The organism is Streptomyces lasiicapitis (assembly GCF_014646335.1).
GTDB classification, from domain to species: Bacteria; Actinomycetota; Actinomycetes; order Streptomycetales; family Streptomycetaceae; genus Streptomyces; species Streptomyces lasiicapitis.
Genome location: NZ_BMNG01000001.1, coordinates 112,999 through 169,660, shown reverse-complemented (window position 1 = coordinate 169,660; position 56,662 = coordinate 112,999). Strand labels below are relative to the sequence as shown.

General features: G+C 70.7%; 54 protein-coding genes and 1 tRNA gene (2 of these 55 running past the window's edge). 35 read left to right on the top strand and 20 right to left on the bottom strand.

The window, feature by feature from the left end:
• The 3 genes in view from IEY91_RS00770 to IEY91_RS00760 are tightly spaced (at most 48 nt apart) and all read left to right on the top strand, a layout consistent with a single transcriptional unit that may run on beyond the window.
• Window positions 1-424, top strand: the 3' portion of a protein-coding gene (locus IEY91_RS00770; protein WP_189172446.1) for a DUF742 domain-containing protein. 29 nt of this gene lie to the left of the window's left edge; the window shows 424 of its 453 coding nt (coding positions 30-453); the start codon falls outside the window, past its left edge; it ends in the stop codon at window positions 422-424.
• Window positions 405-1,070 carry a GTP-binding protein gene (locus IEY91_RS00765; RefSeq protein WP_189172445.1) on the top strand — a complete coding sequence of 222 codons (666 nt, stop codon included), beginning with the start codon at window positions 405-407 and terminating at the stop codon, window positions 1,068-1,070. The genes IEY91_RS00770 and IEY91_RS00765 overlap by 20 nt, the downstream gene beginning before the upstream one ends.
• A gap of 48 nt (window positions 1,071-1,118) precedes the next feature.
• Window positions 1,119-2,378, top strand: coding sequence for a styrene monooxygenase/indole monooxygenase family protein (locus tag IEY91_RS00760; protein ID WP_189172444.1), 1,260 nt, complete (start codon window positions 1,119-1,121; stop codon window positions 2,376-2,378).
• 192 nt (window positions 2,379-2,570) lie between these two features.
• Here IEY91_RS00760 and IEY91_RS00755 read toward each other — a convergent pair whose 3' ends face one another.
• The 4 genes from IEY91_RS00755 to IEY91_RS00740 form a co-directional block, all read right to left on the bottom strand.
• On the bottom strand, window positions 2,571-3,719 hold the full coding sequence (locus IEY91_RS00755) for a C40 family peptidase (protein WP_189172443.1): 1,149 nt from the start codon (window positions 3,717-3,719) through the stop codon (window positions 2,571-2,573).
• A 103-nt stretch (window positions 3,720-3,822) separates the two neighbouring features.
• Window positions 3,823-4,149 carry a DUF8847 domain-containing protein gene (locus IEY91_RS00750; RefSeq protein ID WP_164320713.1) on the bottom strand — a complete coding sequence of 109 codons (327 nt, stop codon included), beginning with the start codon at window positions 4,147-4,149 and terminating at the stop codon, window positions 3,823-3,825.
• Window positions 4,150-4,217: 68 nt separating this feature from the next.
• Window positions 4,218-4,949: a TetR/AcrR family transcriptional regulator gene (locus tag IEY91_RS00745; RefSeq protein ID WP_164320711.1), complete on the bottom strand. Its 732-nt coding sequence runs from the start codon at window positions 4,947-4,949 to the stop codon at window positions 4,218-4,220.
• Between the two features lie 226 nt (window positions 4,950-5,175).
• Window positions 5,176-6,114: an AurF N-oxygenase family protein gene (locus IEY91_RS00740; RefSeq protein ID WP_164320709.1), complete on the bottom strand. Its 939-nt coding sequence runs from the start codon at window positions 6,112-6,114 to the stop codon at window positions 5,176-5,178.
• Window positions 6,115-6,323: 209 nt separating this feature from the next.
• On the opposite strand from IEY91_RS00740, the gene IEY91_RS00735 reads away from it, so the two are divergent.
• Entirely contained in the window at window positions 6,324-7,433 is a 1,110-nt protein-coding gene (locus tag IEY91_RS00735) for a ferritin-like domain-containing protein (protein WP_189172442.1), read from the top strand.
• On the opposite strand, the gene IEY91_RS00730 is transcribed toward IEY91_RS00735, so the two are convergent.
• The 8 genes from IEY91_RS00730 to IEY91_RS00695 all read right to left on the bottom strand — a co-directional run bounded on the left by IEY91_RS00730 (window position 7,430) and on the right by IEY91_RS00695 (window position 14,662).
• Window positions 7,430-7,924, bottom strand: coding sequence for a DinB family protein (locus tag IEY91_RS00730; RefSeq protein WP_189172441.1), 495 nt, complete (start codon window positions 7,922-7,924; stop codon window positions 7,430-7,432). The genes IEY91_RS00735 and IEY91_RS00730 overlap by 4 nt on opposite strands.
• A 71-nt stretch (window positions 7,925-7,995) precedes the next feature.
• Window positions 7,996-9,450, bottom strand: coding sequence for a penicillin-binding transpeptidase domain-containing protein (locus tag IEY91_RS00725; protein ID WP_189172440.1), 1,455 nt, complete (start codon window positions 9,448-9,450; stop codon window positions 7,996-7,998).
• The gene (locus IEY91_RS00720; protein ID WP_164320701.1) at window positions 9,447-10,847 is read right to left on the bottom strand and encodes an FtsW/RodA/SpoVE family cell cycle protein; all 1,401 of its coding nucleotides are present in this window, start codon (window positions 10,845-10,847) and stop codon (window positions 9,447-9,449) included. Before IEY91_RS00720 ends, IEY91_RS00725 begins: the two co-directional genes overlap by 4 nt.
• Window positions 10,848-10,931: 84 nt before the next feature.
• The gene (locus tag IEY91_RS00715; RefSeq protein ID WP_164320699.1) at window positions 10,932-11,297 is read right to left on the bottom strand and encodes an SH3 domain-containing protein; all 366 of its coding nucleotides are present in this window, start codon (window positions 11,295-11,297) and stop codon (window positions 10,932-10,934) included.
• A gap of 113 nt (window positions 11,298-11,410) precedes the next feature.
• Window positions 11,411-12,625 (bottom strand): ATP-binding protein, encoded by a 1,215-nt coding sequence (locus tag IEY91_RS00710; RefSeq protein WP_229696670.1) that lies wholly within the window; start codon window positions 12,623-12,625, stop codon window positions 11,411-11,413.
• Between the two features lie 122 nt (window positions 12,626-12,747).
• Window positions 12,748-13,626 (bottom strand): hypothetical protein, encoded by an 879-nt coding sequence (locus tag IEY91_RS00705; RefSeq protein WP_229696608.1) that lies wholly within the window; start codon window positions 13,624-13,626, stop codon window positions 12,748-12,750.
• Between the two features lie 70 nt (window positions 13,627-13,696).
• Entirely contained in the window at window positions 13,697-14,317 is a 621-nt protein-coding gene (locus IEY91_RS00700; RefSeq protein ID WP_189172439.1) for a class F sortase, read from the bottom strand.
• A gap of 54 nt (window positions 14,318-14,371) precedes the next feature.
• A complete protein-coding gene (locus IEY91_RS00695) occupies window positions 14,372-14,662 on the bottom strand; it encodes a hypothetical protein (protein WP_189172438.1) in 291 nt (96 codons plus the stop codon).
• A gap of 286 nt (window positions 14,663-14,948) precedes the next feature.
• Between IEY91_RS00695 and IEY91_RS00690 the strand changes: the two genes are divergently transcribed.
• Window positions 14,949-15,752, top strand: a complete 804-nt coding sequence (locus IEY91_RS00690) for a nuclease-related domain-containing protein (RefSeq protein ID WP_164320693.1) — start codon at window positions 14,949-14,951, stop codon at window positions 15,750-15,752.
• A 7-nt stretch (window positions 15,753-15,759) separates the two neighbouring features.
• Here the strand turns inward: IEY91_RS00690 and ligD are convergent, their stop codons facing one another.
• Window positions 15,760-16,659 carry a non-homologous end-joining DNA ligase gene (ligD, locus tag IEY91_RS00685; protein WP_189172437.1) on the bottom strand — a complete coding sequence of 300 codons (900 nt, stop codon included), beginning with the start codon at window positions 16,657-16,659 and terminating at the stop codon, window positions 15,760-15,762.
• Window positions 16,660-16,764: 105 nt separating this feature from the next.
• Here ligD and ku point away from each other — a divergent pair, with 105 nt between their 5' ends.
• Window positions 16,765-17,886 (top strand): non-homologous end joining protein Ku, encoded by a 1,122-nt coding sequence (gene ku / locus IEY91_RS00680; RefSeq protein ID WP_189172436.1) that lies wholly within the window; start codon window positions 16,765-16,767, stop codon window positions 17,884-17,886.
• A 75-nt stretch (window positions 17,887-17,961) separates the two neighbouring features.
• Here ku and IEY91_RS00675 read toward each other — a convergent pair whose 3' ends face one another.
• The gene (locus IEY91_RS00675) at window positions 17,962-18,762 is read right to left on the bottom strand and encodes a class I SAM-dependent methyltransferase family protein (protein ID WP_189172435.1); all 801 of its coding nucleotides are present in this window, start codon (window positions 18,760-18,762) and stop codon (window positions 17,962-17,964) included.
• A 240-nt stretch (window positions 18,763-19,002) separates the two neighbouring features.
• Between IEY91_RS00675 and IEY91_RS00670 the strand changes: the two genes are divergently transcribed.
• From IEY91_RS00670 to IEY91_RS00660, 3 genes are all read left to right on the top strand, one after another.
• The gene (locus IEY91_RS00670) at window positions 19,003-19,827 is read left to right on the top strand and encodes an SAM-dependent methyltransferase (protein ID WP_189172434.1); all 825 of its coding nucleotides are present in this window, start codon (window positions 19,003-19,005) and stop codon (window positions 19,825-19,827) included.
• Window positions 19,828-19,959: 132 nt separating this feature from the next.
• Window positions 19,960-20,031 (top strand) — tRNA-Arg (locus IEY91_RS00665).
• 364 nt (window positions 20,032-20,395) lie between these two features.
• On the top strand, window positions 20,396-21,577 hold the full coding sequence (locus IEY91_RS00660) for a PQQ-dependent sugar dehydrogenase (protein WP_189172433.1): 1,182 nt from the start codon (window positions 20,396-20,398) through the stop codon (window positions 21,575-21,577).
• Window positions 21,578-21,671: 94 nt separating this feature from the next.
• Here IEY91_RS00660 and IEY91_RS00655 read toward each other — a convergent pair whose 3' ends face one another.
• On the bottom strand, window positions 21,672-22,307 hold the full coding sequence (locus tag IEY91_RS00655; protein WP_189172432.1) for an exonuclease domain-containing protein: 636 nt from the start codon (window positions 22,305-22,307) through the stop codon (window positions 21,672-21,674).
• Window positions 22,308-22,426: 119 nt separating this feature from the next.
• Here IEY91_RS00655 and IEY91_RS00650 point away from each other — a divergent pair, with 119 nt between their 5' ends.
• The 25 genes from IEY91_RS00650 (at window position 22,427) to IEY91_RS00530 (ending at window position 48,563) form a co-directional block, all read left to right on the top strand.
• Window positions 22,427-22,879, top strand: a complete 453-nt coding sequence (locus tag IEY91_RS00650; RefSeq protein WP_164320679.1) for a response regulator — start codon at window positions 22,427-22,429, stop codon at window positions 22,877-22,879.
• A gap of 104 nt (window positions 22,880-22,983) precedes the next feature.
• Window positions 22,984-24,033, top strand: a complete 1,050-nt coding sequence (nrtL, locus tag IEY91_RS00645; protein WP_189172431.1) for an ArgS-related anticodon-binding protein NrtL — start codon at window positions 22,984-22,986, stop codon at window positions 24,031-24,033.
• A 22-nt stretch (window positions 24,034-24,055) separates the two neighbouring features.
• Window positions 24,056-25,447 (top strand): diaminopimelate decarboxylase, encoded by a 1,392-nt coding sequence (gene lysA / locus IEY91_RS00640; protein WP_164320675.1) that lies wholly within the window; start codon window positions 24,056-24,058, stop codon window positions 25,445-25,447.
• Between the two features lie 122 nt (window positions 25,448-25,569).
• A complete protein-coding gene (locus tag IEY91_RS00635; RefSeq protein WP_164328184.1) occupies window positions 25,570-26,859 on the top strand; it encodes a homoserine dehydrogenase in 1,290 nt (429 codons plus the stop codon).
• Between the two features lie 6 nt (window positions 26,860-26,865).
• Window positions 26,866-27,924: a threonine synthase gene (gene thrC / locus IEY91_RS00630; protein WP_189172430.1), complete on the top strand. Its 1,059-nt coding sequence runs from the start codon at window positions 26,866-26,868 to the stop codon at window positions 27,922-27,924.
• 255 nt (window positions 27,925-28,179) lie between these two features.
• Window positions 28,180-29,097, top strand: coding sequence for a homoserine kinase (gene thrB, locus IEY91_RS00625; RefSeq protein WP_164320670.1), 918 nt, complete (start codon window positions 28,180-28,182; stop codon window positions 29,095-29,097).
• A gap of 384 nt (window positions 29,098-29,481) precedes the next feature.
• On the top strand, window positions 29,482-31,548 hold the full coding sequence (gene rho / locus IEY91_RS00620) for a transcription termination factor Rho (RefSeq protein ID WP_189172429.1): 2,067 nt from the start codon (window positions 29,482-29,484) through the stop codon (window positions 31,546-31,548).
• A 357-nt stretch (window positions 31,549-31,905) separates the two neighbouring features.
• Window positions 31,906-33,030 carry an LCP family protein gene (locus IEY91_RS00615; RefSeq protein WP_189172428.1) on the top strand — a complete coding sequence of 375 codons (1,125 nt, stop codon included), beginning with the start codon at window positions 31,906-31,908 and terminating at the stop codon, window positions 33,028-33,030.
• A gap of 179 nt (window positions 33,031-33,209) precedes the next feature.
• The gene (gene rpmE / locus IEY91_RS00610; protein ID WP_164320664.1) at window positions 33,210-33,434 is read left to right on the top strand and encodes a 50S ribosomal protein L31; all 225 of its coding nucleotides are present in this window, start codon (window positions 33,210-33,212) and stop codon (window positions 33,432-33,434) included.
• Between the two features lie 115 nt (window positions 33,435-33,549).
• Window positions 33,550-34,626, top strand: a complete 1,077-nt coding sequence (gene prfA / locus IEY91_RS00605) for a peptide chain release factor 1 (RefSeq protein ID WP_164320662.1) — start codon at window positions 33,550-33,552, stop codon at window positions 34,624-34,626.
• A gap of 36 nt (window positions 34,627-34,662) precedes the next feature.
• A complete protein-coding gene (gene prmC, locus IEY91_RS00600) occupies window positions 34,663-35,508 on the top strand; it encodes a peptide chain release factor N(5)-glutamine methyltransferase (protein ID WP_164320660.1) in 846 nt (281 codons plus the stop codon).
• A 92-nt stretch (window positions 35,509-35,600) separates the two neighbouring features.
• Window positions 35,601-36,248 (top strand): L-threonylcarbamoyladenylate synthase, encoded by a 648-nt coding sequence (locus IEY91_RS00595; RefSeq protein ID WP_164320658.1) that lies wholly within the window; start codon window positions 35,601-35,603, stop codon window positions 36,246-36,248.
• Window positions 36,245-36,940: an arsenate reductase/protein-tyrosine-phosphatase family protein gene (locus IEY91_RS00590; protein ID WP_164320656.1), complete on the top strand. Its 696-nt coding sequence runs from the start codon at window positions 36,245-36,247 to the stop codon at window positions 36,938-36,940. Before IEY91_RS00595 ends, IEY91_RS00590 begins: the two co-directional genes overlap by 4 nt.
• A 123-nt stretch (window positions 36,941-37,063) precedes the next feature.
• Entirely contained in the window at window positions 37,064-38,317 is a 1,254-nt protein-coding gene (glyA, locus tag IEY91_RS00585) for a serine hydroxymethyltransferase (RefSeq protein WP_164320654.1), read from the top strand.
• Window positions 38,318-38,440: 123 nt separating this feature from the next.
• Window positions 38,441-39,820, top strand: a complete 1,380-nt coding sequence (locus IEY91_RS00580; protein WP_189172427.1) for an MraY family glycosyltransferase — start codon at window positions 38,441-38,443, stop codon at window positions 39,818-39,820.
• Between the two features lie 282 nt (window positions 39,821-40,102).
• Window positions 40,103-40,564: a Cg1360 family ATP-synthase-associated protein gene (locus IEY91_RS00575; protein ID WP_164320650.1), complete on the top strand. Its 462-nt coding sequence runs from the start codon at window positions 40,103-40,105 to the stop codon at window positions 40,562-40,564.
• Between the two features lie 228 nt (window positions 40,565-40,792).
• Window positions 40,793-41,611, top strand: a complete 819-nt coding sequence (gene atpB / locus IEY91_RS00570) for a F0F1 ATP synthase subunit A (RefSeq protein WP_491584271.1) — start codon at window positions 40,793-40,795, stop codon at window positions 41,609-41,611.
• A gap of 71 nt (window positions 41,612-41,682) precedes the next feature.
• On the top strand, window positions 41,683-41,928 hold the full coding sequence (gene atpE / locus IEY91_RS00565; protein WP_030361206.1) for an ATP synthase F0 subunit C: 246 nt from the start codon (window positions 41,683-41,685) through the stop codon (window positions 41,926-41,928).
• Between the two features lie 41 nt (window positions 41,929-41,969).
• The gene (locus tag IEY91_RS00560; RefSeq protein ID WP_164320647.1) at window positions 41,970-42,518 is read left to right on the top strand and encodes a F0F1 ATP synthase subunit B; all 549 of its coding nucleotides are present in this window, start codon (window positions 41,970-41,972) and stop codon (window positions 42,516-42,518) included.
• The gene (locus IEY91_RS00555; RefSeq protein WP_164320645.1) at window positions 42,515-43,336 is read left to right on the top strand and encodes a F0F1 ATP synthase subunit delta; all 822 of its coding nucleotides are present in this window, start codon (window positions 42,515-42,517) and stop codon (window positions 43,334-43,336) included. The genes IEY91_RS00560 and IEY91_RS00555 overlap by 4 nt, the downstream gene beginning before the upstream one ends.
• A 124-nt stretch (window positions 43,337-43,460) precedes the next feature.
• Window positions 43,461-45,053 carry a F0F1 ATP synthase subunit alpha gene (gene atpA, locus IEY91_RS00550; RefSeq protein ID WP_164320643.1) on the top strand — a complete coding sequence of 531 codons (1,593 nt, stop codon included), beginning with the start codon at window positions 43,461-43,463 and terminating at the stop codon, window positions 45,051-45,053.
• Between the two features lie 20 nt (window positions 45,054-45,073).
• A complete protein-coding gene (locus IEY91_RS00545; protein WP_164320641.1) occupies window positions 45,074-45,994 on the top strand; it encodes a F0F1 ATP synthase subunit gamma in 921 nt (306 codons plus the stop codon).
• Window positions 45,994-47,436, top strand: a complete 1,443-nt coding sequence (gene atpD / locus IEY91_RS00540) for a F0F1 ATP synthase subunit beta (RefSeq protein WP_164320639.1) — start codon at window positions 45,994-45,996, stop codon at window positions 47,434-47,436. The genes IEY91_RS00545 and atpD overlap by 1 nt, the downstream gene beginning before the upstream one ends.
• 132 nt (window positions 47,437-47,568) lie before the next feature.
• Complete coding sequence (locus IEY91_RS00535; protein WP_164320637.1) at window positions 47,569-47,943, top strand: F0F1 ATP synthase subunit epsilon; 375 nt, start codon at window positions 47,569-47,571, stop codon at window positions 47,941-47,943.
• Between the two features lie 161 nt (window positions 47,944-48,104).
• Window positions 48,105-48,563, top strand: a complete 459-nt coding sequence (locus tag IEY91_RS00530) for a DUF2550 domain-containing protein (RefSeq protein WP_164320635.1) — start codon at window positions 48,105-48,107, stop codon at window positions 48,561-48,563.
• A 98-nt stretch (window positions 48,564-48,661) separates the two neighbouring features.
• Here the strand turns inward: IEY91_RS00530 and IEY91_RS00525 are convergent, their stop codons facing one another.
• Window positions 48,662-49,342: a response regulator gene (locus IEY91_RS00525; protein WP_164320633.1), complete on the bottom strand. Its 681-nt coding sequence runs from the start codon at window positions 49,340-49,342 to the stop codon at window positions 48,662-48,664.
• Entirely contained in the window at window positions 49,339-50,556 is a 1,218-nt protein-coding gene (locus IEY91_RS00520) for a sensor histidine kinase (protein ID WP_189172426.1), read from the bottom strand. The genes IEY91_RS00525 and IEY91_RS00520 overlap by 4 nt, the downstream gene beginning before the upstream one ends.
• Before the next feature lie 235 nt (window positions 50,557-50,791).
• On the opposite strand from IEY91_RS00520, the gene IEY91_RS00515 reads away from it, so the two are divergent.
• A complete protein-coding gene (locus IEY91_RS00515) occupies window positions 50,792-53,116 on the top strand; it encodes an MMPL family transporter (RefSeq protein ID WP_189172425.1) in 2,325 nt (774 codons plus the stop codon).
• Window positions 53,117-53,247: 131 nt separating this feature from the next.
• Here the strand turns inward: IEY91_RS00515 and IEY91_RS00510 are convergent, their stop codons facing one another.
• From IEY91_RS00510 to IEY91_RS00500, 3 genes are all read right to left on the bottom strand, one after another.
• A complete protein-coding gene (locus IEY91_RS00510; RefSeq protein ID WP_164320627.1) occupies window positions 53,248-55,125 on the bottom strand; it encodes a glycoside hydrolase family 18 chitinase in 1,878 nt (625 codons plus the stop codon).
• Between the two features lie 244 nt (window positions 55,126-55,369).
• Window positions 55,370-56,020, bottom strand: coding sequence for a response regulator (locus tag IEY91_RS00505; protein WP_189172424.1), 651 nt, complete (start codon window positions 56,018-56,020; stop codon window positions 55,370-55,372).
• A protein-coding gene (locus IEY91_RS00500; protein WP_164320623.1) for a sensor histidine kinase crosses the window boundary here: on the bottom strand, window positions 56,017-56,662 show its 3' portion. 554 nt of this gene lie beyond the right edge of the window; the window shows 646 of its 1,200 coding nt (coding positions 555-1,200); the start codon falls outside the window, past its right edge; its stop codon occupies window positions 56,017-56,019. Before IEY91_RS00500 ends, IEY91_RS00505 begins: the two co-directional genes overlap by 4 nt.

Here is a 56,662-nt window from a genome sequence, read left to right as displayed (position 1 = left end):
CGCGCCGGGCACGGCCCCCGTGCCGAAGCTGCCCGTACGCGGCGGCGACCGGAAGCCCGCGCGCGTACGCCCGTACTCGCTGACCGGCGGCCGCACCCGCTTCGGACACGTCCTGCTGGTCGAGACGTTCGTGGCCGCGAACCCCGCGCTCGAAGCCCCGGAGGAGCGGCGCGAGCTGGGCAAGGGCGACCCGCTGAGCACCCGCGTCATGCCGGAGATGCGGGCCATCGTCGAGATCTGCCGCCGCATGCGTACGGTCGCCGAGATCTCCGCGCTCCTCAAGATGCCGCTCGGCGTGGTCCGCGTACTGCTCAGCGACCTCGCCGACCAGGGAAAGATCCGCGTGTACGGAACGGGCCACGGCCCCGGGCAGCCGAACCGCGCACTGCTCGAAAGGGTGCTGAGTGGACTCCGCCGTCTCTGACGCCACAACCGCCGTCCCAGACGAACTCCCGGCCAAACTCCCGGCCAAACTCCCCGACGACGACGGCGAGTTGCAGGCCTGGCAGACCGACCGCACGCGCGCGCCCATCGCCACGAAGATCGTCGTCGCGGGCGGCTTCGGCGTGGGCAAGACGACGCTCGTCACCGCCGTCTCCGAGATCACGCCCCTCCAGACGGAGGCGCTGATGACGCGGGCCAGCGAGGACACCGACGACCTCAGCGCGACGCCGGGCAAGACCACGACCACGGTCGCCATGGACTTCGGCCGCATCACGCTGGACGACGACCTGGTGCTCTACCTCTTCGGGACGCCCGGACAGCAGCGCTTCTGGTTCATGTGGGACGACCTCGTGCGCGGCGCGATCGGCGCGGTGGTGCTCGCCGACACCCGCCGCCTCACCGACTGCTTCCCGGCGCTCGACTACTTCGAGAGCTGCGGGATCCCGTACATCGTGGCCGTCAACCACTTCGAGGGCACCGAGCGGTACGAGGCCGAGGACGTCCGCGAGGCGCTGACCGTGCCCGCGCGCATCCCCGTCCTGATCATGGACGCGCGGCAGCGGATCTCCGCGATCGAGTCGCTGCTCGCACTGGTGGGCCACGCACTGGACGCCACCCCCGAGTAGCCATCGCCGGACGGCCGAGTGGCCCTGAACAGAAGGATCCGCAGCACCATGCGCAAGATACTCATCGTCGGAGCCGGTCAGTCCGGTCTCCAGATCGCTCTCGGACTCCAGTCGCAGGGGTACGAGGTCACGCTGATGTCCAACCGCACGGCGGACGAGATCCGGTCCGGCCGGGTCATGTCGACGCAGTGCATGTTCCACACGGCACTCCAGCACGAGCGCGAACTGGGCCTGAACTTCTGGGAGTCGCAGGCCCCGAAGATCGAGGGCGTGGGCGTCTCGGTCGCCGGTCCCACTGCGTCCGATGCAAAAGAGGGCGCCCGCGTCATCGACTGGGTCGGCAAGCTCGACGGCTACGCGCAGTCCGTCGACCAGCGGGTGAAGATGGCCGGCTGGATGGACACGTTCGCGCAGCGCGGCGGGCAGCTCGTCATCCACGGCGCGGCCGTCTCCGACCTGGACTACTTCTCCCGTACGTACGATCTCGTCCTTGTCGCCGCCGGCAAGGGTGAGCTGGTGTCCATGTTCGAGCGGGACGCCTCGCGTTCGCCGTTCGACGCACCGCAGCGGGCGCTTGCCGTCGCCTACGTCCACGGGCTCGGGCCGCGGCCCGAGCACCCCGAATTCGACGCCGTGCGCTGCAACTTGGTGCCCGGGGTCGGCGAGCTCTTCGTCATGCCTACGCTCACCACGTCCGGCCGCGCCGACATCCTCTTCTGGGAGGGCATTCCCGGCGGTCCGCTCGACGTCTTCCAGGGCGTCAAGGACCCCGGCGCGCACCTCGCCCTCACCCTCGAACTCCTGGAGAAGTTCCTGCCCTGGGAGTACGCGCGGGCGACCAAGGTCGAACTCGCCGACGCGGGTGGGACGTTGGCCGGTCGTTACGCGCCCACCGTGCGCAAGCCCGTCGGCCGTCTTCCCTCCGGCGGGCTCGTCCTCGGCGTCGGCGACGTCGTCGTCGCCAACGACCCCATCACCGGGCAGGGGTCCAACTCCGCCTCCAAGTGCGCGGCCTCGTACCTCTCGTCGATCGTCTCCCACGGGGACCGGCCCTTCGACGAGGCCTGGATGCAGTCCGCCTTCGACCGCTACTGGGCCACCGCCCAGCACGTCACCAAGTGGACCAACGCCATGCTGGGCGTGCCGCCCGAGCATGTCCTCAACCTCCTCGGCGCGGCGGGCGAACTCCCGCCTGTCGCGGACCGCTTCGCGAACGGGTTCAACGATCCCGGGGACTTCGAGAACTACTTCTACGAGGCGGAGCTGGCGGAGGGGTATGTGGCGGGGGTGGCGGCCGCGGCTGCGTAGCCCCCAACCCCGCCCCTTCCCGAAACTGGGGGCTCTGCCCCCAGACCCCCGCTCCTCAAACGCCGGAGGGGCTATACCTAGCCGATCTAGCCCGTCCGGCGTTTGAGGACGAGGCCGTTCAGGCCGATACGGGGTCTGGGGCGGAGCCCCAGTTTCGGGAAGGGGTGGGATTGGGGAGCCCCCGGCAAGGCCCTACCCCGCCCACCCCCGGTCGGCTCCCTTCGTCGCCCCCGACGGCAACTTCGGCGGCCGGTACCCCGCGACCGGCGTCGCCCGCGGGTCAGGGCGGACCGCGCCGAGGACAGGGTTCGCCGCGAGGGGCGAGACCTTGACGCGGGCGCCGGGGCGCGGGGCGTGGACGACCTTGCCGTGGCCGAGGTAGAGGGCGACGTGCGTGGCCTTGGGGAAGTAGACGATCAGGTCGCCGGGGCGCAGCTTGCGGAGGGAGACTCGGGGCAGGCGGGCCCACTGCTGCTGACTGGTCCGGGGGATCCCCCGCCCAGCCACCCCCCAGGCCCGCTGGGTGAGCCCGGAACAGTCGAAGGCGGCGGGCCCCTCGGCCCCCCACTCGTACGGCTTCCCGATCTGCGCGACGGCGTACCGCAGAGCCCGCTCCCCCCGAGCGGAAGGAGCCCGCCCCGCCTCGGCGGGCGCCCCGAGCGCACCGGAAGCGACAAGCCGCCGCTGCGCCCGCTCGGCGCCGGACTCCTCGGCCCGCCCGACCGCGGCCAACTCCTCGGCGGAGAGCGAGGCGAGCAGCTCCTCGACCTCCCGCAACCGCGACCGCACCGAGTCCCGGGCCTCCTTCTGCCGCTGGGCGAGCGACACCTGCGTGGTGAGGGCGCGCCGCGCGGCCCGAGCGAGCCCGTCGGCCTTCTTCTCGCCCTCGACGAGCCGGGTGACGGCGGCGGCCCGCTCGGCGGCGGCACGGCCGATGACGTGGCGCTGGTCGAGGGCGCCGCGCGGGTTGCGGGCGAGGAGGAGGCGTACGTAGGAGGAGATCTCCATGGTGCCGGTCTGGTACTGCTGGCGGGCGAGGCGGCCGGCGGCGCCCTTGCCGTCGTGGGCGGAGGCGCGGGCCTTGGCGAGGCCCCGGTTGAGGCCGTCGACCTCGCGGCGCTGGGCCTTCAGCTTCTCCTCGGTGGCGTTGTACGTCTCCGTGGACTCCTCGGCCTGCCGGTAAAGGCGCTGAAGGTCCGTCAGAAGCCGGGCCACGGGGCGCTCGCCGGGGCCGGGCGCGGCGTACGCGGGAAGCGCGAGCGGGGGAGCCAGGGGCGCGGCCGTGACCAGCGCGGACAGCGCCGATCCGGTGCACACCCAGCGCAGCAACCTTCCTGACACGTCATCACCTCACGGTGCGGGGCGGTCCTTCCGCCGCGCACCGCGAGCTTCGACCGCCCGCGCGCATACCGCCCGCCGGGGGCTGGCGCCCGGCGCAATGAGGTCACTCGTCCAGGTCATCCCGGCGCGGCACGTTGCGCCCGCCGCCCGGCTTGGACCACGGCCACTTCAGGTTCCGGAAGCCGCCCTCGTCCCCGCGGCCCGCTGTGCCGTCCTCGGAGTACTCGTACTTCCAGCCCGGGTGCAGCCCGAACCGCCGGGCGGCGCCGGCGGGCACCCGCCGGTACACGAGGACCGTGGGCTCGCCGCCCGCCTCGTCCGGGACCGGGACGCGGTACACCTTCGGCGGGTGCCCGGTCGGGCCGAGCAGGACCGGGAGCACGCGGCCGTCGAGGGGCCCGCCCACGAAGGGGGTGTCTTCACTCTTCACGGCACCAGTGTCACCCGCCCCGCACGGCACCTGCCTCACCCGCCCCGCACAGCACGAGTGTCACCTCCTCACAGGAGGTGCCCCGCCTCCGCCACCACCGGAAGCACCCGCCGGGCCAGCTCTCCCACCGGCCCGTCCGCGCTCTCCAGGGCCAGCGCGCGCCGGACCACGGCCGCGGTCTGCGGGTCGCGCCCCGCCGTGGCCGCGATCTGGGCCAGGAACTGCTCGACCAGCCAGTCGCGCAGTTCGTCCAGCGGCGGCTGCTTGTCCTCGTCGAGCCAGATCAGGGAGGCGGCCTCGACCGCGGTGATCCACATGCGGACGGTCATCCGCAGCCGCGGCCCCGGCGGCTCGGGCAGTTCCATGTGGGCGAGGACGTGCCCGGCGGCGGAGCGGCGCACCCCGTCGACGATGGCGGTGGTGCGGGAGGTCTCGATGACGCTGCCGCCCTGGAGCAGCGCGCTGAATCCGGCGTCGTGCTCGTCGACGAAGGCGAGGTAGCGGTCGATGGCGCGGCTCAGGCGCCGGGTGAGCGGGCCGTCCTGCGGTTCGGCGAAGCACTGTTCCAGGTCGGCGGCGGCGGTGCGCAGCGCGGCTTCGTACAACTGCTGCTTGCCGCCGGGGAAGTAGCGGTACACCAGGGGCCGCGACACCCCGGCGGCCTCCGCGACGTCGTCGAGCGAGACCTCCTCGGGGGCGCGGTGCGCGAAGAGGTTGAGCGCGGCGTCGAGGAGCTGGCTCTTGCGCTCCTCGACGCTGAGACGCCGGTACGCGCGGGTGGGGCCGACGGCTGAGGTCATGTCCCGCAGCGTAACCGTGTTTTCGTACGAAGAGTCGGTGCGGGAGCGGACGAAGACCGAGGCCACAGCGGCTCCGACCGCCTCCGAGGCGCCTACGCCAGCAGCCCCGACGCCTTCCACAGCCGCCGCCCGACCCCCCGCATCACGCCGATGTCGTCCAGGCTGTATCGATTTGCGGCTCCGCCGCGTGGCCGTGAGCCGCCTTTGGTGGCGGCGGCGCGGTCGGTCATGCGAGCAGCCCGGACGCCTTCCACAGCCTGCGCCCGACCCCCCGCATCACGCCGATGTCGTCCAGGAAGTCGGTGAGCCGCTTGGCGCCGGTCTGCATGACCTCGCGCCGGTGGCCGCTCGCCTTGACCTGGGCCACGGCCTCGCGCCGGTCCAGGCCGACGTTCGTGTAGACCCGCGGGTTGACGAAGGCGACGGAGAAGACGCGGGCCGCCTCGCCGCTGCTGACCCGGGTCAGCTCGCGCTCCCAGCGCGGCGCGGTCACCATCTGGCGCCGCAACTCCTCGCGGGCGTACCGCACATGGCGGGCCTCCTCCACGACGTGGATGCGGGTCACGCCGCGCACGATGGTCTGCACGCGCTCGTCGGGGAACGTCAGGCGCTGCATCCAGTCGAGGATCTCCTCGCCGAGCAGCGTGCAGGCGAAGGAGCCGGGGGTGGTGGACACGGTCTTGAGGACGCGGGCGAGGTTGTGGTTCAGCTTCGTGACGGGGTACGTGGGCGCCCCGCCCTTCTCGATCATGCGGGCGAACATCATCGAGTGGCGGCACTCGTCGGCGATCTCCGTGAGGGCGTACCGCACATGCGCGCTGGTCACGGACTTGTCGTAGATGTGCCGTACGAGGAGCTGCATGAGGATGATCTCGAACCAGATGCCGAGCGAGGCGAGCGAGGCCGCCTCGTGCCGGGCGAGGTCCATGCGCTGTTCCTCGGACATCCGCTTCCACAGCGGGGTGTCGTAAAGCGAGACGAGCTCCGGGGGCCAGAACCACTTGCCGTCCTCGACGGGCGCGTCCCAGTCGAGCTCCTTGTCGGGGTCGAAGGAGTGCTTGGCGGACGACTCCAGGAGGCGCAGGGCCACCTGCTCGCGGTCCTTGAGCAGGCCGAGCGCGTCCCGCAGACCCGCAAGTCCGCTGTCTTCGGCCACGGTCGTCATGAGATCTCCTGCTCTTCCTGCGTTCTCGCGTTCCCGTAAGGGAGTTACCGGGGGTCACGTCTTATGAGACTGCTTGTCAGCAAGACCGTCAATCCCTTGCGCACGACTTGTTGACCCGGCATCTACCAACGTGTGAGCCTGCCAAGGAGCCATCCCTGTGCGGCGGTTGCGCGGCAGCGGGGGCCGCCGAGACTCGCGAGGAGCCGTCAGTGTCTACGCGCGATCTGTACACCTCAGGCCGGCAGGATCTCACCTGGCAGGTGCCCGCAACCGGGGCAGCCCGCTTCAGTTGGGAGTACGACGAAGGCCGTGAGCGCCTTCTCAACCTGTACCAAAAGGGCAAGGACAAGCAGTGGGACGGCGCCCGGCGCATCGACTGGAACCTGGAGGTCGACCCGCTCGACCCGCTCGGCACCCCCGACGAAGCCATGTCGATCTACGGCACCCGGTACTGGGACCGGATGTCCGCCGCCGAGCGCGGCGAGCTGCGCAAGCACTACACCTCCTGGCAGTTCAGCCAGTTCCTGCACGGCGAGCAGGGCGCGATGGTGTGCGCGGCCCGCATCGTGGAGTCGGTGCCCGACCTGGACGCCAAGTTCTACTCCGCCACCCAGACCATGGACGAGGCCCGGCACGCGGAGATCTACGGCCGCTTCCTGCACGAGAAGATCGGCATGCTCTACCCGATCAACGACAACCTCCAGGCGCTGCTCGGCGACACCCTGCGCGACTCCCGCTGGGACATGCCCTACCTCGGCATGCAGGTCCTCATCGAAGGACTCGCCCTCGCCGCCTTCGGCATGATCCGCGACACCACCGACAAGCCGCTGCCCAAGCAGATCCTCGCGTACGTCATGCAGGACGAGGCCCGGCACGTGGCCTTCGGGCGGATGGCGCTGCGCGACTACTACAAGCAGCTCACCGACGCCGAGCTGCGCGAGCGCGAGGAATTCGTCATCGAGGGCTGCTACTTGATGCGCGACCGGCTGCGCGGCGTCGAGGTCCTGACGAACTTCGGCATCCCGCTGAAGGAGGCCGAGGAGTGCAGCGAGCGCTCCGAATACCTCCAGCTCTTCCGGCAGTTGCTGTTCAGCCGCATCGTGCCGTGCGTCAAGGACATCGGCCTGTGGGGCAAGCGGCTCCAGCAGGCGTACGTCGACATGGGCGTGTTCGAGATGGGCGACTCCAACCTCGATCAGCTGATGGCGCAGGACGAGGAGATCGCGGAGAAGCTCGACGCTGAGCGCTTCGCGGCGGAGGAGCACGAGCGCGTGGCGGAGGTCTCCGAGGCGATCGCCTCCGGCGCCGCCGACGCCTAAGTGCCCAGCTGCGCCGTGGTGTTCGCCCCGTCCAACGCCTCGCGCACGATGTCCGCGTGCCCGGAGTGCTGCGCCGTCTCGCGCAGCAGGTGCAGCACGATCCGGCGCACGGACCAGCGCGGCACGACCCCGGGCTCCCACGGCGCCTCCGGCAGCGGCACGACGCGGTCGAGCCCGGCGCGCTCCACGGCCTCGTCGGTCGCCCGCGCCGCCGCCTCGTACGCGGCCACGAGGTCGGGCACGCTCGCGCCCCGCGGCATCTTGTACTGCTCCACGTCGAACATCGAGGGCGGTGCCTCGCCGGTCCCGCTGCTCAGGACCTGTGTCCAGTTGCGCTCGCCGTGGGCGAGGTGGTTCAGGATGCCGCCGAGGGTCAGCTCGCTGACGGTGGACCGGGCGGCGGCCTGTTCGTCGGAAAGGCCCCGCATGGCGATGAGGAGGGTGTGGCGCTGCTCGCGCAGGGCGTTCAGGAGCTCCTGGGTTTCGGTCATGCGGCCACGCTAGACGTCAACTAGGCCAGAACCGTTCCTAGTTGGCGGACGGTGTGTCGGCGACGTACGCCTCAGCGCAGCGCCGCCTCCATCACCGCCTTCGCGATCGGCGCCGCGCTGCCGCCCCCGCTGATGTCCGAGCGGTCCGCCGACGCGTCCTCGACGACGACGGCGACCGCCACGGACGGCTCCGCGTCGCCCTGCTTCTGGGCCCAGGCGATGAACCAGGCGTACGGGGTGCCGGTGTTGCCGATGCCGTGCTGGGCGGTGCCCGTCTTGCCGCCGACGGTCACGCCGTCGATCGCCGCGTTGGTGCCGGTGCCCTTCTCGACGACGTCCGTCATCAGCTCGCGCAACTGCACCGCCGTGCCCGGGTTCATGGCCTGCCGGAGGGTCTCGGTGCCGCTGCTCGCGACGGTGTCGCCGTCGTCGGTCGTCGTCCGGTCCACCAGGCGGGGCGCCTTCACGGAGCCGCCGCCCGCCACGGCCGCCGAGACCATCGCCATCTGCAGCGGCGTGGCGCGCGTGTCGTACTGGCCGATGGCGGACAGGGCGAGCTGCGCCCGGTCCATGGAGGTGTCGAAGGTGCTGGCGGCCACGGGCGAGGGGATCTTCGGGCCCGAGGTGTCGAAGCCGAACTCCTTCGCGGAGTCCGCCATGGCGTCCTGCCCCGTGTCGACGCCGAGCTTGGCGAAGACGGTGTTGCAGGACCACTGGAAGGCGTACCGGAGACTGGCGTCCGCGCACCCCTCGACCTCGTTGGCCAGGCTCGTCGAGGTGCCGGGCAGGGTGTACGGGTCGGGGGAGTCCGTCGGCGCGTCCAGGTCGTCGATCTCGCCCGCGTCGAGCGCGGCGGCCGCCGTCACCACCTTGAACGTGGACCCCGGCGGATAGGTCTGGCTGAGCGCGCGGTTGAGCATCGGCTTGTCGGGGTCGGCGTTCAGCTGCGCCCAGGCCTCGGTCACGGAGGTGCCGGTGCCGGAGAGGAGTCCGGGGTCGTACGAGGGCGTGGAGACAAGCGCGAGTACCTTGCCGGTGGCCGGGTCGAGCGCGGCCACGGCGCCCTTCTTGCCGCCGAGCCCGGCGTAGGCGGCCTGCTGCACGGCCGCCTTGATGGTGGTGACGACCTCGCCGCCCGGGTTCTGGGCGCGGGTGATGTCGTTCCACAGGGGGAGCGGGGCGAGCATGGGGTCGGTGCCGGAGAGGATGTCGTCCTCGGCGTGCTCCAGGAACGTGGTGCCGTACACCTGCGAGGCGAAGCCGGTGACGGGGGCGTACAACGGCCCGTTGCGGTACGTCCGTTCGTACCGCAGCTGCTCGCCCGTGTCCCGGGAGCCGGTGACGGCCCGGCCGTCCACCAGGATGTCGCCGCGCGCCTGGTCGAAGCGCGTGATGGCCTGTCGGCGGTTGGCGGGATTGTCGTCGTACGTCCCCGAGTCGACGACCTGGACCCGGCTGGCGTTGATCAGCAGCGCCACGAGGAGCAGCGCGCAGAACGCGGCGGCCCGGCGGATGTACTTGGTCACGCCCGCTCCTCCCCGGCGTCGGCCAGGGACAAGGGCGCACCGGCCCCGGCCCCGGACACAGGCTGGGCGCGCGCCGAGTCGCTGACCCGGATGAGCAGCGCCACGATGATCCAGTTGGTCACGACGGACGAACCGCCCTGCGCGAGGAACGGCATGGCCATCCCCGTCAGCGGGATCAGCCCCATCACCCCGCCCGCGATCACGAACACCTGGAGCGCCACGATCGACGCGAGCCCGATCGCGAGCAGCCGCCCGAACGGGTCACGCAGGGCGAGCCCGGCCCGGTAGCCGCGCTCCACAAGAAGCGCGTACAGCAGGAAGATCGCCGTCAGACCGGTGAGCCCCAGCTCCTCCCCGGCCGTCGCCAGGATGAAGTCCGACTTGGCGGCGAAGCCGATGAGGATGGAGTGCCCGTCCCCGAGCCCGGTGCCGAGCAGCCCGCCGGCCGCGAACGCGAACAGCGACTGGGCGAGCTGGTTCGGCCCCTCACCGGCCTCGATGGACGCGAACGGATGCAGCCAGTCCTCGACCCGGCTGTGCACATGCGGCTCGAGCGAACCGACCGCGAACGCCCCGACCGCCGCGAGCAGCAGGCCGACGGCGATCCAGCCGGTGCGTCCGGTGGCGACGTACAGCAGGATCACGAAGAGCCCGAAGAACAGCAGCGAGGTGCCGAGGTCGCGCTCCAGGACCAGCACGCCGACGCTCAGCAGCCAGATCGCCACGATCGGCCCGAGCACCCGCCCCGTCGGCAGTTGCAGCCGCTTGAACTTCCACACCGTGCGGCCCGTGTACGCGAGCGCGGTGCGGTTGGCCGCGAGATAGCTGGCGAAGAAGACCGCGAGGAGGATCTTCGCGAACTCGCCGGGCTGGATGGAGAATCCGCCGACCCGGATCCAGATGCGGGCGCCGTTCACGGCGGGGAAGAAGATCGGCACGATCATGAGGACCAGCGCGGTGACCACGGACAGGTAGGCGTACCGCTGGAGCACGCGGTGGTCGCGCAGGAAGAACACCACGGCGATGAAGAGGGCGACGCCGACCGTCGACCAGACGAGCTGGGTGGGCGCCGCGCGGTCGCCGGGCGTCTCCAGGTCGAGCCGGTAGATCAGCACCAGGCCGAGGCCGTTGAGCAGCACGGCGATCGGCAGGAGCAGCGGATCGGCGTACGGGGCGCGCAGCCGGACCGCCAGATGGGCGAGGAGCGCGAGCACCCCGAGCCCGGCGCCGTAACCGGCGGCGCCGGGCGGGACGGAGCCGTTGCGCGCCAGGCCCACGTCGCAGTAGCCGTACACGGAGAGCAGGACGGCGACGACGATCAGCGTGAGCTCGACGCCACGGCGCCGGGGGACACGGACAGCGGGGACGGTGGCGGGCTCCGCTGCTGTTCCGGTCATGCCCGGAACGTAGCAAGCTGTGAGCCTAATGTCCGGTTATGTCGCCGGTGTCCTGCCGGGGCGGGCGTCGGCCCCGGCGCACGGTCAGCACCAGCGCGGCGCCGGACCGATGTTGTCGATGTAGTGCGCGGCGCCCCACGCCCAGGTGCCGTCGGTGAGCAGGTACCAGCGGTCGTTGTGGTGCACGTACTGGCCGCGCGCCTTGCAGAAGATGTGCACGACCTTGCCGTACGGCTCACTCCGGATGACCTTGCTGCCCCGCGTCGGCATGTCCCGCAGCAGCAGCCCGCCCTTGGCGATGACGCGGCCCTTGTAGACCGGCGGGTTGTTGTTCGCGTCGTCCGCGACGGCCGCGGGCGCGGCGGTCAGCACGGTGGCGGCGGCGAGGGCGCCGCCGGCGACGAGTATGGAGAGACGGGCGGCGACGGAGGGGCGGGGACGAAGGGCCATCAGGGCCTCCTGGGCTGAGCGGAGTGGGAACGCACGACCTGTCAAAGGCCGCAATTCACACTAAAAGTGACACCCTGTGCACGCAACGGCGTCACGGCGTCCCCGCGTCCCGGTCAGCCCGCTCCGACCTCGGCGCCCGCCTCTGGGACCTCGTCGTACGGAAGAGCCAGCACGGCCACCGCCCCGCCGCCGTCCACCCCGTTGGTGAACTCAAGGCGCGCCCCCACCACCCGCGCCTGCCCCAGGGCGATGGTGAGCCCAAGCCCATGGCCCTTGGTCGTCCCCTCCGTGCGGAACCGCTGCGGCCCGTGCTCCACCAGGTAGTCGGGGAAGCCGGGACCGTGGTCCCGCACGGTGATCACGGGCCCGTCCACCGTCAGGGACACCGGCGGGGCCCCGTGCTTGAGGGCGTTCCCGACGAGGTTCCCGAGCACCCGCTCAAGGCGCCGCCCGTCCGTGTCCACCACGATGTCCCGTACGATCCGCAGCTCCACCTCGGCCCCCGAAGCCCGCACGACCCGCTCGGCCAGTGGAGCGAGGCGGACCGCGTCGAGGTCGACGCGTTCGCTGCGCGAGTCGAGGCGGGAGATCTCCAGGAGGTCCTCGGTGAGCGTGCGCAGCGTGGCGACGCGGTCCCGGACCAGCTCGGTGGGGCGGCCAGGGGGGAGCAGTTCGGCGGCGGCGTGCAGCCCGGTCAGCGGCGTCCGCAGCTCGTGCGCGACGTCGGCGGTGAAGCGCTGCTCGCTCAGGAGCTTGCTCTGCAGGGACGAGGCCATGGTGTCCAGGGCACCGGACACGGTGGCCACCTCGTCCTGGTGGCGGTCGGCGTCCCGTGTGCGCGGGTCGTTCACGCGCGCGTCGAGGTCACCGGCGCTGATGCGGCGGGCGACCCGGGCCGTCAGGTGCAGGCGCCGCGTCACGCGCGTCACCGCGAACGCGCCGACGAGCAGCGTCGCCCCGATGGCCAGCACCGAAGAGCCGAGGATCGCGCGGTCGAGCCCGTCGATGGTGCGGGCGCCCTGCGCGTAGTCGACCTGGACGGCGATGGCGCGCCCGCCGTCCGCGGGCCCGGCCGCCCACACCGTCGGCCGGTCGTCGTGGTCGCCGACCATCGTGCCGCGCTCCCCGCCGACGGCGAGGTCGCGCAGCGCCCGGGGCAGGCCTGGCGGGTCGATGCCCGCGCCGGGGTCGAGCCTGCCGCCCGCTTCGTACTGCTTGGTGGCGTCGTCGAGCCGGGTCAGGGCGCGGTCGCGGGCCTGGCCCACGGTCTGGTTGGTCACCGCGACGTGCACGAGTATGCCGAGCAGGGCCGCGAGGGCGCAGCACATGACGGCGATGAAGACGGCGGCCTTCCAGGTCAGCGTCGCGGTCCAGGCGGGCAGCCGGAAGGGGAGGCGGGGGAGCCGCACTCTGCGGGCGCGCGGCGGGGCGCCGGCCTCGGCGCGGCCGGTCACGAGCCCCCGCCCGGCCGGTCGTCGCCGCTCGCACCGGGGCTCGGGTTCGGGCCGACGGTCGGCCCGGGGCTCTCACCGGGGCCGGACGTCTCGCCGGGTCCGGGGCCCGCGTCCGGCTCGGTCCGCTCGGTCAGGGCGGGCGCCTGGCTGCGGGCGCCCTTGGGCCGGGGCGCGTCCGAGGAGCGCAGGATCTCGTCGCGGGTGGGCAGCATCGCGCGCTGGTGCCGGTCCCAGGACCAGGCCGTGCGGTACTCGTAGCCGGGGATGCCGGAGACCGCGCGGACCACCAGGTCGTGCCCGGCCAGCTCGACGCCGAGCACCGCGTCGGAGGTGCCCATGATCTGGGTGAGGTGGCCCTTCTCCATCGCGTAGACGCGGACGGCGAGCTGCTCCTCCGGCATCCGGATGCCGACGACCAGGTCGTCCTTCCCGTCACCGGTGAAGTCGCGGTAGTACGCCTTGAGGACCGGGCAGTCCTTGGGCCGGCTGCCGCAGTCCTTGAGCGCCTCGACGGTGTCCTTGTAGAGCGCGTCGGGACCGCTGTAGACGTCGGGGTTCGCGCGCACCTCGGCCCGGACGATCGCGACGGGGCTCACCTTGTGCAGGTCGCCGCCGGGCACCTTGACGCCCTTGATCTCCTCGGTGTCCGCCTCGCCGTAGTCGGCGACCGGCGAGGACGCGGGCGGCAGGTCGGGCCAGAGCCGGGTGGGGCCCACGGCCGTCGGAGTGGTGCCCGCGCCGCGCAGGTCGCCGGGGTCGCCGCAGCCCGCCGCGAGCGCGGCCGCGGACAGCGCGAAGGCGGCCGCGGCGAGCACGCGACGGCGCTCGGGCCTGCGGCTGCCCGGACTGCTGCCCGGACGGCGGCTGCGGTTCAACTGGCGCTCCTGCTTGCGGGTGCCTCGTACGAGGCATCGTCACGGCGCTACGGAAGCCCGGGAGGCGTCCTCACCGCACGAGGTCGGCGTAGAGAATGATGTTGTCGGTCCGGTGACCGTCCTTGATCGGGCCGCCGCAGGTCAGCAGGCGCAGCTCCGGCCGGTCGGTCGCCCCGTACACCTTATGGGTTGGAAAGTCTTTCTTCCCGACCTGCTGGACCTCACGGACCTCGAACGTCGCCGTGGACCCGTCCGCACGCGGCACCATGATCCGGTCGCCCACCTTGACCTTCGCGACGTTCCGCATCAGCGCGGGGCCGTTCGCCGTGTCGTAGTGCGCGACCAGAACGGCCGCACCCTTCTGGCCCGGCGTGACACCGCCGGTCCACCAGCCGGGCACCTCGCCCTTGGAGGCGGGCGGCACCTCCAGCGCGCCGTCGGCGCCGATGCCGAGGTCCAGCATCTCCTTGGCGTCCACGCCCGCGGCGGGGATCCGCAGCCCGGTCGGCCTGGACTTCTTCAGCGGCAGCGGGGCCTGCTTGGCCTGGTGGGTCGCGGCGTTCTTGACGGTGACGTCGGGGGCGGCGTTGCCGGAGCCGCCGCTGCCCTGTCCGCAGGCGATGAGGCCGAGGCCGATGGCGGTGGTCAGGGCTGCGGCGGCGGTGAGGCGTCGTCGGGCGGGGGTGGTCATGGCGGTTCCTCCGGGGCTGGGCGGGGCACAGGCAGACGGCGGCGAGACGCCTGGTCAGCCGTCGGTGCGGCCGCGGCGCAGCATCGCGAAGCCGAGCCCCGCCGCGCCCGCGGCGGCCATCCCGCCGCCCGCGACCAGGAACGCCGGATTCCGGGAGTCCTTGAGCCCGTCGGTGCCCGCGCGCACGCCGCCCTCGGGGGTGTGCGGTCGCACGGTGCCGTGCGCGGCGGGAGCGGGAGCCGGGGTGGCGGCGAACGCGCCCGTGGCCGGGAGCAGCAGGGCGCCGCCGGCGAGCGCGCCGACGGCGGCGGTACGGACGGCGGGGAGGCGGCGGCTCTTGCTCACGGTGCGTTCCTTGCGCTGGACGGCGATCGGTGACGGAGGTGACATGAGGTGTCAGGGGGTGTCAGCTACGAAGCTAGGCGCCCGTCATTGCGGCGGTTCGGCGAGTTTGTAACAGGGCCCCATAGCTGTGCGGGCGGTGCCGTTACGGGACGGGTGGGGACATGGCGTACGGACCCGGCCCGGGGTGGCGAACGCAGGGCGAATTGCCATCAACTTCCTCGGGACGCCGTCAGGTTCTTGCCCAGGGAGCGTCCGGGCTGCTCCCATGGTCAAGGGGTGGTGGGGCATGAGCGGACTGCGCGTCGTACCGACATGGAGGCACGGTCAGGAGCGGCTCTTCGTCTGCCGGCCGGACGGCGGGAGCGTGGCCTGGTACGACAGGGACACGGCCCGGGTGAACCTGCTGAGCGCCGACCGGGAGGCGGACGTGCTGCACGTCCTGGGCCCGTTCCTGACGGGGAACGTCACGGTGGGGCCGCCGCCCGTGCCGACCCCGGCCGAGCTGGCCCGGCTCACGCTGCACCCGGACGACGACCTCGCGCCGAACGGCCCCGGCGAGGCCCTGCGCATAGCCATCGACCGCGATCCGCCGCCCGCGCGCAGGCTGCGGTCCGATCCCCGGCACCGGGCGCTCGCGGCGGAGACCGCCGTAGGCGACGCGCTCGACCGCCTGGACGCGGTGGGCTGGCACACCCTGCACTCGATCGGGCTCCCCGGCGGTGCGCGGATCCACCATCTCCTGATCGGGCCCGGCGGGCTCTTCTGCGTACGTTCCCTGCCGGCGCGCAGACAGCGGGTGCGGGTGGCCGACCCGATGGTGGCGGTGGGGCGGGGGCGCCCGGAGCCGCTGCTGCGGGAGCTGCGGGCGGACGCCGGTCGGGCTTCGTTCGCGCTGACGGCGGAGGTGCGGGCGGTGCTTGTGCCCGTGGGGGCGGTGGACGTGGAGGTCGCGGCGCCGCCCCGCGAGGTACGCGTCCTCCTCGAGGCCGACCTCTCCGCCCTGGCCCGCGCGGGCGGCGTCCTCAAACCGGCCGACGTCGAGGCCCTCCACGCGCTGGCCCGGGACCGCCACACCTGGCACCGCATCTAGCCCCGCGTCACCCCGCAGGGGGCAGCACCCCACCCCTCCCGGCCTCCAACAACGGCCCCAGCAAATCCCCGTACCGCTCCAACCGCCCCTCCACCTCAGGCGCGAGGAACACCAACGCCCCTGCCTCCCGCCGCTCCGCGCACGCGGCAACCTCGTCCCAATCCACCGGCATGGACACCGTCGGCTCAGCCCGAGCCCGCAACGTATAGGGCGTAGCGGTCGTCTTCGCCGCGGCGTTCTGGCTGAAGTCGACGAACACCTTCCCCGGCCGCAGACTGCGCGTCATCCGGTGCACCACAAGCCCCGGAAGCTCCCGCTCCGCCGCCACGGCGAGCGCCTTCGCGTAAGCGGTGACCTCCGCACTGGGGGCGGGCCGCAACGGCACGAGCAGGTGCAGCCCCTTGCTGCCGGACGTCTTGACGTACACCTCGAACCCGTCCCCCACCAGCCGCTCCCGCAGCCACAGAGCGGCCTCGCAAGCCTCCACGACCCCCGCGGGCGGCCCCGGGTCGAGGTCGAGGACGAGCCGGTCGGCGAGCCCGGGGGCGTCCGCGCGCCACTGCGGAGTATGGAACTCCGTGACCAGGTTCGCCGCCCACATCAGCGTGGCCAGGTCCTGCACGAGGATCTGCCGGGAGACCCCGTCGGAGCGCCGCACCTCGGCGGTCCGCACCCAGGTGGGCGTACCCGGCGGCGGGTTCTTGGTGAAGAAGCGCTCGCCCTCGGGCCCGTCCGGGAAGCGGAGGAAGGAGACGGGGCGGTCGCGCAGGTGGGGGAGCAGCGCCTCGGCGACGGTGGCGTAGTAGTGCAGCACCTCGCCCTTGGTGAACCCGCTCGCCGGATACAGCACCTTGTCCAGGTTGCTGAGCGCGATCCTTCGCCCCTCCACCTCGGTGATAGGCGGCATACGATGAGAATCCCACGAAACCGCCACGAAAACGACGCAGCAGACCGTCGCCCGAAGACGGCGCCCGACAACGACGCCACGTAAACAGGTCGAAAGGTGCTCCACATGCGGTCCATATGGAACGGCGCCATCTCCTTCGGCCTGGTCAGTATCCCGATCAAGCTCGTGAACGCCACGGAGAACCACTCGATCTCCTTCCGCCAGATCCACACGGAGGACGGCGGCCGCATCCGCTACCGCAAGGTGTGCGAGCTGGAGGACCGCGAGGTCACGACCGCCGAGATCGGCAAGGGGTACGAGGACGCGGACGGCTCGATCATCCCGATCACGGAAGACGACCTGGCCGCCCTGCCCATCCCGACCGCGAAGACCATCGAGATCGTCGCGTTCGTCCCGGCCGACCGCATCGACCCCCTCCAGATGGACACCTCGTACTACCTGTCGGCCAACGGAGTACCGGCCGCGAAGCCCTACACCCTGCTGCGCGAGGCCCTGAAGCGCAGCCAGAAGGTGGCCATCGCCAAGTTCGCACTGCGCGGCCGCGAACGGCTCGGCATGCTGCGCGTCGTCGACGACGTGATCGCGATGCACGGCCTGCTCTGGCCGGACGAGATCCGCGCCACCGACAGCGTCGCCCCCGACACCGACGTCAAGGTTCGCGAGGCCGAACTGGACCTGGCGGACGCCCTGATGGACACCCTCGGCGACGTCGACATGGACTCCCTGCACGACGACTACCGCGCGGCCGTCGAGGAGATGATCGCCACGAAGGTCGAGGGCGGCGGGGCCACTGCCCCCGCGCCCGCGGCCGAGGCGGGCGGCGGCAAGGTCATCGACCTGATGGCCGCGCTGGAGAGCAGTGTCCGGGCGGCTCGGTCGGCGCGCGGCGAGGGCTCCGGCGCCGGAGCGAAGGACGGCAAGGACGCCGAGGTCACCGCACTTCCGTCCCGCCGCTCGACGGCACGGAAGTCGGCCTCGGCGGCTCCCAAACAGGTGGGCGGCAAGAAGTCGACGGCCACGAAGGCGAGTACGAAGTCCGGGGCGAGGGCAGCGGCGAAATCGACCGCGAAGACTGCCGCGAAGTCGACGGCCGCCGCCCCGAAGAAGAGCACCGCGAAGAAGTCGACGAAGTCGACGATCGCGAAGAAGACGACGACGGCGAAGAAGACGTCTGGTACATCGGCGACGGCGAAGAAGACGACGCCGAGGAAGAGGGCGTCGGCGTAACCGCCCCTGGCACCTCCAGCACCCTCGGCACCTCCAGTACCTCCAGCACCCCCGGTACCCCCAGCACCCGCGAGGTCACCCCGCCCCGCACACCGTCACCGTGAACAGCCCGACCTCCTCCCGCCGACTGGCGACTTCCCCGAACCCGGCGGCCCGGGCCCACCCCTCCGTCTCCCCGACGTCCCGGCACTTCATCACCCACAACTGCCCGTCCCTGTTGGGCAGCACGTTGGCGATGAAGTCGAGCTGCGGATGGCGGGTCTGGGTGGTGAAGACGAGGGTGCCGCCGGGCGCGAGCAGCCCCCGCAGCCGCTCGATGGAGGCCCGGATCGCGTCGTCGTCGAGCAGCAGCTCGTAGAGCCCGGACACCACGATGACGTCCGGCGCGCCCGCGTCCGGCGCCTTGGGGTCGAGGGCGTCCCCGGTCTCGTACGAGATGTTGGTGATCCCGCGCGTCCGCGCGAGCCGCTCGCCCTGCCGCAGCCCGGCCTCCGCGAGGTCGCGGCAGAGTACGCGCACCCGGCGGGGCCCGTACTCGGCGGCGATGTCCTGGAGGTAGCGGCCGGGCCCGGCGGCGACGTCGAGGACGGTGACCTCGCGCCCGGCCCGCCGGCCGATCTGCTCGCGCAGGACGTCCTGGAGGAGCTCGCGCCGGGAGCGGATGGCGCGCCAGCCGACGGCGTCGAGGTAAACGCGGTCGACGAGACGGCCGAAGCCGAGGACGCCGTGGGCGCGGTTCACGTACACGTAGTCGAGCATCGTGCCGCTGTCGAAGCCGTACCGATAGCCGATCCGGATGCCCCGCGAGGCCCGCCCGACCGTGCCCAACAGGCCTCGCATTACTGCCCACTTGAGGTTGCGCAGAGGTGTGGTCATGGACGCAAGCGTCGCGGCGGGGCGGGGCGCGGGGCATCCGTACGGATACTCGGGCGGACTGAGTACGGGGCAGCAGCAGACCCACGTACAAAGGTCGACCACCTCCCCGCAACCCCCCTGACCTGCTGCACACTTGCTAAATTGCCACCCGAGCGATCGTTGAACAACGAACAACGAACAACGAACAACGAACAACGAACAACGCGCAAACCGAACGGCCCACGCCCCGCAGGAGGTCCCGTGTCAGGCTCCGACTCCACCCCCAGGCTCGACTCGTCCGCCGAGATACGCGCGCGGATCGACACGAGCAAGCCGCACTCGGCGCGCTTCTGGAACTACTTCGTGGGCGGCAAGGACAACTACGAGAAGGACCGCGAGCTGGGCGACCAGATCAAGGAGATCTTCCCGGGCCTGGTCGACGTGGCCCGCACCAGCCGCCACTTCCTGGGCCGCGCGGTCCGCCACCTGGCGGGGGAGGAGGGCATCCGCCAGTTCCTGGACGTCGGCACGGGCCTGCCGACCGCGGACAACACGCACGAGGTGGCCCAGCGCGTCGCCCCCGACGCCCGCATCGTGTACGTGGACAACGACCCGCTGGTCCTGGCCCACGCCCGCGCCCTCCTGACGAGCACGCCCGAGGGTGTGACGTCGTACATCGACGCGAACATGTACGAGCCGGAGGCGATCCTGGCGAAGGCGGGCGAGACCCTGGACCTCTCGCGCCCCGTGGCCCTCATGATCCTCAACACCCTGGGCCATGTGTCGTCGTACGACGAGGCGAAGGACCTGGTGGACCGCCTGATGGCGGGCCTGCCGTCGGGCAGCGCCCTGGTGATCAGCGACTCCACGTCCACGAGCGAGGGCATGATCGCGGCGTCGGCGGCGTACAACAAGAGCGGCGCGATCCCGTACTACGTACGCAGCGTCGAGGACATCACCGGCTTCTTCACCGGCCTCACCCTCACCGCCCCCGGCGTGACCCCGGTCACCCACTGGCGCCCCGAACCCACCACGGACACCACCCTGGCAGTGGACGCCTACGCAGGCGTGGCCCGCAAGCCGTAACCCCCACCGCGGCTCACCCCACGCCGCTCCGGGGGCCCCGCCAGGCCCCCGGACGCTGCACAAATACCCGTTCCAGAAGACCCCCACGAAGCTGGTAGTGTTCTACCCGTCGCCGCCACCCGCGGCCGACACGCCCCCGTAGCTCAGGGGATAGAGCAACGGCCTCCGGAGCCGTGTGCGCAGGTTCGAATCCTGCCGGGGGCACGGACTTCATCCGTGCCGGATGTATCAGCAGTAGGCCAAGGGCCGGTGATCTCAGTGATCACCGGCCCTTGCGCGTGGATGAGTGGCATGCAGTAGGGGCGCGGCAGGCGGACCGTGAAGCCACAACCATGCCGCACGGCGGAACCCGTAGCCGTCGCCGCAGACGCAGCCCCAGTCCCCATCTCAGAAGACTGCCGCATTGGTCTACGCCAAGCCGCCCCACCCCAGTATCCTCATGCGTGGCCAGCGGCACACCCTCCCCCCACCCAGGTTGCGTGCTGGTGCGGGCGATGCCCCTACAACTCAACTCTGCCCCCAAGCAGCTGGGTGACCTCCCCCATTCGCCGCCTCTAGGAGGATCACGGTGAAAGTTCGCACCAGAAGCTCGGCGATCGTTGGCGCTGTCGGTGCCCTCGGCAGCATCTGTCTCGTCGCGTCCCTCGCGTTAGGCACGGCGTCCGCCGATGAGGCGCCCGCACCCCGGCAACCCGCGAAGAACACGAAGGCCGCCAACGTCGCCCTCACCAAAGTCGCCACCGCCAAGAACCCCATCGCCGGCGTCGCCGGACCCGGTGGCACCGTCTGGGTGGCCGAACGCGCGGGCACCGTACGGGTGTTGAGCGACAAGGGGCTCAGCGAGCCCGTGCTCGACATATCCAGCGAGACCACCACCGACGGCGAACGCGGCCTGCTCGGCATCGCGTTCGACAAGAAGTCCGCGCACTTCTACATCTCGTTCACGAACCGCCAAGGCACCAGCGTCGTGGACGAGTTCGCCGTGAAGGGCGGCAAGATCCAGCCGAGCAGCCGGCGCACCCTCCTCACCCAGACGCAGCCGTACTCCAACCACAACGGCGGCGACATCCGGTTCGGCCCCGACGGCTATCTCTACATCGCCTTCGGCGACGGCGGCTCCGGTGGCGACCCGCACGGCAACGGGCAGAATCTCGACACGCTGCTCGGCAAGTTGCTGCGCATCGACCCGAGCCGCAAGGACCCCGGCAAGGCCTACGCCATCCCGCCCGGCAACCCGTTCGTCGCCGACCCGAAGGCGAAGGACGAGATCTGGGCGTACGGACTGCGCAACCCCTGGAAGTTCTCCTTCGACGCGGGGACAGGAGATCTGCTGATCGGTGACGTCGGTCAGAACGCCTGGGAAGAGATCGACTGGGCCCCGGCATCCAGCAAGGGCGGCGAGAACTACGGCTGGTCCCAGATGGAAGGCACCCACCCCTACCGCGGCGGCACCGAGCCCGCGAACCACGTGCCGCCGGTTCACGAGTACGACCGCACCGGCCTCGGCTGCTCCGTCACCGGCGGATACGTCTACCGCGGCAAGAAGATCCCGGCCCTCAAGGGCCAGTACGTGTACAGCGACTACTGCGACGGCACCCTCCGCACGCTGCGGATCGAGAACGGCAAGGTGACCGGCACGGGCGACCTCGTGGTCAACGGCGGCGAGGTCGTCTCGTTCGCGCAGGGCGGCAACCGCGAGCTGTACGTGTTCGACATCGGCGGCAGTGTCTATCGGATCGACCCGGCGTGACAGTCCACCCTTCGGCCACGTGACATGAGCCCCGGCCTCGCGGAAACGCTGAGGCCGGGGTTTTCCGCAGGTGGGTAGGGGCGGTACAGCCGGGTCAGAGCCAAGCCTCCGGCAACGCCGCCCCCGCCGCCCGCAGATGCCGCAGCGCCGCCGCGAACGAATGGCAGTCGAAGAGCGCCGAATGCTCCTCGCCCGAGACCGGCGGCTTGGGCAGGCCGAGGACCTGCCACAGGCGGCCCACGTTGGCCGGCGCGGTGGCGGGCGCGACCGTGTTCAGCCACGGGCGGACATTGAGGAAGCCCGCGCTCAGGAAGCTGCTCTTGATCTCGTCGCCGCGCGCGCGTGCCCAGCCGAGGTTCTCTCCGAGTACGACCATGTCGTTGCCGTAGGAGAGGACGGACTGGCCTTCGCAGAACGCCAGGAAGGCGGTGAGGGCTTCGGCCGGCGGGAGTCCCTCGCGGTCCACCGACTCCTGGTCGATGCCGGTGAGTTCGGTGAAGTACGGCGAGAGGCGCGGGTTCATCAGCGGGCGGACCAGGGCCTCGTACTCCTCGACCACCGAGTAGACCGAGGAGTCGGAGGAGTCGGAGGAGTCGGAGGCTGCCTCGGCCCGCAGCCGCAGTGCGCCGATCTGGACGATCTCGCGGAACTGACCCGGTGCCGACCAGTTCTGTTCCAGGGCGTCCGGCCAGGTGGTGAACTCAAGGTCGAAAACAACAAAGGTCGTCATGACGGCCTTCTCCTTGCCTGGGGAGGCGGAGCCTACCCCTCCGTACGGTCCGGCCGGTAAGGCCCGCCGCACCTCCCCCGCAAGTGGCAGAAGTAGGCAAAACCCGGACGCGATGCCGGATGCCGACCTACTCTCGAGTTGTGCCAGGCGTGTCCGGCCGTGTGCTTGTTGTCGATGACAACAAGGTCATCCGGCAACTGATCAGGGTCAATCTCGAGCTGGAGGGCTTCGAGGTCGTGACCGCGGCCGATGGTGCCGAGTGTCTGGATGTCGTCCATCAGGTGCGGCCCGATGTCGTGACGCTGGATGTGGTCATGCCGCGGCTCGACGGTCTGCGGACCGCCGCCCGGCTCCGCGCCGATCCGCGTACGCGGAGCCTCCCGCTCGTGGTCGTCAGCGCCTGTACGCAGTACGAGGTGGAGGCGGGCATCGAGGTCGGCGTCGACGCGTTCCTGGCGAAGCCGTTCGAGCCCGCGGAACTCCTCGGCATCGTGCGCCAGTTGGTCGACCGGGGCGGCCCCGGCACCCTGGACCGCACCCCGGACCCGTCCACGGTCCCGGGCTGCCCGTAGTCGGCCCCACCACGCGGCGCTCGCCAAACCGCCCGAGGCGCTCCCGCCCGACTCCGCCGGAAACCCCCGAGCACCCCACCCCCCACCTCCCATACCCTTGACCCGTGACCCCCGAAGAGCTCTCCCGTACCGTCCTGCGTGCCATGCGGCGCGCGGTCGACGCAGGAGAGCTCACCGCCGCCGTCCCGGAGCGTGCCCACATCGAGCGCCCCGGCCCCGGCGGCACCGGTGACTACGCCACGAACCTCGCCCTGCGCATCGCCCGCGAGGCCTCCGCGCCCCCGCGCCGCGTCGCCGAGACCCTCTCCGCCCGCCTCGCCGCCGAACCCGGCATCGCCCGCGCCGACGTCACCGGGCCCGGCTTCCTCAACATCACGCTGGACGACGACAGCGCCCCCCGCCTCGTACGGAAGATCCTGGAGCAGGGCGGGCGCTACGGCCACATCACCCCGGACACCGGCGCCCTCGCCCAGCTCCACACCCCGCACGAGCTGCGCGCCGTCGTCGTCGCCGACGCCACGCGCCGCATCCTGCGCTCCCAGGGCGTCCTTGTCCGCGTGACCAGCGACGAGGCGCCGGATGCGGAGTGGGTGGAGGTCATGGGCGTACGTATCGACGGGCACGGGCAGCCGCCCAGCCCGCTGACCACCCTCCGCCCCGTCCCGGCCCCCCGCAGCCCCGACCCCCTCCGCCTCGGCCGCGACGCCGCCCGCTGGGCCCTGCTGCACCCGGCGCCGCACGACCGCCCCCGCACCGACGACGACCACCACCTGGCCCAGCGAGAGTCGAACCCCCTGTTCCGGGTCCGGTACGCACACGCCAGGACCCGGGCGCTCGGCCGCAACGCGGCCGACCTAGGCTTCACCACGGCCCCCGGCGAGGCCGACGCGTCCGCGCACAGCCTCCTGGCCGCCCTGGGCGACTACCCCACCGTCCTGGCCGCCGCCGCCCGCGGAACCGCCCCGGACCGCCTGACCAGGCACCTCGTCCGGACCGCCGACGCCTTCCTCGCGCAGGCGCACACCGTGCTCCCGCTCGGCGACGAGAAACCCTCGGCCGCCCACCGCGCCCGGCTGGCGCTCGCCGAAGCCGCCGGGACGGTGCTGGCCGGTGGCCTGTCCCTGCTCGGCATCAGCGCGCCCGAATACTTGTGAGACGAGAAGAGTCAGAAGAGCCATGAGCCGTTCCGCCCACCCCGCAGGCCCCCGCCACGGAGACGTCCTTCCCGAGGGTCACTACTCCGCGCCGCCCACCGACCTCAACGCGCTCGACCCCAAGGTCTGGTCGCAGACCGTCACCCGCACCGCCGACGGCACGGTCACCGTCGGCGGCATCGAGGTGACCCGGCTCGCCGAGGAGTTCGGCACGCCCGCGTACTTCCTCGACGAGGCCGACTTCCGCGCCCGCTGCCAGGCCTGGCGCGACGCCTTCGGGACGGACGCCGACGTGTTCTACGCGGGCAAGGCGTTCCTGTCGCGCGCCGTCGTGCGGTGGCTGCACGAGGAGGGGCTCAACCTCGACGTGTGCTCCGCCGGCGAGCTGACCACCGCGCTGGACGCCGGCATGCCCGCCGAGCGCATCGCCTTGCACGGCAACAACAAGACGCCCGAGGAGATCGAGCGCGCCGTCGCCGCGGGCGTCGGCCACATCGTGCTCGACTCCTTCCAGGAGATCGTGCGCGTCGCCCACATCGCCGACCGGCTCGGCAAGCGCCAGCGCGTACAGATCCGCGTGACCGTCGGCGTCGAGGCGCACACCCACGAGTTCATCGCCACCGCCCACGAGGACCAGAAGTTCGGCATCGGGCTCGCCGGGGGAGAGGCCGCCGAGGCCGTGCGGCGCGCGCTGAAGCTCGACGGCCTGGAGCTCGTCGGCATCCACAGCCACATCGGCTCGCAGATCTTCGACACCGCCGGGTTCGAGGTGGCGGCCCGGCGCGTGGTGTCGCTGCTCGCCGAGATCCGTGACGAGCACGGCGTCGAGCTGCCCGAGATCGACCTCGGCGGCGGCCTCGGCATCGCGTACACCTCGGACGACGACCCCGCCGAGCCGCACGACATCGCCAAGTCGCTGCGCGAGATCGTCACCCGCGAGTGCGCGGCCTCCAAGCTCCGCACGCCCCGCATCTCCGTCGAGCCGGGCCGCGCCATCGTCGGTCCGACCGCCTTCACGCTGTACGAGGTCGGCACCATCAAGCCCCTGGAGGGGCTGCGTACGTACGTCTCCGTGGACGGCGGCATGTCGGACAACATCCGCACGGCGCTGTACGACGCCGAGTACAGCGTCGCCCTCGTGTCCCGGTCGTCCGACGCGGAGCCGATGCTCGTCCGCGTGGTCGGCAAGCACTGTGAGAGCGGCGACATCGTCGTGCGTGACGCCTTCCTGCCCGCCGACCTCGCGCCCGGCGACCTGATCGCCGTGCCCGCGACCGGCGCGTACTGCCGCTCCATGGCGAGCAACTACAACCACGCGCTGCGGCCGCCGGTCGTCGCGGTCAACGACGGCGCGGGCCGCGTCATCGTGCGACGCGAGACGGAGGAGGACCTGCTCCGTCTGGACGTGGGCTGACAGGCCCACTGCAACACCGGCTCGTGAAATACATGTCTCACGATCCGGACTTTGGTCAGAAACACCGTACCGGTGGGTGAGACTGGTCCCACCGCAGTTGGAGAAGGAAACGAGGTCGGATGATGCGTACGCGTCCGCTGAAGGTGGCGCTGCTGGGCTGTGGGGTTGTCGGCTCAGAGGTGGCGCGCATCATGACGACGCACGCCGACGACCTCACAGCGAGGATCGGCGCCCCGGTGGAGCTCGCCGGGGTCGCCGTCCGCCGCCCCTCCAAGGTGCGCGAGGGCATCGACCCGGCGCTCGTGACGACGGACGCCACCGCGCTCGTGAAACGCGGCGACATCGACGTCGTCGTCGAGGTCATCGGCGGCATCGAGCCCGCCCGCACCCTCATCACCACCGCCTTCGAGCACGGCGCGTCCGTGGTCTCCGCGAACAAGGCGCTGATCGCCCAGGACGGCGCCGCCCTGCACGCCGCGGCCGAGCAGCACGGCCGCGACCTCTACTACGAGGCGGCGGTCGCCGGAGCGATTCCGCTGATCAGGCCGCTGCGCGAGTCGCTGGCAGGCGACAAGGTCAACCGCGTGCTCGGCATCGTGAACGGCACCACGAACTTCATCCTCGACAAGATGGACTCCACGGGCGCCGGCTACCAGGAGGCACTCGACGAGGCCACCGCCCTCGGGTACGCGGAGGCCGACCCGACCGCCGACGTCGAGGGCTTCGACGCCGCCGCCAAGGCCGCGATCCTCGCCGGCATCGCCTTCCACACCCGGGTGCGCCTCGACGACGTCTACCGCGAGGGCATGACCGAGGTCACCGGCGCCGACTTCGCGTCCGCGAAGCGCATGGGCTGCACCATCAAGCTGCTCGCCATCTGCGAGCGGGCCGCCGACGGCGGGTCCGTCACCGCCCGCGTGCACCCCGCGATGATTCCGCTCAGCCACCCGCTGGCATCGGTCCGCGAGGCGTACAACGCCGTCTTCGTGGAGGCCGAGGCCGCAGGACAGCTGATGTTCTACGGCCCCGGCGCGGGCGGCGCGCCCACCGCGTCCGCCGTCCTCGGCGACCTCGTCGCGGTCTGCCGCAACAAGCTCGGCGAGGCCACCGGACCCGGCGACTCCGCGTACACCCAGCTGCCCGTGAGCCCCATGGGCGAGGTCGTCACGCGGTACCACATCAGCCTCGACGTGGCCGACAAGCCGGGTGTTCTCGCCCAGGTCGCGACGGTCTTCGCCGAGCACGGCGTATCGATCGACACGGTCCGTCAGACGGTCAAGGACGGCGAGGCGTCCCTCGTCGTCGTCACCCACCGCGCGCCCGACGCCGCCCTCAGCGGCACCGTCGAGGCGCTGCGCAATCTCGACACCGTGCGTGGTGTCGCCAGCATCATGCGGGTTGAAGGGGAGTAAGCAGCAATGACCCACCAGTGGCGCGGAATCATCGAGGAGTACCGGGACCGTCTCCCGGTCTCCGACACCACGCCGGTCGTGACGCTCCGCGAGGGCGGCACGCCGCTCGTGCCCGCGCAGGTGCTCTCCGAGCGCACCGGCTGCGAGGTCCACCTCAAGGTCGAGGGCGCCAACCCGACGGGGTCCTTCAAGGACCGCGGCATGACCATGGCGATCACCAAGGCCAAGGAGGAGGGCGCGAAGGCAGTCATCTGCGCCTCCACCGGCAACACGTCGGCCTCGGCCGCCGCCTACGCCGTACGCGCGGGAATGGTCTGCGCGGTCCTCGTGCCCCAGGGCAAGATCGCCCTCGGCAAGATGGGCCAGGCGCTCGTCTACGGCTCGAAGATCCTCCAGGTCGACGGGAACTTCGACGACTGCCTGAACCTCGCGCGCGGGCTCTCCGAGAACTACCCGGTGGCGCTGGTCAATTCGGTCAACCCGTTCCGCATCGAGGGCCAGAAGACGGCCTCCTTCGAGATCGTCGACGCCCTCGGCGACGCGCCCGACATCCACGTCCTGCCGGTCGGCAACGCGGGCAACATCACGGCCTACTGGAAGGGCTACAAGGAGTACGCGGCCGACTCGGTGTCGACGCGCACCCCGCGCATGTGGGGCTTCCAGGCCTCCGGTTCGGCGCCCATCGTGCGCGGCGAGGTCGTCAAGGACCCCTCGACGATCGCCACCGCGATTCGCATCGGCAACCCCGCGTCGTGGCAGCACGCGCTCGCCGCGCGCGACGAGTCGGGCGGCTTCATCGACGAGGTGACGGACCGTGAGATCCTGCGCGCCTACAAGCTGTTGGCGTCCCAGGAGGGTGTCTTCGTCGAGCCCGCGTCCGCCGCGTCCGTGGCCGGTCTGCTGAAGGCCGCCGAACAGGGCAAGGTCGACAGGGGCCAGCGCATCGTCTGCACGGTCACGGGCAACGGCCTCAAGGACCCGGACTGGGCCGTCGCGGGCGCCCCGCAGCCGGTCACGGTCCCGGTCGACGCGGCCGCCGCGGCCGAGCGCCTCGGCCTGGCGTAACGCCCAAACGTCCCAACTCCCCACAGGGGGTGCACAGGGGGCTCGCGACACGCATCGTGCGCCTCCTGTGCGCCCTATGTCGCCGCAGAACCTTCCTTCGATAGGCTGTAGCCAACCCACCCCGCATATGCCGCCGCATATGCCACGGTGCCGTCCGCAGAGGCGGCTCCCGGGTGCTGCCGTTTCTCGTCGGCCGAGTGCTGGTCGGGGCGGCAAGTCCTCCACAGATCGCAGCTCAAGGAGAGTCATCGAGCGATGGCCGGTCCCGCGTTCCGCGCCGCCGCCGTCAGGGTGCGCGTACCCGCCACCAGCGCAAACCTCGGCCCGGGCTTCGACGCCCTGGGCCTGTCGCTGGGGCTCTACGACGACGTGGTGGTCCGCGTCGCCGACTCCGGGCTGCACATCGACATCGCCGGCGAGGGCAGCGAGACCCTGCCGCGCGACGAGTCGCATCTCCTCGTCCGCTCCCTGCGGACCGCCTTCGACCTGCTCGGCGGACAGCCGCGCGGCCTGGAGATCGTCTGCGCCAACCGCATCCCGCACGGCCGCGGCCTCGGCTCCTCCTCCGCCGCCATCTGCGCCGGCATCGTCGCCGCGCGCGCGGTGACCATAGGCGGCGACAGCAGGCTCGACGACGCCGCGCTCCTTGAGCTCGCCACCGAGATCGAGGGCCACCCCGACAACGTCGCGGCCTGCCTGCTCGGCGGCTTCACGCTGTCCTGGATGGACGGCTCCGCGGCGCGCGCCATCAGGATGGAACCCGCTGATTCCATCGTTCCGGTGGTTTTCGTCCCCGGAAAGCCGGTGCTCACCGAAACCGCCCGCGGACTGCTGCCGCGCACCGTCCCGCACGTGGACGCGGCCGCCAACGCGGGCCGGGCGGCCCTGCTCGTCGAGGCCCTGACCAGGCGCCCCGAGCTGCTGCTGCCCGCCACCGAGGACCGCCTGCACCAGGAGTACCGCGCCCCGGCGATGCCGGAGAGCGCCGCCCTGGTGGAGCGGCTGCGCGCGGACGGAGTGCCCGCGGTGATCTCCGGCGCGGGGCCCACGGTCCTCGCGCTGGCCCGAGACAGTGCGGCCGACAAGGTCGCACGACTGGCGGGGGAGGGCTGGGCGGCCAATCGCCTTGCGCTCGACGCCACCGGAGCGAGCGTGCTGCCGCTTGCGCCCTGAGCGGGAGCGGCACACACGCGGTGTCCGGATTTGGAGAGGGGGAATGTTTGTTGGATCCGGTAGTGTTAACCTCAAGTCTGCACCCGACCCCACCATGGCGAGGTGCTTTGTGTCCCCGTCCGGGACATCCATCCTTCCGGGAGCCTCCAAAACCGCTCTGTGCCCTGCACTGAGCAGTGTCGAGCACGCTCCGGAACCGGCGTGACCCTGCCGAGTGACCACCGCACCTCAGTGGCCTGGCACAGGGAATCGCCACATCTGTGAACTCTTCCGCCGCGTTGGCGGACTACCGCCCCGGCACGGTCCACACACCAAGGACCGCCGGACAGCACAACCGGTCGCCGAGCCAGACAGGCCGACGTCCGCTCCAGGGAAGGACCCTTCGTGAGCGACACCACCGATCTGATGGGCGTGACTGCCGACACGCCCGCCACGGACGCCTCTGCGGCGCCTGCCACCGGTGCTTCGGCCGGCCGGCGGCGCCGCGGCACCGGCCTCGAGGGCATGGTGCTGGCCGAACTGCAGCAGGTCGCATCGGGCCTCGGAATCAAGGGCACCGCGCGGATGCGCAAGAGCCAGCTGATCGAGGTCATCAAGGAGGCGCAGGCCGCGGGCGGAGCCTCGGCGAAGAGCGCCCCGGCCGCCGCGTCCTCCGGGGACGCCGAGACCAAGCCGAAGCGCCGCGCCACCTCCAGGACGCGCACCGGCGAGACGGCCGACAAGGCCGCCGCTGCCAAGACCGCGAAGTCCGATGACGCCGCCGCGGCCCCCGCGGAGCAGCCGAAGGCCGCCCAGCAGCAGATCGACATCCCCGGCCAGCCCGCGAGCGACGACAAGTCCTCCGGTGCCCGCGGCCGCCGTCGCGTCACCGCCGAGGCCGGCAGCCCCGAGACCGTGACCGCCGAGGCCAAGGGCGAGGCGAAGGCCGAGGCCGGTGCCGTCAAGACGGAGACCGAGAAGGCCGACCGCGGCGACCGTGGCGACTCCGGCGACGGCGAGGGCCGTCAGGGCCGCCGCGACCGCCAGGGCCGCGGCCGGGAGCGCGACCGCGACCGTGACCGCGACCGCCGCGGCAACAAGGGCGACGACCAGCAGGGCGGCCGCCAGGACCGCCAGGACCGCCAGGACCGCAAGGACCAGGGCGGCCGTCAGGACCGGCAGCAGCGCGACCAGCAGCGCGACAACGGCCCGCAGGACGACTTCGACGACGAGGGCGGCGGCCGCCGCGGCCGTCGTGGCCGCTACCGCGACCGTCGTGGCCGTCGTGGCCGCGAGGACTTCGCGGGCGAGCCGCAGGTCTCCGACGACGACGTCCTGATCCCCGTCGCGGGCATCCTGGACATCCTCGACAACTACGCGTTCATCCGTACGTCGGGCTACCTCCCCGGCCCGAACGACGTGTACGTCTCGCTGGCCCAGGTCCGCAAGAACGGCCTGCGCAAGGGTGACCACGTCACCGGCGCGGTGCGTCAGCCCAAGGACGGCGAGCGCCGCGAGAAGTTCAACGCGCTGGTCCGCCTGGACTCCCAGAACGGCATGGCGCCCGAATCCGGGCGCGGGCGACCGGAGTTCAACAAGCTGACGCCCCTTTACCCGCAGGACCGACTGCGCCTCGAGACCGACCCGGGCATCCTGACGACCCGGATCATCGACCTCGTGTCGCCGATCGGAAAGGGCCAGCGAGGCCTGATCGTGGCCCCGCCGAAGACCGGCAAGACCATGATCCTGCAGGCGATCGCCAACGCGATCACCGTCAACAGCCCCGAGTGCCACCTGATGGTCGTCCTGGTCGACGAGCGTCCGGAAGAGGTCACCGACATGCAGCGGTCGGTGAAGGGCGAGGTCATCTCCTCGACCTTCGACCGTCCGGCCGAGGACCACACCACGGTCGCCGAGCTCGCCATCGAGCGTGCCAAGCGCCTGGTGGAGCTGGGCCACGACGTGGTCGTGCTGCTCGACTCGATCACGCGTCTGGGCCGTGCGTACAACCTCGCCGCCCCGGCCTCCGGCCGCATCCTGTCCGGTGGTGTCGACTCGACCGCGCTCTACCCGCCGAAGCGCTTCTTCGGTGCCGCGCGCAACATCGAGGACGGCGGCTCGCTGACCATCCTGGCCACCGCGCTGGTCGAGACCGGCTCGCGCATGGACGAGGTGATCTTCGAGGAGTTCAAGGGCACCGGCAACATGGAGCTCAAGCTCGACCGGAAGCTCTCCGACAAGCGCATCTTCCCGGCGGTGGACGTGGACGCGTCCAGCACCCGCAAGGAAGAGATCCTGCTCGGCAGCGACGAGCTCGCCATCACCTGGAAGCTGCGCCGCGTGCTGCACGCGCTCGACCAGCAGCAGGCGATCGAGCTCCTCCTGGACAAGATGAAGCAGACGAAGTCGAACGCCGAGTTCCTGCTCCAGATCCAGAAGACGACGCCTGCCCCCGGCAACGGCAACGACTGATCTGGCGTGGGCGCCTAGAGCGGGCTGACCGGAAGGGGCCGGTCCCGTCATTCGACGGGACCGGCCCCTTCCGCATGCCGTGGAGGGCCGCATGCGGCGCCGGGTCCCGCCGAGAGACCTTGCCCACACGGATAAGAGTTTCTTACGGTCACTGGCGGTAGCGCTGCTGTGTGAGAAACCGCAGGTGGGGGGCCAAAAGTACTAGACGAACCGCACGCTGCGTAACGGTCGGACCCCAGGGCGCACACAGGGTGCTATGCAACCCTTCTTTCGGTTTCCACGTCTGACAATTGACGAAAAGCCAATGCCTGGCCCTGAACGCAGGGGGTACCCGACCGACGAGGACTGAGGAGCGGCATGACCGACGAGAGCAGCCCCGCCGACGCGACGCCGAAGCACCGCGGCAAGCGCGGCCGGCGTCGCAAGCCGCGCAGCAAGCGCAAGAAGGCGCTCGTCATCACGGCGTGGTCCGCCGCGGCCGTGGTCGTCCTCGGAGGCACCGGCCTCGGCTACGTGTACTTCAAGCTCAACGGCAACATCAAGGGCGTCGACATCAACGCCGCGCTCGGCACGGACCGCCCCCTGGACGTCGACAACGGCTCCCAGGACATCCTCGTCCTCGGCTCCGACTCGCGCTCCGGCAAGAACGGGAAGTACGGCAAGGACGAGGGCGCGGCCCGCTCCGACACGGCGATGATCGTGCACGTCTACAAGGGCCACAAGAAGGCGAGCGTCGTCTCCATACCCAGGGACACCCTCATCACCCGGCCCGAGTGCGCGGTCAAGGACGGCGACGGCAAGGTGGACCCGGGCGGCGAGCGCCAGATGTTCAACACGGCGTACGAGGTGGGCGGCCCGGCCTGTGCCGTGAAGACCGTCGAGAAGATGTCCGGCATCCGCATGGACCACTACGTGGAGGTCGACTTCACGGGCTTCAAGAAGCTCATCGACACCCTCGGCGGCGTGGACATCACCACCAAGCAGCCGATCAAGGACAAGGACAGCCACCTCGACCTGCCCGCGGGCTCCCACACCCTCAACGGCGAGCAGGCCCTCGGTCTCGTCCGCACGAGGCACGGCGTCGGCGACGGCAGCGACCTCGGCCGCATCCAGCTCCAGCAGGCCTTCATCAAGGCCCTGATGAACCAGGTCAAGGACATCAACCTCTTCGGCAACCCGAAGAAGCTCTACGACCTCGCGGACTCCTCGACCAGCGCCATCACCACCGACTCCGACCTGGACTCGGTCAAGGACCTGGCGAGCTTCGCCAACGGCCTCAAGGGCATCGGCTCCGGTGCCATGAAGATGGTCACGCTGCCCGTCGAGTACGACCCGGCGGACCGCAACCGCGTCATTCCCCTCGAAGAGGCCGACCAGCAGGTCTGGGACGCCCTCAAGGCGGACAAGCCCATCCCGAAGTCGGCCACCGACAAGTCCGCGGGCGACAAGGGCGCCGCGGGCAAGGTCGTCACCAGCGACTGACCCCTGCGGGCGCGCAGGCCGCGCAGACATACCCCTCCGGGGTCGGTCCGGGAATACTTCCGGGCCGACCCCGGTTTGGGCAGATGCGACCAGTCCTGGCAGACTGGTACGTCGGCCCCGGTTCACGCACCCGCACCCCGCGATTGCGACCCGGCGCCCTCCCGAAACTAGGAGACACCTTGAAGCGCGACATCCACCCCGAGTACGTCGAGACGCAGGTCAGCTGCACCTGTGGCGCGTCGTTCACCACCCGTAGCACCATCGCGTCCGGCACCGTCCGGGCCGAGGTCTGCTCCGAGTGCCACCCGTTCTACACGGGCAAGCAGAAGATCCTCGACACCGGTGGCCGTGTGGCCCGCTTCGAGGCCCGCTTCGGCAAGGCTGCCGGCTCCGCCAACAAGTAGCGAGCCACCTGCGCCGGTCTCCGGCCGCCCCGCACCGGGCGGCCGGGACCGGCGTTTGCCGTCCCGCAGGTCCCGCAGCACCTTCACGCATCACGCAGAAACCAGGAGCCCGAAGATGTTCGAGGCGGTCGAGGAACTGATCGGCGAGCACGCCGATCTGGAGAAGAAGCTCGCCGACCCGTCGGTCCACGCGGATCAGGCCAACGCGCGCAAGCTCAACAAGCGCTACGCCGAGCTGACCCCGATCGTGGCGACGTACCGCAGCTGGAAGCAGCTCGGTGAGGACATCGACACCGCGCGCGAGTTCGCCGCCGACGACCCGGACTTCGCCGCCGAGGTCAAGGAGCTGGCCGAGCAGCGCGACGTGGTCACCGAGAAGCTGCGCCTGCTGCTCGTGCCGCGTGACCCCAGCGACGACAAGGACGTCATCCTCGAGGTCAAGGCGGGCGCGGGCGGCGACGAGTCGGCGCTGTTCGCGGGCGACCTCCTTCGCATGTATCTGCGGTACGCCGAGCGCGTCGGCTGGAAGACCGAGATCATCGACGCCACCGAGTCCGAGCTGGGCGGCTACAAGGACGTCCAGGTCGCCGTGAAGACCAAGGGCGGCCAGGGCGCCACCGAGCCCGGCCAGGGCGTCTGGGCCCGGCTGAAGTACGAGGGCGGCGTGCACCGCGTGCAGCGTGTGCCCTCGACCGAGTCGCAGGGCCGCATCCACACCTCCGCGGCCGGTGTGCTCGTCACGCCCGAGGCCGAGGAGGTCGACGTGGAGATCCACGCGAACGACCTGCGGATCGACGTCTACCGCTCCTCAGGACCCGGTGGGCAGTCCGTCAACACCACGGACTCCGCCGTGCGCATCACGCACATCCCCACCGGCGTCGTCGCTTCCTGCCAGAACGAGAAGAGCCAGCTGCAGAACAAGGAGCAGGCGATGCGTATCCTGCGCTCCAGGCTTCTCGCCGCGGCTCAGGAGGAGGCGGAGAAGGAAGCGGCGGACGCCCGTCGCAGCCAGGTCCGCACCGTCGACCGCTCCGAGAAGATCCGTACGTACAACTTCCCGGAAAACCGCATCTCCGACCACCGCGTGGGCTTCAAGGCGTACAACTTGGACCAGGTGCTCGACGGCGATCTCGACGCCGTCATCCAGGCCTGCGTCGACGCGGACTCCGCCGCGAAGCTCGCCGCCGCGTAAGCCCACCGTTCGTACGAACCGCCCCGGAGGACCAGCGTGAACCTGCTGCTCGCGGAAGTGGCCCAGGCCACCCAGCGGCTGGCCGACGCCGGCGTGCCCTCGCCGCGCAACGACGCGGAGGAGCTCGCCGCCTTCGTGCACGGCGTGAAGCGGGGCGAGCTGCACTCCGTCAAGGACGCGGACTTCGACGCCCGCTACTGGGAGACGATCGCGCGCCGCGAGGCGCGTGAACCGCTCCAGCACATCACGGGGCGCGCCTTCTTCCGCTACCTGGAGCTCCAGGTCGGCCCCGGCGTCTTCGTGCCACGCCCGGAGACCGAGTCGGTCGTCGGCTGGGCCATAGACGCGGTCCGCGCGATGGACGTCGTCGAGCCCCTGATCGTGGACCTGTGCACCGGTTCGGGGGCCATCGCCCTCGCCATGGCCCAGGAGGTGCCGCGCTCGCGCGTGCACGCCGTGGAGCTGTCCGCGGACGCGGTGCGGTGGACGCGCAAGAACGTCGAGGGATCGCGCGTCGACCTCCGTCAGGGCGACGCGCGCGACGCGTTCCCCGAACTCGACGGCCAGGTCGACCTCGTCATCTCCAACCCCCCGTACATCCCTTTGACGGAATGGGAGTACGTTGCGCCGGAGGCCCGCGACTACGATCCCGAACTCGCCCTGTTCTCCGGCGAGGACGGCCTCGACCTGATCCGCGGCATCGAGCGCACCGCGCACCGGCTGCTGCGGCCGGGCGGTGTCGTCGTGGTCGAGCACGCGGACACGCAGGGCGGCCAAGTGCCGTGGATCTTCACGGAGGAGCGGGGCTGGGCGGACGCCGCCGACCACCCCGACCTGAACAACAGGCCGCGGTTCGCGACCGCCCGCAAGGCGCTGCCGTGACGACGGCCGCGACGCAGAATACGCAGAGTACGCAGAAGACGCTGCACGTGATGTGCGTCCACGGGACGTACGTGTACGAGGAGGCCCGCTAGATGGCACGGCGATACGACACCAACGACGCGACCGACCGTACGACCGGTCTGCGCGAGGCCGCGTCCGCCGTCCGCCGTGGCGAACTGGTCGTGCTGCCCACCGACACCGTGTACGGGATCGGCGCCGACGCGTTCAGCCCCGAGGCGGTCGCCGACCTCCTCGACGCCAAGGGCCGCGGCCGCACCATGCCCACGCCCGTGCTCATCGGCTCCCCGAACACCCTGCACGGCCTCGTCACGGACTTCTCCGAGTCCGCGTGGGAGCTCGTCGACGCCTTCTGGCCGGGCGCGCTCACGCTGGTCGCCCGGCAGCAGCCCTCGCTCCAGTGGGACCTCGGCGACACCCGCGGCACGGTCGCCATCCGCATGCCGCTGCACCCCGTCGCGATCGAGCTGCTCACCGACGTCGGCCCGATGGCCGTGTCCTCCGCCAACCTCACCGGGCACCCGGCGCCGGAGGACTGCGACGCCGCCCAGGAGATGCTCGGCGACTCCATCTCCGTGTACCTGGACGGCGGGCCCACGCCCGGCATCGTGCCCTCCTCCATCGTCGACGTGACCGGCAAGGTGCCCGTCCTGCTGCGCGCCGGCGCGCTCGACGCGGACGAGCTGCGCAAGGTCGTACCCGACCTCGAGGTGGCCAATTGAGGGCCCCTGAGACGGGGCGTGGCATAGCGGGCCGCACCGAGCACTCGGTGGGCTTCGGCTCCCTGGGGGCCATGGGTACGCCCGGCTCCTTCCGCATCCTCCACGTCAGCACCGGCAACGTGTGCCGCTCGCCCATCACCGAGCGGCTGACCCGGCATGCCCTCGCCGACCGGCTCGGCGATCCCCTCACCGGGGGGCTCATCGTCGAGAGCGCCGGTACGTGGGGGCACGAAGGCGCGCCCATGGAGACCAACGCCGAGACCGTCCTCGCCGACTTCGGCGCGGACGCCTCCGGCTTCGTCGGCCGTGAGCTCCTCGACGACCACGTCATCCGCGCCGACCTCGTCCTCACCGCGACCCGGGACCACCGGGCCCAGGTCATCTCCATGGGGCACTCCGCCGGGCTTCGCACCTTCACCCTGAAGGAGTTCACCCGGCTCGTGCGGGCCATAGATCCGGCCACGCTGCCCGACCCCGACGGTGCCGACGGCATCGTCGAGCGGGCCCGCGCGCTCGTCCGCGCCGCCGCGGCCCTGCGCGGCTGGCTCCTCGCCCCCTCCGCCGAGGCCGACGAGGTCTACGACCCCTACGGCGCCCCCCTCCCCTTCTTCCGCTCGGTGGGCGGCGAGATCCAGCAGGCCCTGGAGCCGGTGGTGACGGCGCTGACGGGGGTACCGGCGGCGCGGGCGTAGGCCTTCGCGGGTGACGCCGGACGGGCTATAGATAGCCCCTCCGGCGTTTGAGGAGCGGGGTCTGGGGCGGAGCCCCAGTTTCGGGAAGGGGCGGGGTTGGGGACCACGGCCTACATTGGAAAGATGACGACGGCCGACGCGGGAACCGTCGCCGCCCCGGCGGCGTACGCCGCGCTGCGCCGGCAGGACCCGGAGCTCACCGACGTACTCCTCGGAGAGCTCGACCGCCAGTCGACAAGCCTGCAGCTGATCGCCGCGGAGAACTTCACGTCCAGGGCCGTCCTGACGGCCCTGGGCTCCCCGCTGGCGAACAAGTACGCCGAGGGCTACCCGGGCGCCCGCCACCACGGCGGCTGCGAGTTCGTGGACGTGGCGGAACGCATCGCGACGGACCGGGCGAAGGCCCTCTTCGGCGCCGAGCACGCGAACGTGCAGTCGCATTCGGGATCGTCGGCGGTCCTTGCGGCGTACGCGGCCCTGCTGCGCCCAGGAGACACGGTCCTGGCGATGGGCCTGCCCCACGGCGGCCACCTCACGCACGGCTCCCCGGCGAACTTCTCCGGCCGCTGGTTCGACTTCGTGGGCTATGGCCTCGACCCGGAGAGCGGCCTGATCGACTACGACCAGGTCCGCGCCCTGGCCCGCACCCACCGCCCGAAGGCGATCGTCTGTGGCTCGATCGCGTACCCCCGGCACATCGACTACGCGGCGTTCCGCGCCGTGGCGGACGACGTGGGGGCTTGTCTGATCGCGGACGCCGCGCACCCCATCGGCCTGGTCGCGGGCGGCGCGGCCCCCAGCCCGGTGCCGTACGCGGACGTGGTGTGCGCCACCACGCACAAGGTCCTGCGCGGCCCGCGGGGCGGCATGATCCTGTGCCGGGGCGACCTTGCGGAACGGGTCGACCGGGCGGTGTTCCCGTTCACCCAGGGCGGCGCCCAGATGCACACGATCGCCGCCAAGGCGGTGGCGTTCGGCGAGGCGGCGACGCCGGCCTTCACCGCGTACGCCCATCAAGTCGTCGCGAACGCAAGGGTGTTGGCGGCCGCGCTCGCCGCCGAGGGCTTCGCCGTGAGCACCGGCGGCACGGACACCCACCTCGTCCTCGCCGACCCCGCCCCGCACGGCGTCGAGGCGCAGGTGGCCCGCGGCCGCCTCGCGGCGGCCGGTCTGGTCCTCGACACCTGCGCGCTGCCGCACGGCGACGGCCGCGGGCTGAGGCTCGGCACGGCGGCCGTCACCACGCAGGGCATGGGCGAGGGTGAAATGGCGCGCATCGCCGCGCTGTTCGCGGGGGCCGTCCGTGAGGAGGACAAAGTCAGGGACCAGGTGCGGGAGCTCGCTGGCCGGTTTCCGCCCTATCCGGCCGCCGGATAGCCGCTCGCGGAGCCGCGTCCGCGCAGTTGTGCAACGATCCTCGCTACCCATGCGTCCCCAACCTTATGCGCGCGAAGCTAGGGTGTGGTGCTGAGATGGCCAGCGATACCTGTGGGGAAGCCCGTGCGTGAATATCTGCTGACGCTCTGCATCACGGCCGCGGTGACGTATCTGCTGACCGGCCCGGTGCGGAAGTTCGCGATCGTGGCCGGCGCCATGCCGGAGATCCGCGCGCGCGACGTGCACCGGGAGCCGACGCCCCGGCTCGGCGGTATCGCGATGTTCTTCGGGCTGTGCGCGGGGCTCCTGGTGGCCGACCACCTGCCGAACCTCAGCGAGGTCTTCACGAAGTCGAACGAGCCGCGCGCGCTGCTCTCCGGCGCCGCGCTGATCTGGCTCATCGGCGTCCTCGACGACAAGTTCGAGATCGACGCGCTGATCAAGCTCGGCGGCCAGATGATCGCCGCGGGCGTCATGGTCATGCAGGGTCTGACGATCCTGTGGCTGCCCATCCCGGGCGCGGGGACGGTGTCCCTGACCCAGTGGCAGGGCACGCTCCTCACGGTCGCCCTCGTGGTCATCACCATCAACGCCGTGAACTTCGTCGACGGCCTCGACGGCCTGGCCGCGGGCATGGTGTGCATCGCCGCCGCGGCGTTCTTCATGTACGCCTACCGGATCTGGTACGGGTACGGCATCGAGGCCGCCGCCCCCGCCACGCTCTTCGCGGCCATCCTGATGGGCATGTGCCTGGGCTTCCTGCCACACAACATGCATCCGGCCAGGATCTTCATGGGCGACTCGGGATCGATGCTGATCGGGCTCGTGCTCGCCGCGGGCGCCATCTCCATCACCGGCCAGGTCGACCCGGACGCGATGAAGCTGAACCTCGGCGGCACGCGCGATGCCACGCACGCGATGCTCCCCGTCTTCATCCCGCTGCTCATGCCGCTGACGATCATCGCGATCCCGTTCGCGGACCTGGTGCTCGCCATCGTGCGCCGCACCTGGAAGGGCCAGTCGCCGTTCGCCGCCGACCGCGGGCATCTGCACCACCGGCTCCTGGAAGTCGGTCACTCGCACAGCCGCGCAGTCCTGATCATGTACTTCTGGTCGGCCCTCATCGCCTTCGGCACGGTCGCGTACTCGGTGCACTCCACGAACATGTGGATCCTGCTCCTGATCGTCGCCCTCAGCGCGGTCGGCCTCGGACTGCTCCTGCTGCCGCGGTTCACCCCGCGTACGCCCGGCTGGGCGGAGGGCTTCGTGCCGCCGCGCTACCGGCGCGGCAGGCGGTCGGGGCTCGCGGGGGAGGCGACGGCCACCGGGGCCGCGTACGAAGCGGGGGAGTCCCACGCCGGGACCTCCGGGGCCGGTGAGGACGCTGCCGTCGACGACGACGGGCAGGCCCGCCGGCCCGTGGGCGTCGGTGTCAACGGCGCGACAGCGCTGGGCACTCGCCCGCGCTTCCTGGACCGGCGCAAGGCGGGCTCGTCGCGTTGACGAGGTCGGTGGTGGAGGGTGACGCGGGTGTCAAACCGCTCCATTACCAGACAAGTTGCCCGCGTGCGCGCACAGACGCGCGGGTTACTTCTCATGTGTGACGGCGAGCACACTCGGCAGGTAAAGACCTCATCAAATAGTTTGTGATACCGTTCACGAAACCCGGCAACAGAGCCGAAGGACCGTAGTGCGACGGTCTCTTGGCCCGAGGACCCCACTCGGCCCGGGTCTACGCTCGTCCATGACGACACCCTGCCCCCATCAGTAAGCGGAGCTGCCGCCATGCCGTCCCAAGACACCCGGAATCTCCTGCAGTGCGCCGTGCCCACGGCTGCCGTCGGCGCGATCATCGCCGTTGTCAGCGGCGTGGTCTCGGGCGGCAAGGGAGCGCTCGGCGCTGTCATCGGCACCGCGGTGGTCGTCGCCTTCATGGGACTCGGTGTGTACGTCCTCCAGCGGACGGCAAAATCGCTTCCGCAGTTGTTCCAGGCGATGGGCATGATGCTCTACGTCGCCCAATTGCTGCTGCTGCTCATCTTCATGGGTCTGTTCAAGGACACCACCTTGTTCAACCCGAAGGTATTCGCGCTCGCGCTCGCCGTCTCGACGGTCGTGTGGATGGCGTCGCAGGCTCGCGCGCACATGAAGGCCAAGATCTTCTACGTCGATCCGGAACCCGAACCTTCCTCCGCCCACTCCTCCGAGAAGAGTGAGAAGGCGGAGAAGTCGGGGTCCTCGACGTGAGAGGTAGGGCCGGGATAAATGCACGTTCGAGATGCTGCTATCGTCCGGTGCCAACTGCGGCACTGCAGGCGCGGGCATCTGAGCTGACGCCTGCACCATCGCGAGGCTCGATGCCTGAGCGCCGCTCACACTTCCGAAACACCAGTCCGGTGCCGACCCGCGGCTGCGCGCCGCGCCGACACGACAACGAGGTTGCCGTACCTATGCGTCACGCCGAAGGAGCCCGCGGTGAGTGCTGACCAAACTGAGCTCGCCTTTGACTGGAGCTGTCGGATCATGTCCGACAACGGCTGTGGCTTCCCGGCTCCGGGCCTGCACTCGTTCCTCTTCAAGCCGATCTTCACGGTCGGTGGGTTCGAGTTCAACAAGGTGATGCTGCTCGCCCTGATCGCGACCACGGTCGTGGTGACCTTCTTCTACGCCGCTTTCGGCAAGGCGAAGCTGGTCCCCGGCAAGGTCCAGATGATCGGCGAGGCCGGCTACGACTTCGTACGCCGCGGGATCGTCTACGAGACCATGGGCAAGAAGGACGGCGAGAAGTACGTCCCCTTGATGGTCTCGCTGTTCTTCTTCATCTGGATCATGAACATCTGGTCGGTCGTCCCACTGGCCCAGTTCCCGGTGTCGTCGGTCATCGCCTACCCGTTCGTTCTCGCGGGCATCGTCTACTTCGTCTGGGTGCCCCTGACGTTCAAGCGCCACGGTTTCGTCGGCGGCTGGAAGAACATCACCGGCTACGACAACTCGCTCGGCCCGATCAAGTGGCTCGTCGCGTTCATCGAGTTCTTCTCGAACCTGCTGGTGCGCCCGTTCACCCACGCGGTGCGACTCTTCGCCAACATGTTCGCCGGACACCTGATGCTGGTGATGTTCACCGTCGCCTCCTGGTACCTGCTGAACAGCTGGCTGATCCCGGCGGCCGGCGTCTCCTTCGTGATGACGATCGCCATGATCGGCTTCGAACTCTTCGTGCAGGCCGTCCAGGCGTACGTCTTCGTGCTCCTCGCCTGCTCGTACATCCAGGGCGCTCTCGCCGAGCATCACTGAGCACCCCCGAAACCCCCTAAGCGCCCGGTGGCCAACCCCCACCGGTCCATGAAAGAGAAGGAAGTAACGGCATGTCCGCGACTCTCGAGCTCGCCGCCCTCGAAGGCAACATCAAGGCCCTCGGCTCCATCGGCTACGGCCTCGCGGCCATCGGCCCCGGCATCGGTGTTGGCATCGTCTTCGGTAAGGGCACCGAGGCTCTCGCCCGTCAGCCCGAAGCTGCCGGTCTGATCCGTGCCAACCAGATCCTGGGCTTCGCCTTCTGTGAGGCGCTCGCCCTCATCGGCATCGTCATGCCGTTCGTCTACGGCTCCTGATCGCCGCAGACGAATAGTCCCGTTCGACGAAAGGCACTGATGTGATCGCCAACCTGGTTCAGCTGGCGGCCGAGGAAGAGCAGAACCCGCTCATTCCTCCGGGCCCCGAGCTGCTCGTCGGCACCATCGCCTTCGCCATCGTGTTCTTCTTCTTCTGGAAGAAGCTCCTCCCGAACATCAACAAGGTTCTGGAAGAGCGCCGGGAGGCGATCGAGGGCGGTATCGAGAAGGCCGAGGCCGCTCAGACCGAGGCCCAGAGCGTTCTTGAGCAGTACAAGGCTCAGCTCGCCGAGGCCCGGCACGAGGCCGCGCGACTGCGCCAGGAGGCGCAGGAGCAGGGCGCCCAGCTCATCGCCGAGATGCGGGCCGAGGGCCAGCGTCAGCGCGAGGAGATCGTCGCCGCCGGTCACTCCCAGATCGAGGCCGACCGCAAGGCCGCCGCGCAGGCGCTGCGCCAGGACGTGGGCCAGCTGGCCACCGAACTGGCCGGCAAGCTCGTCGGCGAGTCGCTCGAAGAGCACGCCCGCCAGAGCCGCACGATCGACCGCTTCCTCGACGAGCTCGACGCGAAGGCCGAGGCGACTCGATGACAGCGCATGGAGCCAGCCGCGAGGCCCTGGCCGCCGCGCGTGAGCGTCTCGACGCGCTGACCGACAACACCGCGGTCGACGCGAAGCTGCTCGCGGACGAGCTGGCCGCGGTCACCGCGCTGCTCGACCGCGAGGTCTCACTGCGTCGGGTCCTGACCGACCCGGCGCAGGCCGGCGAGACCAAGGCCGAGCTGGTCGGTCGGCTGCTCGGCGGCAAGGTCGGCGGCGAGACCGCGGACCTGGTCGCCGGCATGGTGCGCTCCCGCTGGTCGCAGTCGCGCGACCTGGTGGACGCCCTTGAGGAGCTGGCCGACCTCGCCGACCTGACCGCCGCGCAGAAGTCGGGCGCGCTGGACACCGTCGAGGACGAGCTGTTCCGCTTCGGCCGGATCGTCGCCTCGAGCACCGAGCTGCGGGCGGCGCTGACCGACCGCGCCGCGACCACCGCCGCCAAGAGCGAGCTGCTGCGCGGCCTGCTCGGCGGGCGTGCGGACGCCGCCACGGAGCGGCTGGTCGCCCGTCTTGTGACCGCGCCCCGTGGACGTAGCCTGGAAGCGGGACTCGAGTCCCTCTCCAAGCTGGCCGCGGACCGCCGGGAGCGCATGGTCGCCGTCGTCACCTCGGCTGTTCCGCTCGCGGACCAGCAGAGGGAGCGGCTCGGCGCGGCGCTCGCGAAGATCTACGGGCGCCAGATGCACCTCAATCTCGACGTGGACCCCGGGGTCATCGGCGGGATCCGGGTGCAGGTGGGCGACGAGGTCATCAACGGCTCCATCGCGGACCGCATCGAGGACGCGCACCGCCGCATGGCGGGCTAGTAATTCAACAAGCAAGATCAACGGCCCTGGTTGGGCCGTGCAGAGGATTCACCTCTTTACATGGGGGGAGTCCCCATCCCCCCAAGTGAAACTTCGGGCCCAACAAGGAGAGCAGGGAACCCAGATGGCGGAGCTCACGATCCGGCCGGAGGAGATCCGGGACGCGCTGGAGAACTTCGTCCAGGCGTACAAGCCGGACGCGGCCTCGCGCGAGGAGGTCGGTACGGTCACCCTGGCCGGCGATGGCATCGCGAAGGTCGAGGGCCTGCCCTCGGCCATGGCCAACGAGCTGCTGAAGTTCGAGGACGGGACCCTTGGTCTCGCGCTGAACCTGGAAGAGCGCGAGATCGGTGCGATCATCCTCGGTGAGTTCAGCGGCGTCGAGGAGGGCCAGCCGGTGCAGCGCACCGGTGAGGTGCTCTCCGTCGCTGTCGGCGAGGGCTACCTGGGTCGCGTCGTCGACCCGCTCGGCAACCCGATCGACGGCCTCGGCGAGATCGAGACGTCCGGCCGCCGCGCCCTCGAGCTGCAGGCCCCGGGCGTCATGGTCCGCAAGTCGGTGCACGAGCCGATGGAGACCGGCTACAAGGCCGTCGACGCGATGACCCCGATCGGCCGTGGCCAGCGTCAGCTGATCATTGGTGACCGCCAGACCGGCAAGACCGCCCTGGCCGTCGACACGATCATCAACCAGCGCGACAACTGGCGCACGGGCGACGTGAACAAGCAGGTCCGCTGCATCTACGTCGCCATCGGTCAGAAGGGCTCGACCATCGCCTCCGTGCGTGGTGCCCTCGAAGAGGCCGGCGCCCTTGAGTACACGACCATCGTCGCCGCCCCGGCGTCCGACCCGGCCGGCTTCAAGTACCTGGCGCCGTACACCGGCTCGGCCATCGGCCAGCAGTGGATGTACGAGGGCAAGCACGTCCTCATCATCTTCGACGACCTCTCGAAGCAGGCCGACGCCTACCGCGCCGTGTCCCTGCTGCTGCGCCGCCCGCCGGGGCGCGAGGCTTACCCGGGTGACGTCTTCTACCTGCACTCCCGTCTGCTCGAGCGCTGCGCGAAGCTCTCGGACGAGATGGGCAAGGGTTCGATGACCGGTCTGCCGATCGTCGAGACGAAGGCCAACGACGTCTCGGCGTTCATCCCGACCAACGTCATCTCCATCACCGACGGCCAGTGCTTCCTGGAGTCGGACCTGTTCAACGCCGGTCAGCGCCCCGCGCTGAACGTCGGTATCTCCGTGTCCCGAGTCGGTGGTTCCGCTCAGCACAAGGCGATGCGTCAGGTCTCCGGCCGACTGCGCGTGGACCTCGCCCAGTTCCGTGAGCTGGAGGCGTTCGCCGCCTTCGGTTCCGACCTGGACGCCGCGTCCAAGGCGCAGCTCGAGCGTGGCCAGCGCATGGTCGAGCTCCTGAAGCAGGCGCAGTACCAGCCGATGGCCACCGAGGACCAGGTCGTCTCCATCTGGGCCGGCACCACCGGCAAGATGGACGAGGTGCCGGTCGCCGACATCCGCCGCTTCGAGCGTGAGCTTCTGGACTACCTGCACCGCAAGGAGCAGGGCCTGATGACCTCCATCAAGGAGGGCGCCAAGATGTCCGACGACACGATCACGGCCATCGGTGACGCCGTCGCGGACTTCAAGAAGCAGTTCGAGACCTCGGACGGGAAGCTTCTCGGCGAGGACGCTCCTGCCGCTGCCGGCAAGTGACGACGGAAGGGACCTGACTCATGGGAGCCCAGCTCCGGGTCTATAAGCGTCGCATCAAATCCGTCACGGCGACCAAGAAGATCACCAAGGCGATGGAGATGATCGCCGCCTCGCGCGTCGTCAAGGCGCAGCGCAAGGTGGCGGCCTCCACGCCGTACGCGACCGAGCTCACCCGCGCGGTCACGGCGGTGGGCACCGGCTCGAACACCCAGCACCCGCTGACGACGGAGGCGGAATCGGCGACGCGAGCCGCCGTTCTCCTCCTCACCAGCGACCGCGGTCTGGCCGGCGCCTTCAACTCCAACGCCATCAAGGCCGCGGAGCAGCTCACCGCTCGCCTCGTGGCCGAGGGCAAGGAGGTCGACACGTACATCGTCGGCCGCCGCGGTGTCGCGCACTACAACTTCCGCGAGCGCAAGATCGCGGAGCAGTGGAGCGGCTTCACCGACCAGCCCGAGTACGCGGACGCCAAGGCGGTCGCCGGACCGCTGATCGAGGCCATCGAGAAGGACACGGCCGAGGGCGGCGTGGATGAACTCCACATCGTCTACACCGAGTTCGTCTCGATGATGACGCAGACGGCCGTCGACGGCCGCCTGCTCCCGCTCAGCCTCGAGGAGGTGGCGGCGGAGGAGTCGGCGAAGAAGGACGAGATCCTTCCGCTGTACGACTTCGAGCCGTCGGCGGAGGACGTCCTCGACGCCCTGCTGCCGCGCTACGTCGAGAGCCGTATCTACAACGCGATGCTCCAGTCGGCTGCCTCCAAGCACGCCGCCACGCGCCGCGCGATGAAGTCGGCGACCGACAACGCGGGTGACCTGATCAACGCGCTCACCCGTTCTGCCAACGCGGCCCGACAGGCCGAAATCACCCAGGAAATCAGCGAGATCGTCGGTGGCGCGAGCGCCCTGGCCGACGCGACCGCGGGGAGTGACAAGTAATGACCACCACTGTTGAGACGGCGACGGCGACGGGCCGTGTCGCCCGTGTCATCGGCCCGGTCGTCGACGTGGAGTTCCCCGTCGACGCGATGCCGGAGATCTACAACGCGCTTCACGTCGAGGTCGCCGACCCGGCCAAGGACGGCGAGAAGAAGACGCTGACCCTCGAGGTCGCCCAGCACCTGGGCGACGGCGTGGTCCGCGCGATCTCGATGCAGCCCACCGACGGCCTGGTCCGCCAGGCCACGGTGACCAACACGGGCGCCGGTATCACCGTCCCCGTCGGTGACTTCACCAAGGGCAAGGTGTTCAACACCCTGGGCGAGGTCCTGAACCTCCCCGAGGAGAACGGCAAGGAGGGTGAGCGCTGGTCCATCCACCGCAAGGCCCCTGCCTTCGACCAGCTCGAGTCCAAGACCGAGATGTTCGAGACCGGCCTGAAGGTCGTCGACCTGCTGACCCCGTACGTCAAGGGCGGCAAGATCGGTCTGTTCGGTGGTGCGGGCGTCGGCAAGACCGTCCTCATCCAGGAAATGATCATGCGTGTGGCCAAGCTGCACGATGGTGTTTCGGTGTTCGCCGGTGTCGGCGAGCGCACCCGTGAGGGCAACGACCTCATCGACGAGATGGCCGAGTCGGGCGTGCTCGACAAGACCGCGCTCGTCTTCGGCCAGATGGACGAGCCGCCGGGCACGCGTCTGCGCGTCGCGCTCTCCGCGCTGACCATGGCGGAGTACTTCCGTGACGTGCAGAAGCAGGACGTTCTGCTCTTCATCGACAACATCTTCCGCTTCACCCAGGCCGGTTCCGAGGTCTCCACGCTGCTGGGGCGCATGCCCTCCGCGGTGGGTTACCAGCCGACCCTGGCGGACGAGATGGGTGTGCTCCAGGAGCGCATCACGTCGACCCGTGGTCACTCGATCACCTCGATGCAGGCGATCTACGTCCCCGCGGACGACCTCACCGACCCGGCGCCGGCCACGACCTTCGCGCACCTCGACGCGACGACCGTGCTTTCGCGTCCGATCTCGGAGAAGGGCATCTACCCGGCGGTCGACCCGCTGGACTCGACGTCCCGCATCCTGGACCCGCGTTACATCACGCAGGACCACTACGACGCGGCCAGCCGTGTCAAGGGCATCCTGCAGAAGTACAAGGACCTCCAGGACATCATCGCGATCCTCGGCATCGACGAGCTGGGCGAGGAGGACAAGCTGGTCGTCCAGCGTGCCCGCCGCGTGGAGCGCTTCCTGTCGCAGAACACCCACGCCGCCAAGCAGTTCACCGGCCTGGACGGTTCGGACGTGCCGCTCGACGAGTCGATCGCCGCGTTCAACGCGATCATCGACGGTGAGTACGACCACTTCCCCGAGCAGGCGTTCTTCATGTGCGGCGGCATCGAGGACCTGAAGGCGAAGGCCAAGGAGCTCGGCGTCTCCTGAGTCCCGTGACTCATGGGAGAGGGGCGGACGCACCCCCTTGCGGGGGACCGCGTCCCGCCCCTCCTCCCACGCCCACTAGAATTTGACCCAACACCCGGCTGAACCGCCGGGTGGTGACCCGAGGAGCCACCCTTGGCTGCTGAGCTGCATGTCGAGCTGGTCGCCGCGGACCGCAGTGTCTGGTCCGGCGAGGCCACCCTGGTCGTCGCGCGCACCACGTCCGGCGACATCGGCGTCATGCCCGGTCACCAGCCGCTGCTCGGTGTGCTGGAGTCGGGCCCGGTGACCATCCGTACGACCGACGGCGGGACCGTCGTCGCCGCGGTGCACGGCGGATTCATCTCGTTCGCCGACAACAAGCTGTCGCTGCTCGCCGAGATCGCCGAGCTCTCCGACGAGATCGACGTCCAGCGTGCGGAGCGGGCGTTCGAGCGTGCCAAGTCGGAGGCCGACGCCTCCGCCGAGCGGCGCGCCGATGTCCGACTGCGTGCGGTGGCGGCGCGCTGACCCCCAGCGCGCGGCGTAACGTGACTCAGCCGCGGCCAGGTCCGGAGTTCTCCGGACCGGGTCGCGGCTGAGGCAATGCGGGTGCAGTTTCGGGTGCGGTTGTTCGGTCCGTGTCGGAAGTCTCGTACTGAGACTGAGGTGAGGCGAGGAGGTCGGTGCCGATGATCCTCGTTCTGCTCGTGTGCGGACTTGTGTTGATCGCGCTGGTGTTGCTGGGGCTCTTCGTCTTCGGACTGCGGCGGCGGCTGATCCAGCGCTCCGGCGGTACGTTCGACTGCAGTCTGCGGTGGCACGCGCCTGATGCCGCTTCGGCGTCCGATACCTCCGGTAAGGGGTGGGGGTACGGGGTCGCCCGCTACAACGGGGATCGGGTCGAGTGGTTCCGCGTTTTCTCCTACGCGCCTCGGCCTCGGCGGATTCTGGAGCGGGCTTCCATCGAGGTGGTCGATCGGCGGGCGCCTGATGGGGAGGAGGAGCTCGCTCTTCTCTCCGATGCCGTTGTGCTGGGGTGTTTGCACCGGGGGGTGCGGTTGGAACTCGCCATGAGCGAGGATGCGCTCACCGGTTTTCTTGCCTGGTTGGAGGCTGCGCCTCCTGGGCAACGGGTGAACGTGGCGTAGGCGTTCATATGGGGCTGCGCCCCTTTCCCCGCTATCGCCGCTTCGCGGCTCGTCCTCAAACGCCGGACGGGCTGAGATCGCCGGCTGAGATTGCTGGCTCAGATTGTTGGCTTTACCAGGGCTGATTCGTATGCCGCAATCACCGCCTGGGCCCGGTCCCGTACGCCCAGTTTCGCGAAGACCGCTGTCACGTGGTTTTTCACCGTGGAGTGGCTGATCTCCAGGGCTTCGGCTATCTCCGTGTTGTCGTAGCCCTTGGCCATGAGGGTCCAGACGTCTGTTTCTCGGGTTGTGAGGTCCGGGCGGGTGCCCGGTGGGGCGCTGTGCGGGCGGGGCGTCGGGGCGGTGACGAAGGCTGAGATCAGGCGGGTCAGGAGGCGGGGGGCCACTGCTGCTTCGCCTGCGTTCACGGTGTGGACCGCCGCCACCAGTTCCTCGGGTGAGACGTCCTTGGGCAGGAAGCCCGCGGCGCCCGCGCGCAGCGCCCCGACCACGTACTCGTCCATGTCGAACGTGCTCAGCGCCAGGACCCGGCACTCGGGGAGTTCCTCGGTCAGGGCGGCCGTCGCGGCGACGCCGTCCAGGCGGGGCATGCGGATGTCCATGAGGACCACGTCGGGGCGCAGGCTCCGGGCCAGCTCGATGGCTTCCTGGCCGTCGCCTGCCTCGCCCACCACCGTCACGCCCGGATCGGCGTGGAAGATCAGCGCGAGGCCGCGCCTGACCAGGGGCTGGTCGTCGGCGATCAGGACGGTCAGCGGGGTGTGTGGAGTCGTCACCGGGTGGCGGCTTTCTCTTGGGGCGCGGGGGTGTGAGGGAGGGGTGGGGGTACGTCGGCGGGCAGGGGCAGGGTTGCCAGGATCCGGAATCCGCCCGCGGGGCCGGCGCCTGCCTCCAGGGTGCCGCCGTGCAGGGTCACGCGTTCCCGCATGCCCACCAGGCCGTGTCCGGGGCCGCCCTTGCGTGCTGTGCCGCCGGTGCCGGAGGCGTCGTTGCGTATCTCGACGGTGAGCAGGCCGGGGGCGTAGTCGAGTCGTACGGTCGCCTGGGCGCCGCCCGCGTGTTTGCGGACGTTGGTCAGGGCCTCCTGGACGATCCGGAAGACGGTGAGGCCCAGGGTGGGGGCCAGCTCACGGCCGTTGAGTTCGGGTTCGCCCTCGACCAGCAGTTCCGTTGCGACGCCCGCCCTGCACGAGTCCGCCACCACCTGTGGCAGGTCGGCTACGCCCGGCTGGGGTGCGGTCGGGCCGCCCTCGGTGTCGTCGTCCGCGCGCAGTACGTCCAGGAGCTGGCGCATCTCGGCGAGTGCGAGGCGGCCGGAGTCCTCCAGGGACTTCAGGGCGTCCTGGGCCATGTCCGCGTCGTGGTGGAGGACGCGTCGGGCGCCGCCCGCCATCAGTTGCATGGCGGTGATGTGGTGGGCGACGACGTCGTGCAGTTCGCGGGCGATGCGGCGGCGTTCGGCGGCGACCGCGTGGTCGGCGAGCAGCCTGCGGTGTTCGGCGTCCTGCCGTTGCCAGCGGCGCGCGGCGCAGCCGACGGCGAGCGCGATGCAGACACCCACCACGTCCGCGAAGATCGCCCGCGCCAGCTCCTCGTGCTCGCTGAGGCCGGGCACCTGGAGGCCGACGAGGGCCACCACGGCCGCGGCGCCCGTGACGCGGGTGCTCCGCAGCCGGGCCACGGAGTACAGGGCGATGACGAGGGAGATGGGCAGGCCGTAGGGGACGGAGGTGAGGGGGGTCAGGACCGCCTGTGCGGCGAGGACCGCGATCAGGACGGTGACGGGGAAGCGGCGGTGCCAGAGCAGGGGCGCGGCGGGCAGCAGGTGCAGCGCGAGGACGCCGAGGCTCCAGGACGTGCCGCCGGGCTCGATGCTCAGGGCGTAGCCGGTGACCTCGATCACCAGGGCGCCGACGGCCACCACGACGTCCTGCGGCTGTGGCCGGAGGTGGAGCCCCTTGATCCTGGGCGGTCGGCTTGGCGCGTGCATGCCTTCGTTCTCCTTCCGCGCGGGTCCGTGATTCATTTCAGCCCGGGGGCGGGGCGTCGGCGTCCTCCCCCGGGTGGAGTTCGCGGCTAGGAGCTGGGTCCTGGTCGCGGCGGGTGCCAAGGCCCTGGTCCCGGGGCGGTTTCGTCGTCGCGGGCGACGAGTCGGCCCGGTCGCCGGTGATCTTCTGGAGGGGCCCGGTGGGACCGGGCCGACCACCCCACCGCCGGAGGAAACCGTGATCAGATCCCTGACAGCCCTGACCACCCGCCACGCCTGGAAATTCATCCTGCTCTGGACGCTGCTCGCCGCGGGCCTGTCCATTGTCGGTCAGTCCAAGATGCACAGCGTCACCCAGCCCGACGTCAGCAGCTTCCTGCCGAAGTCGTACGACTCCGCGGCCGCCATGGAGATAGCCGAGGACAAGTTCGGCGCGAAGCCCGACGACAACGCCGTCACCATGCTCGTCGGCCGCGACGACGGGAAGAAGCTCACCGTCGGCGACCGGCGGCACATCGACAAGATCGCCCGCGGTCTCGGTGAGCAGCGCCTGAAGATGCCCAACCCGGACGACCTGCCCTCGTTCATGCTGACGGACCACTCCCAGACCCCGGTCGTGAAGTCCGGTGCCACCGCGCCCGACGGCACGTTCCGGCTCCTGTCCGTCTCGCTCGACGGCAACCGGAACGACCCCGCGCTCCAGGACCTCTACCGGGACCTCCGCGACCACGCCGAGGACGAGTTCGCCCGCGCGGACCTGCGCACCGGCTTCACCGGCGGCATCGCGGACCTCGCCGACACCACCGAGGCCCAGGAGGACACCGAGAAACTGGTCGGCATCCTGACCTTCGGGCTCATCGTGCTCCTGAACGTCCTGGCCTTCCGCAGCGTCCTCGCCGCGATCCTGCCGCTGATCGCCGTGGTCCTCGTCGGCGGCGCCGCGACCGGCGCGGTGGTCGGCACGGCACTGCTCTTCGACTTCAAGCTCGACCCGTCGACGCCGTCCCTGATCACCGTGGTCCTGCTCGGCATCGGCATCGACTACTTCCTGTTCATGCTGTTCCGCTTCCGCGAACTGCTGCGCGCCGACCCGAACCCGAAGAAGAACGCCCGCGGCGTCGCGGCGGAGACCGCGGGCCGGGTCGGCGCGGCCATCACCTCGGCGGCGCTCACCATCGTGGCCGCCTTCGCCACGCTCGGGATCGCCAGCTTCGGGCAGTTCAAGGTGCTCGGCCCGGCCATCGCGGTGTGCGTCCTGGTGATGCTCGTCGCCAGCCTCACGTTCATTCCGGCGCTGCTCGCGGTGTCCGGGCGCGGCATGTTCTGGCCGTCGCGGGCGCTGCGCAAGGAGCCGAAGGCCGGGATGAGCGCGCGCCTCGGGGACCGCGTCGCGCGCCGTCCGTTCCTGTTCGTGGCCGCCAGCGTGGGTCTGCTCTGCGCGCTCAGCGCGGGCGCCCTCGGCATGCGGATGGACTACGGCACCGACTCGGGGCCCGACGACACCCCCGCCGCGGTGACGGCGAAGGAGATATCCCGCGCGCTGCCCGGCGGGGTGGCGAGCCCGCACACCGTGTACGTGGCGGCGGCCGACGGCAAGGGCGCGACCGACGGCAAGGGCGCCGGACGCGACGTACGCATCGACGCATCGGGTCTCAAGGGCCTGACCAAGGAGCTGAAGGCCGTCAAGGGCGTCGGCCGGGTCGCCGAGCCCGTGCTCAACGACCGGCACACGGCCGCCAAGGTCGACTTCTATCTGAACGTCGACGTGAACTCGCAGCGCGCCCGTGACCTGGTGTCCGACGAGGTGCGGCCCCTGGTCGTGAAGCAGGCGCCGCCGGGGACCGAGGCCCATGTGTCCGGCCAGGCCGCGATCTTCGCGGATGTGTCCGAGGCGGTGTCGAAGGACCTCAAGGTGGTGTTCCCGGTGGCCGCCGGGCTGATCGCCCTGATCCTGGTGGCCCTGCTGCGCAGCCTGCTCGCGCCGATGGTCCTGATGCTCGCCATCGGGCTCGGCTTCACGGCGACGCTCGGGTCCGGGGTGCTCGTGTTCCAGCACGTCCTGGACCGGCCGGGGGTGTCGTTCACGCTGCCGCTGGTGCTCTTCCTGTTCGTCGTCGCGCTGGGCACCGACTACAACATCCTGATCAGCGACCGCATCCGGGAGGAGATGGGGCGCTCCGGATCGGCCCGCCAGGCGGTGGCCGCCGCGGTGCGGCACACGGCTCCGGCCATCGTCACCGCGGGCGTCGTCCTCGCGGGCTCGTTCGCCAGCCTCGCCGTGAACCCGTCCCCGGGCACCCAGGAGATCGGCCTCGTCACCGCTCTCGGCATCGGCCTGTCCTCGCTGGTCCTGTCGATCGTCCTTGTGCCCGCGGTGGTGGCGATGCTCGGCCGGGCGACCTGGTGGCCGTCGAAGTCGGGCCGGAGGAAGGGTGGTCGCGGCGGCGGACACCGCGCGCCTCGCACTCCTGAGTACGCGCAGTACGAGCCGTACGCGCCGTACGACCCCTACACGCCCGCCACCTGGCAGCAGCCGCACGATTCGGAGCCGCTCCGCCGCTGACGGCCCGCGAGCCCCGCGCCGAGGAAGCGCGGGAGACGGCGAAGAAGCCGGGGAGACAGGGGGCGTTCCTGTCTCCCCGGCTTCGTTCAGGGGAAGTCCCGGCTTCGTTCAGGGGGTCGTGCGGCCGGGGGCTACTTCAGGCCCTCGTGGATCGCGTTCGCCAGCTCTCCGTTCGCGGTGTCGCCGCTGAACTCCCAGAAGAAGGCGCCGCCGAGACCCTGTTCCTTCGCCCAGGCCATCTTGGCGCGGACGGTCGCCGGGGTGTCGTACGACCACCAGTTGCTGCCGCAGTGCGCGTACGCGGTGCCCGCGACCGTGCCGTTGGACGGGCAGGAGTTCTTCAGGACCTTGTAGTCCTCGATGCCCGCCTCGTACGTGCCCGGCGCGGCCCCGGTGGCCGTGCCGCCCGGTTCCTTCTGCGTGACGCCCGTCCAGCCGCGGCCGTAGAAGCCGATGCCGAGCAGGAGCTTCTTGGCCGGTACGCCCTTGGCCTTCAGCTTGTTGATCGCCGCCGCGGAGTTGAAGCCGGCCTTGGGGATGCCGGGGTAGTCGGTGAGCGGCGAGTGCGGGGCGGTCGGGCCCTTGGCGTCCCAGGCGCCGAAGAAGTCGTACGTCATCACGTTGTACCAGTCGGCGTACTGCGAGGCGCCGCCGTAGTCGGCCGCGTCGATCTTGCCGCCGGAGGAGCCGTCGGCGGTGATGGCCGCGGTGACGAGGTTGTTCGCGCCGAACTTGTTCCGGAACGCCTGCATCATCGTCTTCATCACGGCCGGGCCGCTGGTGTCACAGGTCAGCCCGCAGGCGTTGGGGTACTCCCAGTCCAGGTCGATGCCGTCGAAGACGTCGGCCCAGCGCGGGTCCTCGACCAGCTTGTAGCAGGAGTCCGCGAACGCCTCGGGGTTCTTCATGGCGTCGGTGAAGCCGCCGGACCAGGTCCAGCCGCCGAACGACCAGAGGACCTTGAGGTTCGGGTTCTTGGCCTTCAGCTTGCGGAGCTGGTTGAAGTTGCCGCGCAGCGGCTGGTCCCAGGTGTCGGCGACGCCGTCGACGGACTGGTCGGCGGTGTACGCCTTGTCGTAGTCGGCGTAGGCGTCACCGATGGTGCACTTGCCGCCCTGGACGTTGCCGAACGCGTAGTTGATGTGCGTGATCTTCTCGGCGGAGCCGGAGGACGCGATGTTCTTCACGTGGTAATTGCGCTGGTAGACACCCCAGTTGGTGAAGTACCCGAGCTTCACCTTGTCGCCGGGGCCGGGGTCCGTGCCGCCGCCTGTGGTGCGCACCTTCACGGAGCCGCTGGCGGGCCCGGTCTGGTCGGCGGTGTCGCGGGCCTGGACGCTGTACGAGTAGTCGGTGCCCTTGGTGAGCCCGGAGTCGGCGTACGAAGTGCCGGTGACCGTCGCGACCTTGGAGCCGTCGCGCAGCACGTCGTAGTTCTTGATGCCCTTGTCGTCGGTGGCCGCCTTCCAGTCCAGCTTCACCGAGGTGTCGGTGATGCCGGACGCGGTCGGGGTGCCGGGCGCGGAGGGCGCGCTGTCGCCGGGCTGGCCGCCGCCGTCACAACTCTCGCCGTTCAGGAGGCAGTTGGACGGGGAGCCGGGGCCCGAGCCGTTGAAGCCGAAGGAGACGGTGGCCCCCGGCGCGAGCGAGCCGTTCCAGCCGAGGTTCTTCGCCGTCCACTTGTCGCCCGAGTTGGTGACGGTCGCGTCCCAGGCCGAGGTCACCTTGGTGCCGGAGGGGAAGTCCCACACGACGGTCCAGGAGCTGAGCGCGGTGGTGCCGGTGTTCTTGATCGTCCACTTGCCCTCGAAGCCGGTGCCCCAGTCCTGGGTCTTGGTGTACGTGGCGGTGGCCGAAGCGGCGGCCTTCGGCGCGGACTGCGCGCTCTTCGGCGCGGTGTCCGGGGCCGCCTCGGCGTTGCCGCCGAGTGCGACGAGCGTGGCGACGGGGAGCAGCAGAGTGGTGAGCCCGGCTGTCAGCCGATGTCTTGACCTGTGTCCGACGCGCAAGGGGTGCTCCTCGGGTGAGTTCCGGGGGTGGGGGTGGAACCCTGCGACGCCCGTGAGCACGATGTGTGTGTCCTGTGCCTGACATGTGCCCACCGCAGTGCCGTGAGAATAGAAAGGTCTGGACCAACGGTCAAGGGGACCCGGGCCCCTGGGCCTTGAGCAGTGAAGTCCCCCCGCATGGGGCGCCGTTGATCGCCGCTTCGCGGCTCGTCCTCAAACGCCGGACGGGCTATTCCCCATCTCCCTAGACTCCGAGCTCCTGGGCCAGCACCGCCGCCTGAACCCTGCTCCGCAGTTCCAACTTGCCCAGCAAGCGGCTCACATGGGTCTTCACCGTCGCCTCCGCCATGTCCAAGCGACCAGCGATCTCCGCGTTGGAGAGGCCCTCGCCCAGGCACGACAGGACCTCGCGTTCGCGGCGCGTGAGGGTGTCGAGGACGGCGGGATCCACCGTGCTGCCCTGGCGCGGGGTGCGCCTCGGCGTGGCGAACTCGGCGATCAGGCGGCGGGTGACCGCGGGGGCGATCAGCCCCTCGCCGCGCGCGACCGTGCGCACCGCCTCAAGCAGGTCCCTCGCCTCCGTGTTCTTCAGCAGGAACCCGGACGCGCCCGCGCGCAGCGCCCCGAAGACGTACTCGTCGAGGTCGAACGTGGTCAGCACGAGCACGTCGGCGAGCTGCTCGGACACCACCTGGCGGGTCGCCGAGACGCCGTCGAGGCGCGGCATCTGCACGTCCATGAGGACCAGGTCGGGCCGCAGCTCCCGGGCGAGGGCCACCGCCTGCTCGCCGTCGGCGGCCTCCCCGACGACCTCCATGTCGGGCGCGCTGCGCAGGATCAGGACCAGGCCCGCCCGCACGGCGGACTGGTCCTCGGCGACGAGCACACGGATCATTCGGGGACTCCTTGGTCCTTGGGGTCGATGGGCAGGTGGGCCTCCACCCGCCACACCTTGGCGCCGGGCACGTCCGGATGCGCCTCGGGGCCGGACTCGAAGGTCCCGCCGAGCAGCGCGGCCCGCTCCTCCATGCCGACGAGACCGGCGCCGGACCCGGGTGCGCGCGGCCCACGGACCTCGCCGAACGGGCTGGTGACACGCACCCGGAGCCCGTCGGGCTCCCGGGCGAGGGCCACGGTGACCCGACCGCGCGCGGCGTGCTTGAGGGCGTTGGTGAGGGACTCCTGGACGATGCGGTACGCGGCCAGCTCGACCGGCGCGGGCAGGGGGGCGTCGTCCGGGGGGCGGGTGTCGTCGAGGCGGACGTCGAGGCCGTTGGTGCGGGCGTTCTCGGCGAGGGCGCCGAGGCCGTCGAGGGTGGGGGCGGCGGCCGGTTCCAGGTCGCCGCTGGAGTCGCGCAGGATGCCGATGAGGCGGCGCATCTCGGCGAGGCCCTCGACGCTGTTCTCCCGGATGACGGTGAGTGCGTCCTTCGTCGTGCGCGGGTCGTCCAGGGAGAGCGCGGCCGTGGAGTGGATGGCGATGGCCGACAGATGGTTGGCGACCATGTCGTGCAGTTCGCGGGCCATCCGCGAGCGC

Excerpts from the sequence above, each read along its gene's own strand:
- atpD (WP_164320639.1), top strand. The coding sequence starts at position 45,994 with ATGACCACCACTGTTGAGACGGCGACGGCGACGGGCCGTGTCGCCCGT.
- thrC (WP_189172430.1), top strand. The coding sequence starts at position 26,866 with ATGACCCACCAGTGGCGCGGAATCATCGAGGAGTACCGGGACCGTCTC.
- IEY91_RS00740 (WP_164320709.1), bottom strand. The coding sequence starts at position 6,114 with ATGACGACCGTGGCCGAAGACAGCGGACTTGCGGGTCTGCGGGACGCG.
- IEY91_RS00575 (WP_164320650.1), top strand. The coding sequence starts at position 40,103 with ATGCCGTCCCAAGACACCCGGAATCTCCTGCAGTGCGCCGTGCCCACG.
- IEY91_RS00505 (WP_189172424.1), bottom strand. The coding sequence starts at position 56,020 with ATGATCCGTGTGCTCGTCGCCGAGGACCAGTCCGCCGTGCGGGCGGGC.
- IEY91_RS00655 (WP_189172432.1), bottom strand. The coding sequence starts at position 22,307 with ATGACGACCTTTGTTGTTTTCGACCTTGAGTTCACCACCTGGCCGGAC.
- ligD (WP_189172437.1), bottom strand. The coding sequence starts at position 16,659 with ATGCCGCCTATCACCGAGGTGGAGGGGCGAAGGATCGCGCTCAGCAAC.
- lysA (WP_164320675.1), top strand. The coding sequence starts at position 24,056 with ATGAGCCGTTCCGCCCACCCCGCAGGCCCCCGCCACGGAGACGTCCTT.
- IEY91_RS00615 (WP_189172428.1), top strand. The coding sequence starts at position 31,906 with ATGACCGACGAGAGCAGCCCCGCCGACGCGACGCCGAAGCACCGCGGC.
- IEY91_RS00650 (WP_164320679.1), top strand. The coding sequence starts at position 22,427 with ATGCCGACCTACTCTCGAGTTGTGCCAGGCGTGTCCGGCCGTGTGCTT.
- IEY91_RS00690 (WP_164320693.1), top strand. The coding sequence starts at position 14,949 with ATGAGCGGACTGCGCGTCGTACCGACATGGAGGCACGGTCAGGAGCGG.
- IEY91_RS00635 (WP_164328184.1), top strand. The coding sequence starts at position 25,570 with ATGCGTACGCGTCCGCTGAAGGTGGCGCTGCTGGGCTGTGGGGTTGTC.
- IEY91_RS00730 (WP_189172441.1), bottom strand. The coding sequence starts at position 7,924 with ATGACCGAAACCCAGGAGCTCCTGAACGCCCTGCGCGAGCAGCGCCAC.
- IEY91_RS00520 (WP_189172426.1), bottom strand. The coding sequence starts at position 50,556 with ATGCACGCGCCAAGCCGACCGCCCAGGATCAAGGGGCTCCACCTCCGG.
- ku (WP_189172436.1), top strand. The coding sequence starts at position 16,765 with ATGCGGTCCATATGGAACGGCGCCATCTCCTTCGGCCTGGTCAGTATC.
- IEY91_RS00720 (WP_164320701.1), bottom strand. The coding sequence starts at position 10,847 with ATGACCGGAACAGCAGCGGAGCCCGCCACCGTCCCCGCTGTCCGTGTC.
- IEY91_RS00745 (WP_164320711.1), bottom strand. The coding sequence starts at position 4,949 with ATGACCTCAGCCGTCGGCCCCACCCGCGCGTACCGGCGTCTCAGCGTC.
- IEY91_RS00530 (WP_164320635.1), top strand. The coding sequence starts at position 48,105 with ATGATCCTCGTTCTGCTCGTGTGCGGACTTGTGTTGATCGCGCTGGTG.
- glyA (WP_164320654.1), top strand. The coding sequence starts at position 37,064 with ATGACGACGGCCGACGCGGGAACCGTCGCCGCCCCGGCGGCGTACGCC.
- atpA (WP_164320643.1), top strand. The coding sequence starts at position 43,461 with ATGGCGGAGCTCACGATCCGGCCGGAGGAGATCCGGGACGCGCTGGAG.
- IEY91_RS00710 (WP_229696670.1), bottom strand. The coding sequence starts at position 12,625 with ATGTGCTGCGCCCTCGCGGCCCTGCTCGGCATACTCGTGCACGTCGCG.
- IEY91_RS00700 (WP_189172439.1), bottom strand. The coding sequence starts at position 14,317 with ATGACCACCCCCGCCCGACGACGCCTCACCGCCGCCGCAGCCCTGACC.
- prfA (WP_164320662.1), top strand. The coding sequence starts at position 33,550 with ATGTTCGAGGCGGTCGAGGAACTGATCGGCGAGCACGCCGATCTGGAG.
- IEY91_RS00545 (WP_164320641.1), top strand. The coding sequence starts at position 45,074 with ATGGGAGCCCAGCTCCGGGTCTATAAGCGTCGCATCAAATCCGTCACG.
- IEY91_RS00595 (WP_164320658.1), top strand. The coding sequence starts at position 35,601 with ATGGCACGGCGATACGACACCAACGACGCGACCGACCGTACGACCGGT.
- IEY91_RS00760 (WP_189172444.1), top strand. The coding sequence starts at position 1,119 with ATGCGCAAGATACTCATCGTCGGAGCCGGTCAGTCCGGTCTCCAGATC.
- IEY91_RS00715 (WP_164320699.1), bottom strand. The coding sequence starts at position 11,297 with ATGGCCCTTCGTCCCCGCCCCTCCGTCGCCGCCCGTCTCTCCATACTC.
- IEY91_RS00675 (WP_189172435.1), bottom strand. The coding sequence starts at position 18,762 with ATGACCACACCTCTGCGCAACCTCAAGTGGGCAGTAATGCGAGGCCTG.
- thrB (WP_164320670.1), top strand. The coding sequence starts at position 28,180 with ATGGCCGGTCCCGCGTTCCGCGCCGCCGCCGTCAGGGTGCGCGTACCC.
- atpE (WP_030361206.1), top strand. The coding sequence starts at position 41,683 with ATGTCCGCGACTCTCGAGCTCGCCGCCCTCGAAGGCAACATCAAGGCC.
- IEY91_RS00555 (WP_164320645.1), top strand. The coding sequence starts at position 42,515 with ATGACAGCGCATGGAGCCAGCCGCGAGGCCCTGGCCGCCGCGCGTGAG.